We start from the raw sequence: 57,671 nt of genomic DNA on the forward strand, positions 1-57,671 counted from the left end.
TCAGTGCCATCCGATCATTCATCCCCAGCAGCATCCGGATTATCGTCCAGATGACCGTGATCGCGTCGCTGGTAATCGTCGTCGACCAAGTCCTCAAGGCGTTCTTGTTCGACATCAGCAAACAGCTTAGCGTCTTCGTCGGTTTGATCATCACCAACTGTATTGTGATGGGACGTGCCGAAGGCTTCGCGATGAAAAACAAACCGGGCGTCAGTTTCCTCGACGGTGTCGGCAATGGCCTAGGTTACGGCTTGGTCTTGCTGTTCGTCGCGGTCTTCCGTGAATTGTTCGGCAGCGGCACGCTGTTCGGCTACGAAATCCTGGCACTCGATCGTAACGGTGGTTGGTACAACCCCAACAACCTGATGCTCTTGCCGCCGAGCGCGTTTTTCTTGATCGGACTTTTGATCTGGATCATCCGCGCGTACAAACCCGAACAAATCGAAGAGGCGTAAGGGAACGAAATCATGGAAAATGTGATCGAAACACACCTCAGCATTTTGCTGAAAGCCATCTTCGTCGAAAACTTGGCACTCGCATTCTTTCTCGGAATGTGCACGTTCTTGGCAATCAGCAAGAACGTCAAGACAGCCATCGGCCTCGGCATCGCCGTGATCGTGATCGAAGCGATCACCGTCCCGGCGAACCAGTTGATCTACTCGTTGCTGCTCAAGAAAGGCGCGCTGACTTGGCTGAACGGATTCGTGTCGACGGAAACGATTGACTTTGCCACCGTCGATCTGAGCTTTCTGGGATTCATTAGCTTCATCGGCGTGATCGCGGCGATGGTCCAAATCCTGGAAATGTTCTTGGACAAGTTCGTCCCATCGCTTTACAACACGCTGGGAATCTTTTTGCCGCTTATCACGGTGAACTGTGCGATCTTAGGTGCGTCACTGTTCATGCAGGAACGCAGCTACACCTTTGCCCAATCGTGCACTTATGGTGTCGGCTGCGGGATCGGCTGGGCCCTCGCGATCGCGGCACTGGCCGGTATCCGAGAAAAAATGAAATATAGCGATGTTCCACCCCCGCTTCGCGGTTTGGGCATCACATTTATCACGGTTGGGTTAATGGCGCTTGCGTTTATGTCCTTCAGCGGAATCCAGTTGTAATCCGCCGCCAGCCCCTCCTTGAATTCCTAAATATTTAATCAGTCAAAGAGACGAAAATGGCCACCATCTTTCTTGGCGTCCTGATGTTCACCGCGGTGGTGGTGGCACTCGTGGTCGTCATTTTGCTCGCCAAAAAGCAACTTGTTGCTTCCGGCCCGGTCAAAATTCTGATCAACGATCAGAAAGAGATCGAAGTACCAGCCGGCGGTAAACTTCTCGGCGCACTCGCCGACGCTGGGATCTTTGTTTCCAGTGCCTGCGGTGGCGGTGGAACCTGTGCGCAGTGCCGCGTGAAAGTCACCGAAGGCGGTGGTGAGATCTTGGCAACTGAAAAAGATCACATCAACAAGAAGGAAGCTGCCGAGGGTGATCGTCTTTCGTGTCAGGTCGCCGTCAAGCAAGACATGCTTGTCGAAGTCCCGGCCGAAGCGTTCGAAACCAAGAAGTGGGAATGCACCGTTCGCAGCAACGATAACGTCGCGACCTTCATTAAAGAGTTCGTCCTCGAACTGCCAGAAGGCGAAGACGTTAACTTTAAGGCCGGTGGTTACATTCAGATCGAATGCCCTCCTCACGTCGTCAACTACAAAGATTTTGAGGTCCAAGAGGAATACCACGAGGACTGGGATAAGTACGACATTTGGCGGTTTGTTTCGAAGGTCGATGAGCCAGTCATTCGCGCTTATTCGATGGCAAACTATCCGGGCGAAAAAGGCATCATCATGCTAAACGTCCGGATCGCCACCCCGCCGCCTCGGAATCCCGAGTTGCCGCCCGGTAAAATGAGTAGCTACATCTTCGGGCTTAAACCCGGTGACAAGGCGACCATCAGCGGTCCGTACGGTGAGTTCTTTATCAAAGACACCGATGCTGAAATGGTATACATCGGTGGTGGTGCGGGGATGGCTCCTTTGCGAAGCCATATCTTCGAACTGTTCAAACGCCGTAAGACGAACCGTAAAGTCAGCTACTGGTACGGTGGTCGAAGTCTTCGTGAATTGTTCTACATCGATCACTTCCGTGAAATCGAAGAAGAGTTCCCGAACTTCAAGTTCAATATCGCGTTGTCCGATCCGTTGCCAGAAGACAACTGGGACGGATACCAAGGGTTCATCCACCAAGTACTACTGGAAAACTACCTGAGCAAGCACCCGGCTCCGGAAGACATCGAGTACTACATCTGCGGCCCCCCGATGATGAACGCCGCCGTCTTTAAGATGTTGGACGACTTGGGTGTCGAGCCGGAAAACATCATGTACGATGACTTCGGCGGATAGGAACCGCAAGTTTCCCCACCACACGATAACTGTCACATGACAATCCATCACGCGCGGCGAAGCTTTGCACTCGCCGCGTTTTTTTACATCGCGGCGTTCTTACTCACCGCACTCGATTCTGGAGCGACGGTGTCGGCGCAATCAAACGCTGACCTCCGCCAGTTCAATGGATCGACCATGGGTACGAGCTACATGGTCAAGGTCGTCGGCGCCGACGATGTCGACGACAATACCTTGAAAATTTCGATCGACGCGGAGCTACGGCAAGTCAACGACGAGATGTCGACCTACTTGGAATCGTCCGAGATCACGCGATTTAACGAGTCCTCGAGCACCGATTGGTTCTCGGTAAGCGCCCCCTTCGCCGAAGTCGTCGACTTTGCCCAGCAAGTTTCGCGGAAAACGGATGGTGCCTTTGATGTCACTGTCGGCCCACTCGTGAACGCATGGAGTTTCGGCCCAACCGAACGTACCAACACGGTCCCCGGTGATGGCGAAATAGAGAAGCTTCGGCAAATCGTCGGCTTCGACAAACTTGATGTCCGTCTGGATCCACCGGCACTACGAAAGTCGGTCCCCGAATTACGCGTCGACCTCTCCTCGATTGCCAAAGGTCATGGTGTCGACCGTGTGATCGAACGCCTGCAGATGCTTGGCGTCGAAGCTGCCTTCGTTGAAATCGGGGGCGAAGTTCGGACGATGGGAAAGAAGCCGGATGGCGCTTGGCGGGTTGGAATCCAACTCCCCGATGCGACCCGCGATACCGTGATGATTGCTCATGCGATGAACGTCGACGACAAAGCGGGAAATGCGATGGCAACATCAGGTGACTATCGCAATTTCTTTACCGCCGAAGGCAAACGCTACTCACATACGATCGACCCACGCACGGCAAAGCCGATCGAGCACAACCTCGCCTCGATCACCGTCGTCGCGCCGACTTGCATGGCAGCCGACGCTTGGGCGACGGCACTCAGCGTGGTTGGAACGAAAGTCGCCGTGACACTGGCGAACGAGCATCAACTGAATGTCTTGCTTGCCGAACGCCAGGACGACACGTTCGCGATCCAGGGAACTGGCAATCTCGCTGGCTACGCCGAAGACGGTGAAGCGACGGACCAATCAGCCACCTCAACTTCATCATCGAAAAAGGAAAAAAGCTTGCTCCAAGACGTACTTCCGATCGCGATCCTGTCGTTCGGGGTCTTTTCGATCCTTTTGTTTGCGATGGCTTTGGGCGTGATTTTTGGCCGAAAACAGATCAGCGGATCTTGTGGCGGTTTGAATAATCAAACAAATTCCGATGGCAGTACGAGCTGTTCGCTGTGCAGCAACCCATCGGATGCCTGCCGCGAACTGCGTGAAAAGATGGCCACAAACGAGAACGCTACCTGATGCTCAATAAATAATTTTCGCTAGCACAGGTTTTCTTTTTGAGATTCCATCGGTGGGCGTGGTCTAACATGACAAGCGCCAAGCAACACCGGGTTGATTCATGGAATCCGCATTCGAAAAACCGATCGATACCCATCGCGGGCTGGGGCGTGAACACGCCGGGACCTACGCGATGGGAAGCAAACTGAGTGAACGCGAGTTTGCACAGTGCGTCGATGCGTGTATGCCTCGATTGGTTGCGACGGCTCGTCGTCTCGCCGGCGACGAAGATCTGGCCGCCGATGCCCTGCAAAATGCACTGCTGAAAGCGTCCAAATCGTGGCGTCGTTTTGAAGGTCGCGCCTCGTTGGAAACATGGCTCATTCGGATTCTGATTCACTGCGTCCGCGATTCAATCGGTGACGCGATCATCCGCCGCGAGCGTTTGATGCAGGAAACGCTCGAATCAAACGATTCACTAGCCAGTGCAACCGACCCTGGTCGTGGCCCAACCGAGCAGGCGTGTGACGCCGAAACAGATGCGATGATTCGCAAAGCGGTGATGAATCTGCCACACCGTCAACGCGAAGTGTTCTCGTTGGTCATTTGGCAAGGGATGAGTCATGACCAAGTCGTCGAGATCTTGGGGATACGTTCCCAGACTGTCTACGCCAACCTACACGCGGCGAGGCAACGATTGAAAGCCGAGTTGAAACGTCATCTCGATGGAGGACGCGATCCCGACTGAGATCTGATGCGGCAACGGAAACCGCCACGGCGTTCGGCAATGAAACAATCCGAAACTCTTGGCGGCTTGTTGATTTAATCAGCCGCAATCGCGATAGCGTGCGGTTCTTCAGCGCCAATCTTGGCTAGTTCCCGTCGGCTGATTGTTGAGTCGCTCAATTCGATTAGGTCAACAAACCGTCGGCAAGTTCCGCTACTTAAATCTGCGAAGCGACCTCGTTGGGAGCAAATAGAACGCGATGGAAAACGATCCTCTTGAATCGATGCTTCGGCAAGCCGATCCACATCACGGCAATGAACCATCGCAGGTTGACCAATGTCGATCACAATGGACCCGATTGGCAGACCGTCGACGACAAGTACGTCGCCGAATCCGATCGGCTTGTAAAGTCGCGGGCGGTCTAGCAATCGCCAGCTTTGTTTCCCTTGCTTTGCTGCTCCGTTCCGAAACCGGCTCGGACAATCACCAAGCGGCACTGTTGCAGCGGTCCGTGGTCAATGTTGAACCGCTCGATAAAAAGGAGTTCTCGGTCACCGCCACTCCACTCGACAGCAAACGCGACGATGAGCCCATCCCCCAGCCACCCCGTTCGGGTATTCGAGCGGCTTCAAATCATCCGTTGCCAACCGATCCAGCTCGACCGAATGCCACGACTACCTTCTCCTTTGAACGGTATGTCGATCACGCGGGTGTTCCCGGCAGTCTGTCCTGGAACAACGCCGCTCGCAAACTCGCAGCCAGTCATCCGCAAGTTCAACGAATCGCCATTCGTGCTGTTGAACACATTTCGAATGTTGATAAGCGACAACGTTCGGTGGACTTGGTTGTCGCTGCAGCCGGAACGGACGCGCGATCGCTTCTGATACGTTGGCTCGACAACTCCACCGTCCGACCAATTGCGTGGCAACGTCTCTATGATTCAGCCACGCCGGATGAACGATTGCAGATGGTCGAACTCGCGCAATCGGATTCCGAAAGGCTGCAAATTTGCAATGCGATCGTCAACCATCCAGACCCTTTGGCGGTTCGGCAACTGGTGACGTTGGCAGAAGATCGATCGTGGCACGCCGCATTGAGTGCAAGCACAAAAGGGATCAGACCAGAGCATTTGCAAGGTTTGATTGAAATAATCCGATCAGACAACCGCGAACTGCGTACCGGAGCCGTCTTTGTGATTGCAACCACTCCCAACCAACAGATTGACCAACAACTGGCGGGTTTGGTTCTGCAAGGACGCCATCAGCAAGCAGCTTACATCGCGTTATTGTCACGAAAGACGCCTCAGGCACAAACATTTCTCAGCCATGCCGCGGCGCAACCCCACCTTGCTGCTTCACTTTACTCCGCTCACGCCCACTTCGTGAATATCAAACCTCGTCTCCACTTCTGGCTCACTCAACTTCAAGGTGATCATGATGAACCGGCAAACACTTCAGAACGTCAAGACTCGATGGTCCATGACATTCGTCTCGTTCGCAATGCTCACGTATCTGGCGGGACCAGTTAACGCACAAGTTGCAGGTTCCAATCCGACGGCCGCTAGTAAGAAATTAGTGACGAAGGTTTACGACATTTCGAACTTACTGGAATCACCTCGACTTCTATCCCCCGATCAATCCCAGTCAACGAACCCAGCGACACAGGGAAACAACATGGGGGCTTATGGTGGTGGTCAAGCTCCGGTGGGAGGCGGAGGTATGTTTCGCATTCCCGATAGCATCCTTCCTCAATTCGGTGGTGGAATGGGTGGAATGGGCGGTGGCATGGGAGGCATGGGAGGAGGGCAGTTCGTTCATCAGCATCCTCAGCAAATGACCCGAGAAGCACTCAAAGATGTCATCATCACACACGTCAGCGGTGACACGTTCAAATGGATGGAAACGTCCGGTGAAGGCGGCGACCTGAGTATCGTTGGGCCATTGATGATTGTGACGCAATCGGAAGAAGCTCACCAAAAGATCGCTGCCTTGTTGGATCTATTAAAAGCGGGCAGCAATCCTTCGCCGACCATTCAGTTGGAGATTCGCCTCGTTCAAATCGAAGCCGGACAAACGAAAGCACTCTCCAACGCGACGACAGAAAACCTCGTAAAGCTCGCCAACGAAGCTCATGCGGCTCGCATTTCACTGCGATGTGACAATCACAGAATTGCAGAAATTGCATCGGGCTTGCGCCGCAGCTATGTCATGTCATTGACGCCCGTAGTCGGCAGCAATGACGTTCACATTGCGTCTCGATCAAGCGCTTACCGTCCCGAAATCCAGACGACGTTGCTAGGACTCTTCGGCCGCGTCAAACCGGCAATCGCTGCCGATGGAAAACAAGGTCGTATCCAACTAGGCATCCAAATGGCATCGGCTCCCGAAGAAGTTCTCTCGGCAACCTTTGGTACCGGTCAGACCACCGACCGTGTCGAAATTGAAACGGCCACATTAGAGACAACCGTTTCGGTGGATGCCGACAAGTGGACGATGGCCGGGACCGTCGCGATCACCGATGCGACCAGTATCGTTCAATCAGGACAGGCACTGCCACACGTCGCGATCCTGATGCAATGGACCGTGGTCGAATAGGTTTTGACGCCATCCAAACAGTCTGGCGAAACTTGGACCTACTCGGATGGACCTGCGTAGATCGAGGCGAGTTCGAGAAGGACGGGGATTGCCGCTTCACGAAGTTCTTCTTTGGGTCGGTCGGCGAACTCTTGTTTAAGACGCTGCAACTCCGCTTCCAGTCGATCACGTTTCTGACGTTGCTCGGTTGTCAGCGGACGAAGATCCGGATTAACCAAAATTGAAAACTGCGAAGCAAAGTCTCCATCGACGACACCGTCTTTGACTTTGGCTTGTCCTTGCAGTAACTCGGCGGCAGATCCTTTTTTGTCGGCGTTGTCGTCGATCAGCGCATGTTCGCTCGCCAAGCGTCCTTTTTCGTCATAGTATCGTTGCGTTTCGATCGATGCACGAATGAATGCTTCCTTGGCACTGACTTCGTCATCGTGATCGAGATCCGCATCGGCCGAAGCAAAAGCCTGGGCAAGAAACTGACCAAACATCGCGAAATTATGCTCACCGCCGTTCCGAGTTGCGGTGATCACCACGCGCCCCGGTTGGCTCAACCGGTTGATAAACGGTGCACTCGAAGACGTGCAATTGGCGACCACCAGTGATCGCTTCATTGGATCCAACCACGCATCAAATTCACTGCCGCTGGCATCGGGTCCGACCAAATTGAATTTCGCCACACGCCCATCCCAGGTCCCATGACCGATCAGAACGATCCAAAGCGGAGTATCGAAATCGGTTTCCTTTTCGGTTTCAGTTGGTCCCCCGATGTTTGCAGCCAGCACGGATTGTAATTCGTCTTTCGTGGACTCGAATTGATCACTTGGCTCCGGACCAATTTGTCGTATCGACAACCCCGCGCGCTCGCAATTCTGCTGCCACTTCTTTGCCCAAACCTCAAAAATCGTTGCGTACTCAGCCGTCCCACCGGCTCCGACGACAACGATCACATCAAGCAATTGCTGTTCGATTGCCGGATCAGAACTTGCCGGGGCTGCAGACTCCCCCGCTCGCAACGGAGCCATCATGCATAGAATCAGTAGGCAACAAAGCCCCCTGTCGAAGCTTACCAATCGAAATCTCCGATCCTTACGCGAACGTGGAAGTACCTCTCTCGTATGCGATAAGAGGTCGTGGGCGGGTTCTGAACAGTCGAATCGTTTCTCTCTCATCGAACTAAGCTAAACCTCGGTAGCGTCGAAGGCCCCACTCGGCACAGAGACAACCGAGGGCGAGCGACAGCACCCAACCTCGATGCCAAATGGGATAAACCCACGTTTCCATCACGGGAACCTTTTCCGAATTCAGTTGTTGTGCGAACCGATCAAGATTGGATTCGTCGATCAGTTTACCGCCACTCTTCTGAGCAATCTTTTCCATTAAACCGCGATTGAATCCGATGTGATCAAATTCACGTCCGGCGATCTGACGCGTCCAACCGCTCGACGGAGTACCAACCACTTCACCGTCGGCGGATCTCACCTCGGCGTTGGCAACGTAGGCACCGGCCGAGTCATCGAAAAACGATGTGCGAACGACTCCCGGTCGCTCGGGTACCGGTTGCACGGACAATGGTACGACCGCGCCGTTTGGCTGGCGAACAGTGAGCTTCACATCACCGTTTTCAAGAGGCGCGTAGGCTTCATCGAACGATTCAATTTCCAGAATGACGGCCCCCGTTTCTGGATCATCCCTAGTAACGATCTCGGTACGACGAGGAACGTCACCGACTAGCCATCGCACCATCTGACGCCATGATTGATAAGAATCGTCGGCCTGACCGGGTTCGGCATTCATCGCCCAACGCCAATAATCGGCTATCAATAGCGCGCCGACCTTTCCGCGCCCGAATCGTTGCACGGCCACCGCGGTTCGTTCTTTGCCAACAGAATCAGTCACCGTAGCAAGTCGGTACGCCCCCGGCTTGAGGCTGCCGACTTCGTTGACCGAAGTGAAATGCGTCATCGACCGTAAGCGTTTGTTTTCCTCGCTGACTGTTGATCGCAACCTCATCCATGGTTCCAACATCCCTTCGCGAGTCAACCCGAGCGATTGATTCGACGGTCCATCCATCGTACGACCGGCGACGTACACCGGCGAAAGGTCACCGAGAACGGAGTCGTCAAATGCCCGTCCGGCCCACATCTCCTGGCCGCCGAGAAACATCAGACCACCGCCTCTCAATGATACGAAGCGGCGGATCAATTTAAGCTGGTCCTGTGAAAAGAACTCTGGCTCAATGTCGTCGACGATCATCGCGTCAAAGTAAAACAGTTGATCCTCCGTTTTCGGGAATCCAGAAGCAAGCTCGTCAGCTTGCTTGACCCCGATCGGAACCAATACCGGTTCATCGTATTGCTCGGCTGTCTCTTCGGCATCGTCACCAAGGCCCTGAAACAAAGGATTTGTGCCTGAGACGGCTTGATCACGAAAACTGAATTTTGGCTCCTTATTCGCCATTCGCAACAAACCGGTCAATTCGACTTCGGCATCCTCGTCGACCGCGCGACGCAGAAACTTAAATTCCCAGTTGGGACGTCCTGCCAAATACAACACCCGATAGGGTCCCGACCGCCGATCGACCGTCACTAATTTTGTGTTGTTGATCAATGTCGTTTCGGATGAATTAGCCTCCATCAGCGATTCGGACGATTCAAACGCCGATTGATCCGTCGTGCGAAACACATCGACACGATAGAACCGCAGTCCAACCTGATCGGGGCGGAACTGGAACGAAGTGTAGTAGCTCGATTCGTCTGCCTTCAGAGACAACGTCTGTTCTTCGACGATGATGTTGTCCTGCGAATCGGTCAAGCGAACGATCACGTCACCTGTCAAAACACCATCGATCGCAAACTGCACCGTCAATGTGATCGGTGAAACTTCAAAATTGGTCTGCCGAATGGAGGTCCCGGTGATTCTGAGGTCATTCAAGCCGCTCAATTTTTCGGGGACAACGGGATAGACAGGGAAGTCCAGTTCGGGCAAATCATCGTAGTCAATCCCGTCGGCCAACCCGTTGCCATCGCTCAGCAATAGTACGCCGGCGACGGGGCGACCTTGCAACCGTTGGTTAAGTTCTTCAAGGTTCTTTAGCAAGTGGGTCGCCTTACCATCGCGACGCAAATCGGCAACCTCGCCGGCACTTGATAGCCGCTTGTCGAATCCGTAAATCCGCGTTTCAAATGATTGCGACAAATCGGCAAACAGTGGTGCATTGCCGGCGAAGTTTTCGTCAATCCGATCCCGCCAGGACTGGGACTCTCTGCCAATTTTCAGCCCCATGCTCTGACTCGTATCCACCACGACCGGCAGTAGATTCGCACGCGGTCGCGGACGCTGGTCCCGTCGCATCGGTTCGAGCAAACAGACGGCGAGCAGCGCGATCGCGGTCAACTTGAGGATGACACCGACAACCGCAAGACTGTCACGCCGATTCGTTTTGGCATAATTGAACAACACCAAGAACGTTAACAGCGTCCCACCGACGATCGCAGGGAAGACCCACTTTGGTGATCCGACGACGAACTCGGCGAACATCAGCGGTGATGATTCCACAAACGAATGCACATTCAACTCCATCACCGCGACTCCGTCTGACTGCGACCGACTTTTGCGCTACCCAAATTTTCGTAGTAACGCCGAACCGCGTCGGCAAACTCGGCCGGAACAGGATCACGATCGATCGGAACCAATTCATTTTTGCCCGCGGTTCGTCGCAGAAGTTCGGCCCGGACCTCCCGCTCAAGTTCACGAAGTGGTTTGGCGACCATGTCGTCGACCAATTCCCACTGGGGTGGCTCCCCGTGCCGTTTCATGTCACTCCGCATTTGACGAACACGATCACGGATCGTCGTTGCTTGGGCACGTAGATCAGCGTCGTCAACCATCTCTTCGACGTCACGCATTCGATCCGACCAAGCCCGAAAATCTCCCGTTAGTGGTCCCAGCGGACCATTGTTTGCGGGCGATTCGGCGGCGTATTGGCTGCCGCCACCCTGCGGTTGGTCTCCCGGTTGTTGGCCACCCGGTTGTTGGCTCGGCTGCTCGCCCTTTTGTTGCCCGGGTTGCTGTCCCGATGCCTGACCAGGTTGTCGCAATCCAGGGCGTGGTCGCGATTGACCGCTTTGGCTAGCTTGCTGCCCCTGTTGCTGGCCCTGACCCTGTTGCTGGCCCGATTGCTGGCCTTGACCATTTTGTGGGTCTCCCTGCTGAGATTCGGCTTGGCCTGGTTGGGGTTGATCTGCTTGTGGTTGGCCTTGCTGTTGTTCAGAGCGTTGGCCACCACCTTCCTGAGCGTCTGAGTTTTCCTGTCCGTTGGGCTGTTGTTCACCGGCGGGCTGATTGGAAGCACTTCCCGAAGGCCGACCGGACTGCGAATCTCCGTTTTGCGCCGCGTTCTCTGGCTGTGACTGATCTGGCTGTGACTTTGCCGGCTGAGTCCCCGTTTGCGGCGTCTGGCGTGAACCATCGAGGTTACGATCTTGTGCATCCGGGTTTTCGATTCCCGCTTCACGTCGGAGTTCTTCTTGAACGCCTTCCCGTAGCTGCTCGAGCTGTTGCGCGGCACGACGAAGGCCTTCGGTTGAATCTCCGAGCACCGAATCAGCCGCTTCATCGATGGTGTCTCGCAACGTTTCGATTCCCTCGGCCGCTTCTTGTTCGAATTGTTGAGCTTGCGGGATGAACCCTCGGCGGACGAGTTCGGCGGCATTCTCAAGCTGTTGCTCGGCCTGTGACTGACGAGCTTCGCGGAAACCGTCGTAAAGTTTTTCGGCGAGCAGCGGCTCTGTTTCTCCCGCCTCCTCGACTGTCCGCTGCATTTTTTCAAGCAATTCTTCCAAGCGTTCGGCTTGTTGCTCTAATCGCTCCGGTGCGGCGTCAGAGGACTCACTCGCTCGCAGCCCGGGCGTTTGTTCGTCGACTTGTTCGCGAATTGATTCACCGATGCGTTGCTGCTCCTGCTGCAACTCGTTGGCTTCGTTTCTCATTTCTCGAATTTGTTGATCGAACGCGCCGGCGGATCGCTGCCGGAACTCTTCGGTCAGTTCTTCGAGTTGTTCTTCGGCACGCCGCCCAGAGGCGAGCGCTGACGAGGCATCGTTCTGCTCTGTCGCTTCGCTTGCTTGCCGCAGGTTCTCACGTGTCTGCTGCAACTGATCGGCTTGCTCGGACATCCGCTCGCTGTTTTCTTCGGACCGCATTCGGGCTTCCAGATCATCCGACGCCCGCAACAACTCTTGTTGTTGCTCGCGCAATCGTTTGAGCTGCCGCTGAATCTCTTCCTCCTCTTTTTCATTTTCGGCTTGCTCGAGTGCCGATTGCAGCTTCGCCAGTTCTTCCATCAAGTCTTCTGTGCGTCGTGCGAGTTCGCGCAAACGGCTGAGGACTTGCCGATCTTCGGCGGCTTCTTGTTGTTGCTGTGTTTGTGCCTGAGCTTGTTGTTGCGTTTCGTAACGGCTTTCGTCTTGGTCCAGCTCCAACTGGTCAATTTGATTTTGACGAGCCGAACTTGATCGACCGCTACTCTGGCTTTGTTGGCGTTGTCCGCGAGTAATTTCAAATTCCCTTGCCCGCAACTTCATCAGCCCCGACAAGGCAGCCTGTGCTGTCTTTCTTGCCGCGGGTAAACGATCTTCGAAGTTATCCTCGCCGCGTAGATGCGAAACCGTTGATTGCATGTCCTCGGCAATTTTGTCGGCGATCCCCTTGGATTTCGCATCGCTGACCTGTTCAGCCAATTCGGTGAATTGCCCGAGAGCCGTCCCTTGCGATTCGACGATCGTCTGGATGTCTTCTTTCGCGGGTTCATCACCGCCTAAGCTATCGCGGATCTGATTCCAAATCGCGGCGATGATCTGCTTTTGCAGCTTGATGAGCTCCTCGGCTTGCTGAGCACCGCCTTGTTGCTGCTCTGAAGACGAACTCGACTCTGAACTTTGCGACTCGCCTTCGCGGAAGATCTCGTCAAATGGGCGAACATCGGCAAAAAACAGGTCGCTTTCTGTGCGGCGTGGATTGCCATCGGCGTCGACATCTTCGGCCCAAAAATAGAACGAGACCAAGTCATCCACCTCGGCATTGATTGCTTCAAAGTCGAGCAAGTGACTCACTTTTTCTTTCGCGTTGCGACCGATATCGGATGCGAGTTCGATATCGACTTCGTCGTTGTCTTCGCGCTGGTAGGTTAACCCGGCACGGACAATCCCAAAGTCATCGCGAAGGCTTGCCGACAAGTCGACTTCCTGCAGTGCGGACACCGTCATGTCGCGCGCCTGATCAAGATCCATTGTGGGTGGCTTGTTCGGCCTAACCTTGATTGACATGGTCGGCGGAAATTTGTTTTCGCGGCCGTCAGCATCGATCAATCGCAGCACGAAAGCTTGTGATCGACGTGCGGTGATCTTCGTTTCATAGACTGCCATCTCACCCCGCATGGCAATGTTGGGCAAAGCATCCAACGCGACTTGCTGAGCGACGATCCCCAAACCTTCAGCGTCGGTCGAATCTTCTTTGGCGACCAGACGGCAGCTGTCGACCGTCTTGTTCAAGATCAACCGCCAAGTCACTTCGGTTCCCTCGACCACCGTGACTTTGAACGTATCTTCGACCTCTCGCGGCGGCATTCCGGTGTATTCGGGAAAACGCAGCAGCGCATCGCTACGTCGCAACTCGGGGAATTCAAAGACACGGATGTTGTACGCGGGACTGGTCCAGTCACCACTTTCGACGCGGTAAACCATCGGGACGTCCACCGAGGGAATAAACGCGGCGACGATCGGATCACTCATCGTTTGCTTCATCGGAACGCGTGAAAGTTGCGTCTCCGTCGATGGCGGCGAACCGGATTCATAGGTCACCAAGAATGTCTGCTCGGGAAGCGAGCCGGCGAACTCAGCCGTCACGACCAAACTGGAACCGCGTTCGATTTCCTTGTCACCAGGAACGACGACAACACTACGCTGTTGATCTGATTTGTCGAATGGTGCGATCACCGACTTTTGTTGCGGATCATTTGGTCGATAAATCGATACCGATAGCATGCCCGCGAGCGCGGCTAGCCCGAGTACTCGAGCCATCCAAAGGGAACCTGACGAGACGACGCTTTGCCAATCATGCGCTCGAAAGTGATCGTGCGTTTGGTCGATCAAAAGTTGAGCCAAAGGCCGATCAACCGTGTCGTCCTTCAGTTCGGACGTTGTGATCAAGCGTTCGCCCAGCCCCGGGAATTTTCTTTCGATCCTTGTGGCGGTCGTCAACCGTCCGGCGGTCAGATGACTCGCAAAGGCCCAAGCGACAATTAGTGAAATCAACAGACACCCAACGGCGGAACCCCAAACCGTCGCGACCGGCAGTTGACCGTCCTGTTGGATGTTTCGAACCATCAACAGCAGGCACAGACTGACCACCGAAAAAACGGCGAAGAACGACCAGAAATGTCGTGACCAGAGCCGGGACGTCACATGACGCATCTCGCGCCGAATACGTACCAACTGGCGTTCTGCCACACCGGATCGAGGATCCACGTGAAACGGTTCGTCACGACGGATAACTCCGTGATTGATCGGTCCTTCACTCATCGCTTTTCGGTCCCCTTGCCGATAGGATTGTTTCGATCGCAACTAGCCCCATGGTTGCCAAGATCAGCCACTGCCACCAACCTTGCTTTGCCTCCAATTCGACGTCACGCAGGGCTCGCTCGGCTTGAAGGTCTTGTTCGCGTAGCTCCGGTGACGACACCGTGACTCCAAGACTGCTGAATCGATCGAGATCGATCGGAACGGTACGGCTTTCGACCGGATTCAAATTGACCGCGAGACGCACCCCGTCACTGGAATCGGTGAAACCGGGTTCGGTCAATTGAATTTCTTCACCCGAAGTGTCACGAATTGTCTCCCCAACCAACATCGATTGTGGAACCAACATTCGGTTCGGGCCAAGCATGCCTAACATCATCGGAACAAACTTGGTCGACAATGCGAATTGACTTTGAGTCGGCTGCCAACCGCTCCCGAGCACCCAGACATGGCCTGCCGCCGCGTCTGGTGAACTGTATTCACGATGGATCAACAGCGGACTCTGGTTGTCTAGTCGAAGTGTGACATCGACCTCTTCCGACAGGCCACCGAGTTGCCAATGTTTCCATATTTTGATAGTCGAAAAGTCATTGACCCCCGGTTCAGACAGAGGTGCGATCAACTTGGCACTAAAATCAACGGCGGCAATCAATCGAAACTCGTCATCATCGCCGGAAGTCACCACGAAGTCCGGACTGTTCAATAGGGTGCCAATGACATCTTTGCCGGCGGGCATCGGATCCGACTCGATGACAATCAGCAACCGCCCCCCGTTTCCGATATAGCTTTGCAGGACTTCGACGGAAACCCTCGCGATCGAACTTGCCGTAGCGATCACCAACGGAATCGATTCAGGATCAATCGCGGTTGGCAAATCGTCTCGATCGAAAACACGAAACTTGACTTCGCGTGTCGAATCGGACCACGGTAATTGTGACAGATAAAACGAAAGTGTCTCTCGTTGATCGCTCAGACGCGACTGATTGTCGGCGAGGAACATCACGGTCTGCTTCGCTTTTTCTGGCCGAATAAAGTAATGCAGATTGTCAAACGTGTCGGCATCACCGAACAGTTCAAGCGTTGCCGTCGGGTCCTTCTGCTGACCAGAGGCTGCCGGCAACGGAACGTCAAAATACCGAGTTTGTCCCGGTCCAACCTGAACGACAACGGCATCGTCGTCCTGTCCTCGATACCGCAAGCGAAACGTCGAAGCACCCTCGTCACCTTCATCACGACTGACTTCGACACGAACGGTATCGGGCGAAACATTGACGGAATTTTCTGTTCCAATTTGTACCTGTCGCGGAATCATACGCAGGGTTGCGTTCCCCCAGGCATTTGACTTCACGACGCGCGTTTCCAGCCAGACATCGTCAGGCCAGTCGTAACCTTGGAGTGATTCTATTTTTGCCCCCGTTTGCAGGTCGCTGATCAATACGACGCGAGTTCGGATCGCCGCTCGGCCGCTCGCCTGTTGCTCGGACGAATCACGTTCGCCGTCGAGATCCAGCAGCGCTGCCGAATCGGCGCAAAAACGAAGCGCCTGGCCAATGTCTGTGGAAAGGTAGGACGGCTCAAGTTGATCGATCGCTTCCGATGCGGCCGCCTTTCGCATTGCTGCGTCCAACCCGGAGGACTCTCGTAACGTTAGCCGAGCTTGCGGTGTTTCGTCAAAGCTCACGACTGCGATCAATGAATCGTCGTCGCAATCATCAATCACTTGCTGTGCGAGATCGCGGAGCCGGGTCACCATTCCATCTCGTTGCACGCTCGCACTCTGATCGATCAGCAGGATCGTCGCCTCCTGGATACCGTCGACCGATTCGGACTGAGTCGACGGTAGGAATGGGCGGGCGAAAGCAAACGCCAACATGGCGATCGCGGCACAACGGATCAGCAACAAAGGCAGATTCTCCAGCCGACTCCGACGGGTGAGGCGTGGCGGACTAGGTTCGAGAAACATCAACGAACTGAATTCCACTTCTCCCTTAGGCTGACGCCGAATGAGGTGAAACAGTATTGGTCCCAACACTGCCAAGGCACCGAGGAAGTAAAGCGGTGTGAGGAAACTCATCAACGTCTTCCTCCGCTCGTCGTTCGATTACCGGCGCCGAGTCGATTTCGCGCATCGATCAAACTTGCCAACGCACGATCCAACGGCTGATCGGTGGGCATTTCAAAATAGCCAACACCGGACCCGGTGCACATCGCCATGATCTGCTGGCGGTGCGAGTCGAACTGCTCTTGATAGCGTTCTTTAGCAGCGTCAGGATCGACGTAAACTTGGCGACCGGTTTCGATGTCTTGGACCATCGCCGGGGCTTTGAGTTGTAGTTCAATCTCGGCGGGATCCAAAATCCGGAGCACCACCACTTCATGTCCCCGTGCCCGCAGGGAAGCGAGCTGAGTTTGCAGCGTTTCGGGGCGGGCGAGCAAGTCGCTCATCAAAATTACCAAGCCACGCCGCGGGACAAGCGATGCGACTTGACGAAGTGGCGCTTCGATATCGGTTCCACGACCCTCGGCGGGCTTTGACAGCTCAACAAGGATTTGATGAAAGTGCTTCGCCCCGAGCTTGGCGGGAACAAAGTCACCGATCTCGACATCGAATGTCAGAACCCCGACCGCGTCGTGCTGGGTCGTCAAAAAATACGCCAGCGTGGCAGCCACCGTGCGGGCGAATTCGATTTTACTGTACCCGGTGGAGCCATAGCTCATCGATCGGCTTTGATCGACGATCAAGTAGCACCGACGATTTGTTTCATCTTCAAATTTTTTGACGAAGTAGCGGTCACTACGGGCGTACAGCTTCCAGTCCAAGTTCCTTAAATCGTCACCGGGAACGTAAGCGCGGTATTCACTGAATTCGATCGAGCTGCCGTGCGTGGGACTGCGATGCAGGCCTGTAAAAAAGCCCTCGACGACTGTCTTCGCACGAAGCTTCAGACTTTTGATTCGCATCAAAGCATCCGGATCGATCCCAGCCGACGTGCGGCTGCCATCATTCGATGTTGATGTCATGGCTTCGGCACCGTTTCGAGCAATTGATCGATGATTTTTTCGATCGTCACTCCTTCCGCCTCGGCTTTGTAAGTTGGCAAGACGCGGTGACGAAGTGTCGGATGTGCGAGTGCAACGATATCTTCGGTTTGCACATGGGCGCGACCGAACAGCAGCGCGCGAGCTTTGGCGCCAAGGACCAATGTTTGGCTGGCCCGTGTTCCGGCTCCCCAGCCGACCCATTCGTTAATAAAGTCCAAAGTCTCGGGTCTGGCGGGACGTGTCGCCTGGACCAGACGGACGGCGTACTCGGCGATCGGCTGCGCGATCGGGACGTCTCGAACGATTGACTGAAATCTTAAAACGTCTTCGCCATTGAAGAGCGGTTCGATCGGCTCGGGCTTGGTCGACGTGGTTCTCAGTACCACCGCCAGTTCGTCTTCCGGGGGCAGGTAATCGATTCGGACGTTAAACAAGAACCGGTCCAGCTGGGCTTCTGGTAACGGATAGGTGCCCTCCATCTCGATCGGGTTTTGGGTGGCCAAAACGAAAAACGGTTGTGGTAGTTCGTACCGAGTCCCGGCGGCGGTGACTTGATGTTCTTGCATCGCCTCCAACATCGCCGCTTGGGTCTTTGGCGGAGTTCGGTTGATTTCATCCGCCAAAATCACATTGGCAAACACCGGACCTTTGACGAACGACAACGCTCGATGCCCCTGATCGGTTTCCTCCAATATTTCTGTACCGACGATGTCAACGGGCATTAGGTCGGGAGTGAATTGGATGCGGCTGAAATCCAAGTGAAAGATCTGTGCGACGCTACGCACAAGAAGCGTCTTTGCCAATCCCGGTGGGCCAGTGATCAGACAGTGTCCGCCAGCGAACAAACTGATCAACAACTGTTCGATCACATCGTGTTGTCCCACGATTGCTTTAGATAACTCGCCAACAATTCGGTCGCGTGCGTCTTGAATTTGTGTAGCAAGGTTCGGTTCGGTCAGGGTCATCGGCAAGTGCTCAATCGTAAAACTAGTGCTTGATCAATGTGTGTATTGTGAGGTAGCCCGCATCCTGAAAGCTCGCTTCGTTTGTAAACCACGGCGGTTGAACGGTGGGCCGACCTAAAGCTAAACGTCCTTGCTGGTAAGCCGACGCAGCTAGCCGCGGGCCCGTTCCTGATCCGGTTTGGGTGCAATCAAATTCCCACCATTCGACTTGCCAGGACCATCGACTAGTGAGCATTGGGGTAACCTGCTGGCAAAACGGCTCTGGAATTGGAGCGGAATCGGAATTGGCGTTGGTGAACGACGCGGCACGCTCGCGATTCGGAGAATTGAGCGACAATGTCGCTCAATTTTCCAAGTTGAGAGCGGAACAAAGCGAATGACTCCTCTGGTTTGAAAATGTTTCCAGTACTTTCGGTTTGCAGCGGATCATCGGTTATACCTTTCTGATTGCGTCCTCACGGGCTCGACACACTCGTGTGATCGACAGACGGGTACAGGTTGGGCGTTCATCGAAGGTAGGCAAGTGCGGTCAGTGGGTCATCGCATAGGTGACAATATTGATTCCCATTGGATAGGCTTTTTTGACAGAGTATTCGGCGAAGTATTGGCGGTTTTCGCCTTCCCGCTCCCAACCGTCGCCGAGATCGGTGTTGTGGCAAATGAAGACCATAATCCGCTCCTGATCATCATAAATGGCTTTGTAATGTGGCACGGTGGTATCGCTACCATCACGCGAGTATTCCCAAGACACGCCATGTCGCGCCGAGTTGATTGAAGGAACTTGTGGTTTTTCCTTCATGTCATAAACGTTATGAAAAATCTGATGCGACAGTGGCACTTCCTCGGGTTGACGGTCGGGAAAAACACGACTCAGTTCGTACGCCAAATTGTCGTACTGTGTGTCTCCCCAAAAATCATCCACCATCAAGAAACCTCCGCTGTAGCAATACTCACGCAGCGACATTACTTCGGGCTCGCTAAACGAAAGCCCGCCGGGTTCGATCATGTAAAGAAAGGGATAGTCCCGCAAGTTTTCATCGGTCAAGTTCACGATCACAGGGTTAGGATTGACCTTGATCGTTGTCAGTTGCTGCAAGCGCAGAGAAAAATTCAAGTCACTATCGGGATAGTCCGTCGCCCATCCACCGCCACGGCCTCGTCCGGAATAGGAGTCGTAACGAACCCGTGCAAAGGTAAACAAATCCCCCGGGAAATTCTGATCGACCTCCCAGTTAGGAACCCCATTTCGATCTTGCGAGATGTCGCGAGTGCGATAACCACCGCGCCAACGCTGAGCGAACACCCAGGCCGGCCCGCCGATCAGAAAGGCCATGCAAATAGAGATCAGGATTCGGCGTCGACTGATCATTTCGGATCCTCTGTTTCAGTTTCGTTCTCGGCTCGCTCGTCGGCGTCATCTTCGACAACCGACTTGCCCTCGGCTTTCTTCGCCTCGCCGACAACTTCTTCCGTGTTGCTTTGCGGCATCGTGTCTGGCTTCACTGCGTCTGGCTTCTCTGCGTCTTCGGTCATGGCATCACCTGCCACGCCTTCTTCGGGCTCCGACGCGTCCGACTGTGATGCATTTGACTGTGAAGCTTGCGAATTTGATTGATGATCGGGCCGGTCAACCTTGGGAAGAGCGAGTTGATTCAGCAATGAGAGTGCATCCCGATATCGAGGTGCTTCGAGCAAGGCATCGACGACAGCGCGTTTGGCTTGCTCGATTTCGCCTTGACTTTCGAATGCGACGGCCAACTGGTAGTCCAACCCGGCAGCGTCGATTGGGTCAAGTTCTTTCAGTGCGATGAGAGAGTCGATCGCCCGCTCGGGCTCGCCAACCTCTGTTGCCGCCCTAATTAATTCTCGATGGATTCCCGCTGCGAACGGCTGAACTTCTAAAGCCTGTTCGCCGGCGCTGAAGACGGTCCCCCACTCGTCATCTTTGGCGGCAAGCTCCATGCGTCGACGGAGGGCCGGAAGCGCGTCGGCGGACTCATTGAGGTACCTTTCCAGAATGACCTTTTCTTCACCCGCTTGGTGTAACTCTCGCCGGCACTCTGCAAGCAGTTCCAAGACGCCCCCACGTTCGCCCGTCGCCGCATCATGATCGACTAGATAATTCAAATGGTTGGCGGCGGCTTCATAGTTGCGACTCGACATTTCGTTACGAGCCATTCGCATTCGAGCCCAGTAGTTGGCGGGATTTTCGCTGGCCCATAGATCGATCTCTTCTTGCGGGGTGCCGTCTTTGAATTCGGGCCGATCGAATGCTAACCCTGGACCGAACCCTTCGGCCCGCTGACGAGCAAACGCTCGAAAGGCGACTTCTAGTCGTTCCATCGGGTCGGTGTGTTTGGCCAGTGCGATATTGATCGGTATTCCTTCCCCGAGCGTGTCCAGGATCGCGTTCAAAGCGTCGGTACCGTAGTTGTCAATAATGAATTCGACGACGAGCGATGACTCGTAATACGCGAACTGCAAATGTTCGGCTGACGGAGGCGCGAGGAACGCGCTGCTGAGTTTTGCGATCGGCGTGTAGTCGTCGCCCAAGATCATTTCACGATAACGCGCCGTCATCGATTGGCCCCATCGCGGATCACGCCGGACTTCTTCATAGACCGAGATGCCCTCGCTGAGCCAACGGGGCATCCGGTTCTTGGTTTTCGTCAACGTCACGACATGACAAAATTCGTGCCACAGAACACTTTTCCAGTTCGACGGCCGATCCCCACCCGACGCCGGACTGTTCGCCGTGATCACATGGCCAAAACAGACCCCCAAGAAACCTTCGCCGCCGGGCAAACCAAAGGTACGAATCGCGAAGTCACTTTGCTTCGGGAAGATCTCGACGATGACCGGACGTTTGAGCTGCAAATCGTACTTTTCACACAAGGCCTGCTTGGCTTCGTTCAAGATCTCTGCCGCGGCGGTGCCATAGACCTGGCGTTCATGCGGATCCATCCGAATCAAAATCTCACCGGGTTCGGAGAAATCTCGCGAAACTTGCCGCGCGGAACTCGCCGCTAGCGTTTCAAAACCGTCGGTTCGATCTTTCAGCGTCATCAAATTGTAAGCGACGACGTTATAGGGATCCTGCCGGTTGACTTCATCGGCCAACTGCCAGCCGATTTCATCATCACCTAGACGCAACAAGTCCTGGGCAAGCTGGAACGTTGCGGGGACATAGTCGGCATCAAACGTCAACGATCGCCGTTGATACTCTGCACCTTCTTTGAATCGATACTTGTCGGAAAGCTTACGACCGATTAGATGATCGACCTCAGGATTATCACCGTAGTGGCGAAGAGCTTTCTGCCGAAGTTCTTTCTCGCGGTCATAGTCGCCTTCAACGTGAGCAATGACGGCTTTTAGGGCGAATGCCTTTTCATCTTTGGGATTCAATCGCAGCAGATGCTCGATCGTCTTCCCCGCTTGGTCGTAGAGTTCCCGATCGATTTCTTTTTCCGCTTTTAATGTCAACGCAGGCGCATAATTGGGATTCAGCTCCAAAGCCGTTGCCAGAGCGATCGTTGCCGCCTTTGAATCCGTTGGTCCCAGAGCAACCGCCAACAGAGTTTCCAACCGAGCGTCTTGAATTTCCAATCGCTTTGCTTTCGCAATCGATTCGGCCGCGACTTTAAAATCGCCTTTATCGATCGCGAGTTCCGCCGTTGCTAAGATCGCATCCAGGTTACCGGAATCGGATTCTAGAACCCGATCATAAAATGACTTCAAAATGATCCGAGCATCGATACCGTTGTTGGAGAAGAATCGACCGGCGGCGACCAATGTGTCGGCGGTCGCATAACGCAATTGACCGGTTTCAAGGTATCGATGGATGAATGCTTTCTCGGTTGCGACTTGGTCGGGCAAACCATTGTATCGGGCGACTTCGATGCCCAATGTGCGCAGCGGAAGACTGGTCGGATACCGCTTCAGCGCGGCTTGATACGTTTCCAAGGCTTCGGCGTATTCGCCAGAGGAGAGCTGGCACTTGATCAGCAACTCACTCCATCGGCGGTTCCATACTCCCCGTTCGACCTCTGCAGCGGCGGCTTCTTTCGCCTCATCGATCTTACCGGTCAAGTAAAGGGCCTCGACGTCGGTGTAAGTCGCAGCCCTGACCGATTGGGCAACCATCATCCATTGGCAGACGGCGATAACGATTGCCCCGATGACAATTCGCGGTCGCAAGCGACAAGATTTCGCAGAACGATTCAAAGACGACCTCACCTTGTTTCGTCAGACCTCGAAGCTGCCACAGTTAGTTTTTTAGCGGACATCACGCTTGGGCGATGTCTCCCCCCGCCAGGTCGCCCTCCGGGTCAGTGGATGACGAACGCGGCATCATCGCCCCCACTGCAATCGGTTAAACCCCGGCAGGGGACAAACGATTCGCTTAAACTGAACACCATCGATTGTAGCGAATCGACAAACAGCAGGTTGGCGGGGTATCCCGTAGGGCCCGAATTCTTCGGCAGCCCGTTTCCATCGGCAGCCCAGTGCTTCGTTCCGACTCGATTTTAGAATTAGCCGCATGGCGTTAGCCACTGTTTCGTTGCAATAACCGGGTCTAACGCCCGTCGGCTGATGACTCGAACGCGTATGTCAAATCGAACGAAGCACTAGCTGGCTCGGCGATACGGCCCAGTGATCTCAATCTTACTACGCCCCAGCTCCGACGTCACAAGCGTTGATGTCGCACCGAGTCGGTGGCACTCGAGCAATACGACTGCCTGCTGCGTCTGGGTTACAATCGAATGCCAACAACGAAAACAATCGTCTTTTCGAATCGCACCGAACGGCAAGGAGTATCCGATGTGTCCTTCTACGATGCCCTATCGAATGTTTCAGTGGGGTGTCGTTCTGCTTCTGTTTATAGCGGCTGAATCAATCGCTCACGAAGCCTGCGCCGATGACGCCACGATTCAAAAATGCCGTCAACAGTTCGCCGACTATACCGGCGCCGAGGTCGTGTTCAGTCGCGACGACCTACCGCCGGGCCGATATCACGACATCCTTAAACCGCTCGCAATGGAAAATCGACTTCGCGCAGTCGAGATCTGCTTAGAAGAAGCGAAGCTGTACCCACCGGGTTACTTCGCTGAAATGGGACTCACCACGATCGGCGTCTTCGCAGTCTGCGCTTCGAAGCGGACGTCGGACGACTGGAGGGAATTTGATCGGCAGGTCGGTGGCTATCGCTACTACGGGATCTACAACGGAACCGACGCACTGGCCGCGGCATTTTATTCAGACGGACAGTTAGCTCTCACGCTTCACCACGAAATTTTCCATCACGTCGATTCGACGGTCGATGGTGAAACCGGAAAATGGAATTTGGGTGTTGACGATTTCAACTATCGTCGAGCCATTGAGGGTGCAAAGCCCTATACAGCCGCTGCGATCGCGATCGACGACCTTAAGGAATTGCGCGGTAAACAGTCGGGATACCCACTTCAAACAACCGTCAGCGCCTATGCGGCTAAAAATTTACGAGAAGACCAGGCTGAAACGGCCCGGCATTTCATGTCGATGATGAAAAGCTCCTTGGTTCAAATCGCCGATCAACCGGAATTGCCCGGCAGCCAACGCATCCTGCATATTCTGCGAGAATACGAATCGGCAGTTCCGGACGGTCCTGGCATTGATTGGTTTGTAAACACGGCGCTGCAACGCAATCAATTGCGGCGCAACAATTCTGAAATTACCATCGACGCGACGCTGCTACGACTTCGAGACTTTGCTCACCAAGGAGAACGTGGCTACACCGGAGTCGACGGAAGGTGCGATGAAGCCAGGATGGTTCTTCGTTGGATCACTCAACTTCCGAGAGATTCACTTGATGTCGATCAATGCGATCGCGTGTTCGACCTGGCAGAATCTGTCACCGTGGCATTGACGATGGCTCGATTGCAACCCGATGAAAGTCGATCTACTTTCCTGATTTGGGGACGCGAAGATTCAAACGGTGTCAATCAAACCTTACGACGCGATGTTCGACGGATCGCAAGCGACTGCGAGCGACTGTATGCGATCGCAAATCATCTAGGCAGAAACGATTTCGATCAATCGGGATCGCGGCCCGACGGTTCCTACTGGTCGGTATGCTTGAGTCAACTGCGGCTATTGAGCGAGTACTACGTTTTCATCGATCGTCACTGGTCGATCAGCGAACCGACCGAGCAAATCTTTTCTGAAACACGCAATCGCATCTGCGATCGTTGCCCGCCGTCGCAACGCACGCTCGCCGTCAAGCTTCGGGCCACTCGCATCGATCGCTTAAAGTCGATCATTGAGAATCAGTGAGTATCACGCAAGAAATCGGCAACTTTCCAACTTAAGCAAATGCGATCGGCGAGCCGTCGAACACCGACGATTGCTTCGAACGAAGCAATCGCCCGGTTGGCTGCATTATCGTGATTATCGTGTTCGTTGGCTGATCAGTGGGTTCTGACCGGAGAGTTGGCCGATGGCTTGTTGGAGGACTTCGTCTTCAATGTCACTGGTGATTTTGCCGTCATCGTTTGGACGAGCGGCGATGTACTTTGAATCGACAATCACATCAGGGTAGACGCCGCGTTGGCTGATCGCGGTCCCGCTAGGCGAGTAAAATTTCGCCGTCGTCAGACACAGCCCAAACTTCGCCGACTGCATCCGGAAGATCCCTTGCACGCTTCCTTTGCCATAACTTCGCTGGCCGACAATCACGCCGCGTCCTGAATCCGATACCGCACCGGCAAAAATCTCGCTGGCGCTGGCACTGTCGCCGTCGATCAAAACGGCCAGTGGAAAGCTGAGGGTCTTCGATCGGTGAGCGACGTAGTCAAAGTTCTCGCGTGAGTTACGTCCACGAGTGGTCACGATTCGGCCTTGGCTGAGGAATCGATCGGCAATGTCGACGGCCGCCGACAGCAACCCACCGGGATTGCCACGAAGGTCCATGATCAGCGATCGCATCCCCTGTTGTTGCAACGTCCAAATCGCTTGTTCCACGTCGCGTGGTGTCGTTTTCTGAAAGTTGGTTAGCCGCAGGTACCCAACACCATTGACCGGATCACACAAGTGAACGTTTTCGACACAAGGCACTTCGACGCGACGACGGGCAACGCGAAGATCTCGTTCATGACCATCGGCGGATGCGATGGTGATGGAAACGAATGAGTTCTCGGGACCTCGCAGCAAGTCGGCCGCGATTTCGGGTTTTCCGGTCCGTGTGTCAGCCTGCTCGACGCGGACGATTCGATCGCCTGCTTTCAATCCGGCTTCTTCGGCGGGACCATTGGGAATCACCGAAAGGATTTCCAGGGCGTCCGTGCTTGGACGCAGCTCAACACCCAGACCGACAAAGTTACCCTCGATGTTCGAAAACATGTCATCGAGTTGATCGCCGGAAAGCAAACGCGTGTATGGATCGAGCGTCGAAACGGCTCCGCTAACATATTCCAAAACAACCGCGGTTGGACTGAGCCCAATCTCCGTGCGCGCCAGTTCGGCGACCGCCGCGACGGCGGCTCGCAAATCATGCCGGCCATTTGTCGGGCGGGTTGAAATTCGGCGGTGAACGCTTTGCTGAAACTGGTGGACTTTTTCTAGATCTGCGTTTGGCAACACATCATCTAAATATCGCTGTTCGGTCAGCGCGATTTCGAGCGCGGCTGTCCCATGCAAGAAGATCCGCGACCAGTCAACATGTTCCACATAGTGTGTTTCTAAATTCGCAAGGATCTCACTATAAAGATCGAGTGCCTGCGCGGCGGTCATGTGGTGCACCGAACCGACGAAACTTCGGTCGCGATAGCGACGGTTCACGTCGGCGTGCAAGCGGCAGATGATCAGCCGCTGATAGACTTGCCGTGAATTCGGGAAATCGCGAAAGGCTTTTTCATAATGCCGAATCGCTTCATTCCATTGGCGTTTGACCTCTAGCGAAGCCCCATGGTCAAGCACATCGTTAAGCGGATCGGATTCGATTTGCTTTGCCGATTCCACCGCGGCGGGCAACGGTTGAACGCTTGATTGCTGTGCATCCGCATTCGTAACGAAACCGCCGAGCAGTGCCGCACCGGTGAGAAGCAGCTTCGAACGCAACAATGCCCGAGAGGACGTGTCGCGGCGCAGAACTTTTCTTGAGACGAATGGATTACAAGCCAAACGTGACAAACCGACCCGTGCGAATAGTGGCATGCTGATGGGGCTCGTGCTGGTGTCTGGAAGGAGGGACGAAGATCGTCGACAAAACTGCCGGCGAAATGTGACCGCGCTAGACACCCAGAACGAGCGGTCAAGCGAATATAGGTCACAAAAGATGCCCGGTCAAAAAACCGTCCGACGGGAAACCATATTAAATGGCGGGATCGCTGGTGATTGATGCGTCCCGTTACGGTTGCACCGATCAAGCCAATCGTTCCGAACACATCAGCCTCGTGTTAATAAGCCGAGTCCAGTTCGATTCTCCTAGCCGATCCCGATCGCCCGTCTTGCGCTCCTACGCAGAAAGCAACAACGTTGCTGCCATGGCCTCAGATTCCTTTAGCCGCAGTCACCACCGCGGCGTCTTGTCAGCCGATCAAGCGGCCAACTGAAACAACGATAGGCATTGTCCAACTCACGATCAAGGATTTCCCAGTGGATCGATTCGCGATCGCGACTTTCTCCTGTCAGCATGACTTCACCAAGTCACTGCGATCACCAAACCGATGACGGCCCGCCACGGACTCGCCGAGGGACAGTTCAATGTTGAAAGATTTTCTCGCTGATCGTTTTGATGGTCCGCAGCTGGTGCTTGGTCTCGATTGTGAAACATCAGCGGACGAGCGTCTGCTCCGGTATTAACGGCTCGTCGGCGGCTAACGCGATACGGCGAACGGCGAAACCCGAATGGGTCAGAGCACGCATGCCTTCGCAGATTCGGTAACGGTCATCACTTTCGCAACGCATCAAGACGAAACGCTAGTGACACAGAGTTCACTACACCGGGTTAGGGGGATCTCTTTAACGATTCACTTGAACACTACAGCGAATTCAGGTTACTCCGGATCGCATTTGATTCGATGCGATCTGTCGGCGCAACCGTATGCCCTTTCGCACAATGTCATTTTTTTACTGACCCAACCGGAGAGCCCAGCCGTCAAAGTTTCCGATACCTGCTTCTGTCCCGCAAACAGGCGTCTTGCCGAACGCCCTGGCTGAGTCACCTGAGTGACGATGTCAACGATCAAGTTCACATCGGATGTGGGACAAACTCGATTCCACGGTGAATCCACTGTGAATCGATGACCCACCTACCAACAACTCGCCAACTACACGTTTACAAAGGAAAGGACTCCGCGAGCAGAACCGAACGCGTCTGCACGTCTGCGGTTTGATGGATTGTTCAGAGGGATGGAACTCGGCCCCGGCCGTGGCTCTGAAGTATTGATCAGCCGTCGTGTGCACCCAATCCTCCGACGCCTCATTTGAAGACACCGAAGTCTTCAAACAGCATCGCTGCGGTAAAGTCCTGGAAGGAGTAACGTCACGATGACCATAAAAAACGCAATCCGCAAAAAGCTTCGACGCTTCGCACTGTTTTGTTTAGTGACGGCGTCTACCGCGGTGACCTTCAATCACGGCCGCCTCCAAGCCGAAGATACCCACGATAGCGGCGCCCTTTGCGGCTGGGTCGACGACCTCTCGCACGAGACCTCATCACCCTCCTCCAATCCCAGCCCCAATCCACTCGCAAAAGCCCACCGCAAATCAAACACGATTCGTCCCAACGCCGAGCCGCCGGTTCCGCAGTTTCTTTCCATCACGATCGGCGAAGAGCTATTCATCAACACGTGTAACTACGAACAATGGCTCGCCGGGACATTACAAGACCAAGATCCGAAAGCAGCGATCGCTGTCAACGAATCAAATGACGAACTCGCGGTAACTCCCAACCCGCCCGCAAAAACCAACCGTGGTTCGAGGACGGCGGCCGACTTCAATTCCACCGTCGCGGCGATCGCGGCCGCTGCTTCGGCGGGCAATCCGATCGCATTCACGCACTGGACCGAGCCGTTTGCGATGGTCGGCCCGTTTGCCAAGCCGGCCGAATCGTTGTGGCAGCCGGCGGTTGTCAAAACAGAAAGTGTCGCGACGCAGGGTGAAGCGAAGCGTTCGATTGTTTCAACCGATGCTCAAGTCGCCGCGATAGCCGCTTGGATCGATCAAACGAAAGCGTTCGTCACGACGCTTAGCGACCAGGACTTCCGTGTGTTCATTGAAGGTCTTCCCGGCGCGACAGATAACTTCGAAGTCGCTGACGAAACGATCGACGTACTTGCCCTCAATGACGATGTGGAGGACGACTCCGCAGTTGTCAGTCAGCTAGCCGACGGAACCGACTTGGCATCGATCGATGACCTCGATGGCTCGGACGCACGGTCGCATATCGGCAGCGGCCCGATGATCTTCACCATCGAAGATACTTATGCGTCCTACGATTTGGCGAAAGAAGACCGCGTGGCGGCAGCTCCGGTCAAAGACTTGACCGAACCAACTGCCGATGAGCATGCCACGCCCGTATTGGTTTGGTCAGACATGTTGCCTTCGCCGCAACGCCAACCGCTGTGCTTCCGTTCGTTTGCCGAGCAATGTGATGCCGGCTGGAGCCCCAAAGCGGATCGCGCCGTTCCGTCCTGGCAACGGCGTTTACTGCCAACCCCGTCGACAGACACCGTGGCCGTGAACACAACGGCGATTAACGAAGCCGAAAAAATTCCCCCCGAATCGGAAACGATGACGACTGACAAGGAAGTCGTCGCAGAAAACACCACCGTCAACGCCATCGAATCGAGCCCCGCCGCTGCCCCAGGCTACTGGGCTGGATCGCCAGAATGCTGGCTTGACGTATTGATCAGCAAGGCCGACGAAGCTGCCCAATTGCAGCAAGTCGTCCGCCAAAGTCTTCGCCCCCGCAGGGTCGGAAGCGAACTCGCATCGCTGGTGGTGAGCGGTGATGGAGTTGCTTCCCAACTTGCCGATCGGTTGGCCCAAGCCTGGCCAGCGGCACCTGCCCCGGCCATTCCCAAGGCGGGTAGCGGAGCGAAGTTGTTGGCACGAGCCGAGGCCGCCGAGCGTTCAGAGAGCGAAAGTCCTGCGGAGGCTTTCAGCGACGAACAGCTCGCCCAGGTCGGTGCCACATTATTGCAGTGGGTCGACGTGGCCCAAAGCGTGATCGATGACATGAACGATCGCATTGAAGACGTCGCTGAGGTTGCCCGTAGTCGTGGAACTCAGGACGACTCGCAATTGCGTTAGACCAGGCTTCGAAGACGCTTTCGGTAAACACGACGAATCAAGCCAGTCTTGTCCATCCTGCTGGCGCGCACTTTGATTCGGAACCACTGCCAGATCCGCTCGTTCTCAAACGGGTACCCTCCCTCGCGTGCGAGAACGAGCGGATCTTTTTTCCTCCCAAACCGGCTTGCTCATACACAGGACTTGTGATGATCGCCATCCTGCTCGCCTGCACCGTGAAGACGATTTTGTTCAAAAAGAAAAAGACAGCCGATCGCCTTTCGCCGACATCCACTCCGCCGGAAACGCTCCCGTCGGAAGTCGCCCCGCCGAATCGGAATCGACGTCGCAAGTCAGCCGGATAAGCCAAACCGCCGTCACCCAAACGCCCGAGCGGTCAAAGCCTTGTTCGGTCAAAGCCTTGTTCGATCAAAGCCTTGTTCGATCAAAGCCTTGTTCGGTGCAACGATTAGAACTGGCGGGCGCCACCGGGTTGTCCACTCTGGGGCAATTCCCAGGGTGGGATCGGGCGAGTCGCCTGCTGATTGCCACCGACAGGAGGCGCCGGTGGGTAAGTTTGTGGATAGGCCTGCGGGTAGCTCGGCTGTACCGTCCCGGCCGGAGGCAAGTAGCCCTCGGGGACTTGCCCTTGGTCGACAAAATTCGGCGACTCGCCCTCGGCTTGATCGTGGGAATTTTGATGGGCTTCCAGTAGTTCCTTGCCTTTGGCGATCGCTCGTGACGCGTCTTCGCGTATTTCATCCCGGTTGAAACGAATTGTCGTTTCTTTCTCATTCCGATCGATGGTGAACCAACCGGCTACAAATGCACAGCAAGCGAGTGCTCCCAGAATCACGAGAGTGCGAAACATCGATTCATCCTTGGATGTGTGACTTTTGTGAAGATTCGCTGACGCTTATTCGTCCGTGGCAGCGATCGAACAAGTTTAGAAATGACGGTGTCCCATCGGAAGAGCAATTCGAAAACCGCGATTGCGCGGCAAACCATTCGTTGGTCATTCCCCGACCGCGAGCCGTTGCGCGAGGGTACCGACCTCGTCAGCGGACGGACGTTCGCCTCGGCGATTGCTTCGAAACCGCGGCGAACACCAATGGACGGATCCGTCCTTTCGTCACTAAGTCACCGGGGCGGAGAAATCCTGGCGCCGGATTTCCTCCCTCAGCCGGTCCGGACCCTGCCGCCGCGATCTCTGCACGCACTGACGGTTCGGCGGAAGTAATCGTCATTTGATCAAAATGGACAATCGTTTCGATGCGGTATCTTTGCTGGCATTGAACGTTTGCCAGGTTCGAACTTGTGATGAGACTGTCGCCTGATTTTCGCCGCTCGTTCGATCACCTATGCTGAATCAACAATCCGATCGATCCCCTCCAACGACACGAGTGCGTGACTGATGAAATTTGATCGTTTCTTCGCGACCCATCCCCGCAAGCCTGGAATTGCCAAGATTAGTGCGACCGGACTTCTGATTTCGGCTGCGATTTCGGTGACGCAGCCGACGACGTTATCGGCCGACGAGTGGCCTGGGTGGATGGGCGCCCAACGTGACGGTGTGTATCGAGAATCGGGAATCGTGGACTCGATTCCTGATGATGGGCTCCCCATCAAGTGGCGTCATCCGATCGCCGCTGGCTATGCGGGCCCGGCGGTCGCCAATGGGAAAGTGTTTGTCCCCGACTACGTGACAAGTGCCGGCGAATCGTTCAACAATCCGGGGCAACGTGCCAAGCTAAAGGGCAAAGAACGCCTGCTCGCGTTGGACGAAAACAGTGGCGATGTCCTCTGGGAATACGCCTACAACCGACCCTATGAAATCAGCTACCCCTCGGGTCCCCGGGCGACGCCGACGGTCGACGGCGATCGAGTGTATTTCCTCGGTGCCGAAGGCGATCTGAGTTGCCTGGACATCGATGACGGAAGCGTGGTTTGGAAGCGCGAGTTCACAAAAGACTTTGGTGCCGACGTGCCGATTTGGGGATTTTCGGCACATCCGCTCGTCCATGACGATCTACTATTCACGATGGTCGGCGGTCATGGTCAAGGGATCGTGGCGTTTGATAAGAAGACTGGAAACGTTCGTTGGAAAGCATTGGACGTCCCGGCGGGTTACTGCGCGCCGATTAATATCGAAGCCGGCGGCACGACTCAACTGATCGTCTTTCACCCCGAGGGATTGACCAGTCTGGAACCATCGACGGGCAAGAAATTTTGGGACATTCCCGTCAGCCCATCCTATGAAATGTCCGTTGCCGTTCCGGTAATCGATGGCAACAAAATGTTTGTCAGCTCGATTCACACCGAAGCGGTTTTGATCGAACTCGGAACGGACTCGCCGACCGCAAAAGAACTGTGGCGCGGGGGCGCGAAGAATGCTGTTCATTGCAGCAACGCGCCCGGCATTTTCGAAGACGGCGTGATCTACGGAACGGACTGTAATCAAGGCGACTTAGTTGCCGTCGACGCGAAAAATGGCGACCGTCTGTGGACAACGTTTGAAGCAACCAAACCAGGCGAACGCCGCTTCATCAAGCACGGAACCGCATTCCTAACCCAGCTTGGCGATTCCGATCGCTATCTGGTGATGAGCGAAAACGGTGACTTGATCGTCGCCAGTTTGACGGCCAAGGAATACAAAGAGCATGGTCGCATGCATGTCCTCGAACCGACCGGCGAAGCGTTCGGTCGGCCGGTCGTATGGAGCCACCCGGCGTATGCCAATCAAACTGCCTACGTGCGGAACGACAAGGAGATTGTCGCCGTCGACCTAAGTGCCAAATAGCATCGATTGAAACTCCGGCCCCCGCTGGTGCCGTTAACAATTGATCATCAATAAAAAAACCCCGGCCGATCGTTCGGCCGGGGTTTTTATCGTTTGTATGTCGACCGCCATGCGATCGCGATCGAAATGGTCCGTTACCAGGTGTACTCGGCACCGACGGTGAAACCTTGTAAGACCAAGTCGTCGTAGACGAACGATCGATCAACGTTGGTCGTGTTAAAGATATTGGTGATCGCCGCCTGATCGAGTCCGCCGTAGACGATGTCGTCCACCGCAAGAACATAGTACGACGAACGCACGGCCAGCGAGTAGGTCAGGCGATAGATCATCTTCAGTTCGAAGTCGGCCATGAACGTGGTGTCTTGGTCGAAATCCGAAACCGTTGCACTGCCCGGGGTGGCTCCGATTCCTAGCGAATTGGATCGCACATAAGTCCGACGGTCGATATCGTTTTGAACCCAAGCGGTTTTCGATCCGACTCCGACGGAGATTCCCGAGCAAACGTTCCACCAGAAATCGAATCCGACCTGGGGACCGAACAAGTGGTTCTTCGAACTCGTGTCGCTTTCGAAGAATCGGGTGGGGTCACCGTTGACCGACGTCGAGTACAACAGCGAGTCGTCGTAGCGGACGTATCGCAGGCCGAACAACCACGAGCTTTGGAAGCGGCAGTAAGGGAACATCGCTCGGCGTCGATAGTTCAGTTCTGCCGAGTGGAACGCACTTCGCGAAACCAAGCTTTGAACGCTCGACCGATCGGTGTCGTCATAGCCGTTATTGGGTGTTACCCCATAGTCGCTGATAAAGGAATACAGGCTGTCGGTGCCGGAGGTCGCCGATGCGGTGCCGCTCCACTCGTTGCCGCCCATGTAAACACCTTCGATGTTTCCACCGGGGCCCCAGAGAAACGCGACCGAAGCCCGCACTCCACCTTCCAAATCGTCCTCGCCGACGTCATCAAGGGTGAGTGCCGGGGTACCGTTGACTCCGTCGGTAGCGATCACGCCCGGTACACCGCCATCGATCTCGCGGCTCAGGAACATTCCCTCCAGGCTGACGTCGTACCAACGCTGGTTGCACAAGCTCGCTTCGCTATAAGGACTCAGCAACGAAGCAGCCCCGGCAAGCACCGAACCGGCATAGCCGAATGGGGTCTCGCGGCATGCCGTGCAACCGGCACCACGGCAGAATAAACAAGCCGGCCCGCCGCCGGATCGCATCTTGCCAAGCAATCCGCCGCCACCAAGAATTCCGTTGCAATCACAACCGCCGCCGCCGCCACAAGAACCGCACACCATGCGGTCCATCGCGGGCATCATCGACATCGTGTCGCAACCACTGTCACAATAGCCAACCGGCGTGACTCCGCCGGGGCCGCCTGGAATACCCATTGCGGGCATTCCTGCCGGGACAACGTAACCGCTGCCCTGTAAGTCATAATTTGCCAAGGAGATCCCTTGGGCATTCGCCTGGACGCCGCCGGCGATGAGAATCGATGCGAACGCCACGACGGCTGCGAATGCAGTCCCTAAGACGCGCGGCATCGTCCCGAAGCGGGGCGAAGTAAGCATTGAAGATGGTCTGTAAAGCATGGTTCGAATCATTCGGTGCATCGCAAACGTCTCCGCGGTCGCAGCCGCCTCTTTGATTTGGCTCGTTTGCCCGAGCCATTCCCAACGCTTTACTGCGTCAGTTCTCCCGAGCGACGATAAAAAGGGGAGGAAGACTAAGCACGTGCGCAATGACACCGACTGTCATCGTGCGCGAACGCTCGGCGCGTCATCGAAGCGCAGAACACTCGCAGTCCTGGTATCCCCCCCTGGACATTGATTTGAAGCGAATCCGCCTGATGCCGACCGTCAACGCATCCCTGCGTTCGGCACGTCCGGCATCATGCAGACAATCGCCTCAGCCGGAAGTATCGGCACGACCGGACCCAATCGTTTGGGAAAATCCACTAGAAGCGGTCAGGAAATCTTGCCGGCTCAGGCGAATTCTGCCGCGAAGTCACTTTTTTTGCCTTCCATCGGGGGACGTGCCCCCAGGAGGGTTTGATCGTCGCGGCCTCAGCACCGACAATGGCGCACAACTGAGCAGCGTGAATGTTTCACCGTGGATGAGCTAGCGTTCGAAGAACCACTCACAGTCGTTGTTGAATTCCGATGGATCCCCTTTCGACGAAACTGTCCGGACACCTTGGCCCTGCAAAGGCCAAAGCGTCGCGTCGAAAGTCGTCCGCTTCAGAAAGCGAACCGATCGACCTCGATCAACTCCGTCAATTCGCCATGGCTGGATCGACGTCGTCTCATCCCGAAGGCTTTGAATCGATCCAATCGCTGCGAATGCGACTTGGAGTTCCGCCCCAAGAACTGGCGGATCATCTAATCACGAAATTCGTCGACGCCTGCCGCGATCGCTATGATCGCGGATTGCCGATTCCCAAACCGGATCTCGCCCGCTGCTTCCTCTCAGACAAAGGAACGATCGTCTTCGAAGATCCGTATACCGGGGAATTGATTGACGATAAAACCGACGATCTCTTTAAAACGATTGGCGAAGTTTTCCGCCATGCCATCGTAACCCCGCGTGCCGCCGAATCTCGCCGTCGCGATAGCCAAACGTCGGCAACCCTTCTTAAACAACGTTTCGATCGACACGATGTCGAAGAAACCGAAACGGCGGGTTTGTCAGCCGCCGAAAAAGATCGTCGACAAATCATCGTCGATCAGTTTACCGACGCGCTTGCCGATCGCTTTGGCAAAGAAAACCTGCAGCCCGCGCATGACAAAGCACTCACCCCACGATTGACCAAGCTGCAACCGGTTCAAGTCGATCGCAGATTCAATTGGAATCTCGTCCTCGGTGTCGGCTGCATGGTCCTCGTCCTTGCGCTTGTCTACACCGGATACCACATCGCAAACCTGCGGCAAGAACAGGTGGCGAAGGCACCGCGTCCGGCGTTGACGACAAACGACTCGGCGAATTTGCGTCAAGACTCGCCAGTCCTTTCCCCGCTTCCACCGCCGGATCCAAGCGAGCTACGGTCTCTCGAACGCCCCGAACTTTCACCCGAAGATCGCAAGAAAATCGAAGAGTCTTCGGCAAACTTGTATTCCAATCGCCAAACAACATCGAGTGAACCCGATGACATCTTGGACATGGTCGCGGGAATCGCCCCGGATGGTCAGGTCGACCTGAGCTCTCGAACAACCATCTTGCCTGATGGAATTTCGATCGAGGACCTGCAAACCCAGCCCGAAAATCTCTCGCTTGACCCGCGAGCAAACACCACCACCCCGCGCACGGTCGATGATATCGATGCCTTGGAGGCGATGTTTGCTGAAAACAGTTCCGCAGATCCGCAAGCCTCCCCCAGTCGCGATGGTGATCCCATCACCCCTGGCCCCCCATCCGCTCCCAGCACCAAAACCACGCCCCCTAATCACGAAGCAGCGGGTGGCTACCATGTCGCGCTTCCGCCGGTCAGCGATACCGAAACACTTGCTAGTCTGGGGTCCGGTACGCCGCCTTTTGTTCGCATCGAATCACCGCGAACGCCTCAGTTCAGCCTCCGGCAACAGAGTAATGTCACTGAAGTCACGCTAACCGACGAAGCGACCGTCGTTGCGCATCTTTCAAAGTCATCCCCTAGTCAATTCCGCTGGGCCGAAGCTGCTAAAACAGAACTGGCGGCGCGTCGGCTGTTGCACGCCCGATTAATCGACGCGGAAGGCGAGTCGATTTTCCTACGACCGCGGATCGAAACCGCCCCTTATCCGATGGCGTTCACGCCCGAAACGTGGAATCCAGTGTGGGACATTCGCGGCCGACTGGACGAGAAATCAACTCGGCTACAGTTTTCCTTCGACGCCCCCGAAACGATCGAGTGGGCTTGGATCGAAGAGTTTGACTCATCACGACTCAATGGTGGCACCGCCTCCGCCGTCTTCACCACTCGTGATAGCGAGATGGTGGCAATCGGAGTCAAGATGCGGGTCCGTACGACAGACGAGTTATCCTTGCAGATGGGATTCGCGGGACGTATCGATCCACAGTTCGCGTTTCAGCCGATCGACCTACGATCATTGCAACAGGTCTTTGAGCAATGGCGACCGTACCTATTCTCTGCGAAAACCAAGCTGAAGCTGGGCAAAGAACAACTCTCCAGCATGAGCGGGATCGCTCAGGCTGGCCAAAGAAGACGGATAGCAGCACTTGAAGATCAAGTCGAAGTCATAGAAGCGACCGTCAATCGCTTGCGTGTTCTACTGGCACTCGCCGAGGAGATTCACCAAACCGTGAAACTCAATCTACGGCTTTACGTTCAGTGGGAAAACGAACAACAGACGATCCTGGAAACGATCACGCCGGACGCAAATTGAGTTTCCCGGCGCACCGATTCAACTGACCAGACAGTGATGCCGGTCACTCATGCCCTGGCGGAACATTATTCCGGCGGCGTTGCAATGCCTTTTCGCGAAAAACGACGCCAGCGGTTAAGCTTTGCCGGTTATTCGTCCGATACCGGTTCTGACGGGATTCGAAGCCGCACCGCGGACCCGACATGATCAGATCCAACTTAGGCACGGAAGCCATGAGCCGAAAAAAGACTTCTGGACGCATTACTCGAGTCACCGCAATCGCTATCGTCACGGGCACCTGCTTGGTTGGCGCCACCGGTTGCCAGGTCTCGATGAACGGACAAACTTTACCAAGTCCGTACTACCTGCAAGACGACGTACAGTATTTCCCCGCTGGTCCCGAGTTCAAACTGTCGCGTGAAGCCGCAGCCTTGAAAGCAGCCCGCGCACAAGAAAAACTCTCGCGTAACTAGCACGACGACGGCAGCCTACGCCATCGTTCACTTTGACGCGTTAGAAAATCAGTACCCACCAAAGCCTCGCAGGGCCTTCAGCCTTTGCGCGGTGCGTACTTCGTCCGCGCTGTGAATGAAGGTGCATCCGTTCATCCAACGCGGATTCAATCTTTGGGATTGCCTGCTGGGAATCGAACACGAACGATGACGCACACGTCTGGCCCATCTCGGTGCCATGTCGTGGCAAAGTGTTCGACTACCTGCCATCAGCCGGCGAGCATCGTCACTCGGCAAACGGCAAACCCAGCGACAGCATCTCAACTGCGGTTTGCGGTCAGGACAGCTTGGCGATCGCTTCGGCGACCAAGGCAGGATCGTCCTTTTCTCGCAAATGTTGAATTTGCTTCTCAGACAGGCCCGCCTTCTCGAGGTGACTACACAGACGCTTCCAGATCGTCTCGCGTTTTTTCCCCTCGCTCAGGTACAACTCCGTGATCGCTTCCTGGGCCTTCTGAATACCGATCGCATCGCGATTCCGGTAATAATTCTTGATGATCCGTTCTTGGTGCGGCGTTCGATTTGCATTCATAGCGATTGAATTCTTACAGACTCGAAGAGGGAGCGTCGGCGTCGGACACGAAACTCGGCTTACCGGGCAGGCCGATACATTCGCGTCACCACGGTTATCGACTTTGGCCACGATGCGCTATAGTAGGCAATTGCAGAGACGCTTTGTACGGCTAAAACGCAGCAGGAGCGCCAGCAACTAGCATTCTTATCGAGAGCGAAAGGAAATATTCAATGACGACCGCATGCCGGGGCGTTCGCGGAGCCACCACCGTCGACGTCGACGACCGAGACGAAATTTTGCTGAAAACACGGCAACTGTTGGCACTGATTATCCGCCAGAATGAAATCGACACCGCGGACATCGCCAGCGCCCAATTCACCGTGACGGAAGATATCAAGGCCGAGTTTCCCGCACTCGCCGCCCGTCAATTAGGATGGGGCGAGGTCCCTCTGCTGTGCGGCTATGAAATCTCGGTCGAACGCTCGCTACCTCGCTGCATTCGCGTCCTAATGCATTGGAACACCAGTAAGCCGCAGTCCGAAATTCGGCACGTTTACCTGCATGATGCCGTAAAACTTCGACCGGACTTGTCAGAGGTTCCTCCGGTCGACTTTGACGAACTTGAACTCTGGATTCAATCACAAATCAATTCAAAAGCCGCCGGAGAAAATGCGGGATAACGCTTGCCGACCTGTTGAGTTGCGAGTTTCGTCTCTCACAAAGTCGCCTTCCGCTCCGCAATACCTGTAGGAAAGAACGCTACGTTCACAAAGCAAAGGGCGACAATAGAAGATCAACAGGCTGTTAGAACTTGCCCGACCAACGTCGGCCGGCGATGCGCAAGCTGCCTTCGCCAGCAGCGGTCCCTGCGTTACATCGGGGTGGAAAGCGCGGGCTCGACACTAGCGTTCGGCTTACATTTTCCAGACCGGTGCTTCGGTCGAACGGGGTTTTGACCGGGCACAAGAATGCCTGTGTCGTGTGCTCGTGTAAAAACAAGCTCACCCAAAAAACTCCGCGCCCCGTCCGGCAGATCCGACATGCACGAATACGCAAGGCTAAACCTTGGCAAAAAAGTCTAACCTGCGGTTCCAAACCGCCAACGAACTGAGTGTCATCCACGCGTCCTACGTCGTCGGTACTGGTGCACGCTGCACCGATCAGGCGACCGAAGAAAAACTGGCGCCCCCGACCAGCCAGATCAACACGCGTTTGGCATCGTCGATGATCGACGTTTCGCGATTCTGGTCCGCGCTTTTCGCCGAAGTCGCCGCGGGCAATCCGATTCGCGTCAGTTGTGAAGCCGCCTTGTCTGCAGCCGGTTGCAGTGAGCTGCAAATCGAATCGACCGCCGCGGCATTGTGCAGTCAACTGGATGATTGCCGCATCGCTTTGTCCGGACGTTTTCCGAAGCTTCAAGAACAGCTCAAACTGCGGGCCGGACCGCTGCGTGATCGTTGGCAGACGTACGGCCCTGGATTGCTCATCGAATCCGCCAAACTAATCTGGCATTCCGCACCGCCGGAACAGTGGTGGCCGGAGAATGTCGATTGCCTGTTGGTACAGCCGTTCCGGGGTGGTGATGGTGGATTTGACTCGGGCAGCAAACGTATTTGGATCGAAGCAATGCTAACCGATCCCGATCCGGTCGTCACCGAAGTCATCCGGCTGGCCTACTTGACCACTCAAGTCGCGATTGGGCAGCACCTTGAGCAGTCGCTTGGCCCCGGCGGACTGCAAAGCGACCAACCCGAAGGATTCGGATCGGGGACGCTTCGTCAATCCTTGCTGCCTTGGGACTTGGGTACGGTACCGATTGTTCTCAAGGCCGCCAAGAACCTGGGACTGCACACGCAACACGATCTCCCCGTACAAAAAACAATCGAACTTTGGCGTCTCGGTGATGGCGAAGTTGCCTCGGTCGTCGCATCGTGGTGGCAGCAGTGGGGCGATCGAGACGTCGCGATGCCGGTATCATTGAAAGCGCTTTCCCAAGCGATGAAACCGCTGGCCGAGCGGCGGCAAGCGAGTCGCCTGCACGACAACGCTTGATCCCGTCGCTTAAGAAATCAACTTTGCCATCGCACCTCGCCTGAGCTTCGGTTCGACCCAGCAACGTTTTGAGCGTTGCAGCTGCCAAACGCCTCGGCGGTTTGTCGATCTCCCCAGAAGCGCGACGCTCGCTCCGTGTCGATCAAATGTTTGAGGCCGCCCCGTTAGCCGGCGGGCGTCAGCGCCGGTCATTGCAACGAAACCGTGATCAACGCCAGTTAACTGATCCTTATTTGAGCTGTTGACGAAGCACTATCGATGAATCGAAAGCCTCGCCGACTGCCGCTACGGCCAGACTTCTTAGCCGTTGCTGTCGCTGCCAATCTTGACTTTGATCGAACCGAGCATCTTCGTCATCTCCGCCTCTTTGGTGCCGACGAACAGAATATTGTCGAGAACGATCGCTCGCTTTTCGGTCGCCGGATGCAAAATCAACCGGCCGGCGCCCAATAAGGCGTACTCGAAGACGTCGTTAATCTCTTTGTCGACGCGCAAATTTGGTGCCGGATAACGCTTCAAATCGCTCAACATCCCATGATGGTGTAGCAACTCGTTGTTTGACAGCTCCCAGTAGTTGAAACGCGTGCTGACGAAAACGGCGATGTACATCAGCCCCATGCCGAACGTCATGCATAAAAAGAATGTTGAATTGGCGACCGGACGGATGCCTTTCGCCCAACTCTCGAGCGCGGGAAGCAGGTCGGGTTTGGATAGAAACAGCAGCCATAGTCCCATCGCAACCGATGTGATGATGAACATTAATGTCAACGATGTTGCACGTGGGAAATCGAAGACGATGACAAACATGTTGGCCATCAAAACAGCCAAAAATAGGCCCGTCATGATGACCGCCGTGGTATCTTCCGCCGGATTAACGGTCTCGTATCCCCCAAGCCATAGCACGACCGATGCGATCACCGAGACGATCAACGTCGGGTACATGAAGATAAATTTCGGATAGGGAACCAGCAAAATTCGCTTCCGCGACGATTGGCTCTCTTTGTTTTCGCTCACAGTTTTTTTCCCAGTCGCCGGCCGCGAAACCTGCTCCTCGTGATCACCTTCGCTCATAGTTGCCTAATCCTAAGTTCTTGCTTCCTACTGATTCATCCGTCCAACGCTTGTCGCTAGATCACCTCGCAGCGATCGCGGTTGTTGGACAAATCCAAACCGACCAAGAGTTTATCGTCCGCCTGGCATGCGTGGCACCATTGGTGCACCACTGGGGGCGCCAATTCCACTGATTGAATGCCGCCCGTTTTCCAGCGTGGCCCCGCTTCGCGCCGATCGATGCTCGACCAATAATCTCGGGCCCACAATGGAAATCAATGCCACGGAGCCGCCCTGATGAGTGATCTCATGCAACGCACCCTCGTTCTGCTAAAACCCGATGCCGTCCAACGCCGCCTGATGGGCCAATTGATCGCCCGATTTGAGGCGAAAGGATTGAACATCATCGCGATGAAAATGCTGCAAGTGACGCCAGAATTAGCGAAGCAGCACTATGCCGAACACGTCGACAAGCCGTTCTACCCTAGCCTGGAGTCGTTCATCACGTCGGCGCCGATCGTTGCCTTGGCGATCGAAGGCCTGGACGTGATCAAAGTCGTCCGCGATATGCTGGGGGCGACCAACGGATTGAGCGCCGCAGCCGGAACGATCCGCGGTGACTTCAGCAGCAGCCGACAAATGAACCTGGTTCACGCCAGTGATGGCCCAGAGGCTGCACAACGAGAGCTTTCGCTGTACTTTGAAGATGCAGAAATCTGTCACTACGAGCCAGTTCTGACGCCGTTCATGCGAGCCTCCGACGAATAGTCGACGCCCGATTTAGAAAGTCAGCCGAATGGTGCTGGCCAACGAATCCTGCGATCCCTGCGGCGGAATCCGATCGGCTAACCGAAAGCACGATCGGCTTGGGGAGACGTTGCCAAAATCGAGTTCCACGGTTGCGAAACTGGCCGAATCCGTCCGCGTCTTGTTGATTTAATCAGCCGCAAACGCGATAGCGTGCGGTTCTTCCGCGTAAACCGTCCCCGTACAACCGGGGTGAATGCCCGTCGGCTGATCGTTGAGTCGTTCCATTCGATCAAATCAACGAGCCGTCCGCGGCTTCCACTACGGTTCGAAACGAAGCGTCTAACCGCCCCGTCCCGGCAGCACTCAGCTATTAAGTTGCTGCCAATGAGTCGATACCAAGCGGTCTTATTCGCGTCGATTAAATCCCGTTTCTGACCACACCTACCGCGACACCAACGATTTTCGCGTCGGTAACGTACAGCGGGGCCATTTCGCGATTGGCGGGTTGCAATCGAATGCGTCCTTCTTCGGGGTACCAGAACTTCAGCGTTGAGTCGCCGGTCGGCAATTCAGCGACGACGATCTGTCCCGGCTCAGCGGACTCTTGCCGCTGGATGACAACAAAATCACCGTCTTGGATGTGGGCATCGATCATCGAGTCCCCGGAAACCTGCAAGATGAATCGATCATGCTTGCAAAACATACCACTAAAATCGACGCGATCGGTTTGCTCGAACGCAAGTGCGGTCGTTCCGGCAGCTACCATCCCCGCCATTGGCAAACTATGCCCACGGTCGTGGCCTTCCGTTAACTCAATCGCGCGCGACTTGTTTGGACTCCTCCGAATCAGTCCTTTACGTTCCAGAGCACGGAGGTGGCACATCACGCCATTGGGGCTTTTGATGCCAAATGCTTCGCCGATCTCGCGAACGGTCGGTCCGTAGCCTCGATTGATGATCAGCTCACGGATCAACTCGTAAACGCGGCGCTGCCGATCGGTGAGTTGCTTTGTCGCCATCTGTTGACTCGTTGATTGGAGTTATGTCGCCGCTCGGACAACCTGCGGAAGTATACCGGATCCACCTACCTAAAGCCAACGAGGCTATGAAGATCCGGACTTGGATCACATCTGTCCAATATCGAAGTGTTAATCGGCGAAGGGCCAACCTTCCCGACTTGCCAAGCGCACAAAACATTTCGGAGACACAATTTTAGTCCATGCAGATTTCGTGAAGACGGCGAGTTCCGAAGCGACCCAAAAACCGCAAGCAGATACATTACAAGGACTTACGCCGATCCAATAACTTCTAATTCGCTCTCGGAAGAAAAAGTTCGACAGTTTTTCCACCCACCGGAATTCCTTGCCACCCCGCCGAATGCGTCCACCAAACGGACCTCCGGATGACGTCTCCAACCGTGAATTCTTGCCTCATGCGAATGAAGATCAGTCTGCGAAACGAATCCCAGCCGGCCGATCAACAATTCGATTTGACTTGCGTGCTAGCAAACCTAGAATCTCGCCCACTCAACGAACGCCGAGGGAATTTGATAGCATTTTCGCTTCCGGTGGATCGTCGAGGGTATCGATTGACTTGGGAGGCTGAGATGCCACCCAGCGGAGCTAGGTTGGCTGCTTGTCTTGCCAACGCTTTGGCTGCTTTTCCGAGTCGATCCATTAGGCCAATTTTCCGCCGAACGTTGCGATCGCAGTTTCCCCTGTTACTGCCGGTTCCGCGATGGTCGGTCGGGTTTCGAACGTTACGCAATGATCCATGATGGAGGACTGCGCTCCCGGTATGTCCACAACGCACGGCTGCAACAATGACTCGGAGGTCATTGTCACATTCAAGGAGGCTTTGAAGCAGCGTGTGGGCGCGGAGCGATATCAGATTTGGTTCTCTGGTGTCGAGTTCGACGTCGAATCAACGCCCTCGGTCGAATCAACGCCCTCGACCGAGAACGCAGCTGAAAGCTCAGCTGGGTCCCCGGCGGCGGCTTCCCAGAACGCGCAAGTATCTCCGGGCTGCATCATCGCGACCGCACGCGGACAATTTGCGGCAGACCGGTTGAGCAAGAACTTCCTTTCGGCAATGCGAGCTGCCGCGTCGGCGGCGTGTGGCTCGTTGACGAACATTCGCATCGATGTCGCGTCTACACCGACACAACAGGTGGGGCTGCCGTTTGAAGACGTGGGCACCGATGCCAATTCGGTCGCCGACCAAACCGACTCCGCCCCCCCAGCAAGCGATCAGGCAGACGCGCAGGCGGCAAGCGAGTCCACCGCAGCGGCTGCTTCATCAGACTTCGACGCCTCTGCTGTCCGAGGGACGGCCCGACCAAAATCGCGCCCACAGACAAAGGCTCAGCGAAACGACCGGGCGTCCAAGCGGCGACGTCCCCAAACGCAGTCATTGGCAGCGATTTTAGCCGACGGAATCGACTCGCGAAAAACCGCGTCCGGTTCAGCGTCCCCGCCGCCGAAGCGACAAACGTCTGCTGGTCCCGCGACCGCGGCGGCATCTGCGCCACAGGCGATGCCGGCGTCCACGCGTGAAAATATGCGTCGTGCGATGGACCATAGTTGGGATAACTTTGTGACAGGTCCGAGCAATCGACTGGCCGTCACCGCATGCGAAATGACCATCGAATCACCTCGGACGGCATCACCGCTGGTGCTGTGGGGACCGCCGGGCTGTGGCAAGTCACACTTGCTTGGAGCGGTTGCAAAAAAGCTCCGCACCATTCACCGCATGCGGCAGGTCATCATCCTGTCGGCGGAAGACTTCACGAACGATTTTATCAAAGCACTTCACGGCAACAGCTTGCCGGCGTTCCGGTCGCGGTTTCGTGATGCGAGTGCACTACTGATCGACGACATCCAATTCTTCGTTGACAAGAAGGCGACGATTCGCGAGCTGCAACACACGATTGAAATGTTCGCCGAAGCCGGCAAGCCACTGGTATTTGCCGGAACGAAAGCCCCCACCGAGATCAAAGGCTTGGGTGGTGAATTGAGCGGGCGTTTGGCGTCTGGATTGGTTTGCCAAGTCAACAGCCTGGACTTCGAAACCCGCATCGAATTGCTGCGTCGCTATGCCAACCAAAGTTCCCCCGACGCGTGGCCCGAAGAAACCCTTTCTGAAATCGCCGAAGCGGTTGACGGGGACGGTCGGTTGCTGATCGGGATCGCAAACTTGATCTCATTGTTGCAGCGGATGTATGGCTCGATGCCGACGATGGAACAGATTCGCCAGCACGGGTCACACTTGCTACGAAGTTCCGGTGTACCGATTACGTTGCAAACGATCGAGCAAGCGGTCGAGAAGGTATTCCAGTTAGAAGGCCGTTCGTTGCAGTCGGGCTCACAAGCAAAAAGCCTGACCGGGCCGCGGATGTTGGCCATGTATTTGTCGCGTGAAATGACCGGCAGCCCCTATTCGGAAATCGGCGGCCACTATGGCGGACGCAGCCATAGCACGGCGATCTTGGCTTCCCAACGTGTCAAGCAGTGGCTCGAAGCGAATAAGCAGATCGGTCGTGGGACGACAGCGTTGGCGACTGACGAAGCGATCCGCCGAGTCGAAGCGATGCTAAAGACCGGCTGATCCCCCGTGACCGGTTGAACTTGATCGGCCAACGCGAACAATACAAACTGCTCCGCCTGAGATTCTCACGCGACGTCACAGCTACCAACCAAGGATCGGTGTTTTGAGTACCGGAGACTTTGATCGTTCTAAATTTAAGAAGGACAAGAAACGTCCCCAATCTGCCGCCGAGATCTTGCAGCGCCAGCCGCCGTTTGATCTTGAAGCCGAAATGGGCGTGCTCGGCAGCATCTTGATTCTTCCGGAAGTCTGCGACGACTTGGCGTCTCTGCGGGCGGACGATTTTTACGACGACGCCAACCGAATCATCTACGCACAGCTTCGCGAGATGTACGACACCGGTGAGAAAATCGATGTCACACTTCTGGTGGCTCGCTTAAAGAAGACCGACGACTTCGAAAAAATCGGGGGTGCGGCGTATTTGGCGAGGCTTTCGTCGGCCGTACCCAATGCCGCCCACGCGGTGTACTACGGCGAGATCGTTTCCGAAAAAGCGGTCTATCGAAAGCTGATCCACGCCGGGACCGACATCCTTCGCGACGCCTACGACCAATCCAGCGAGGCACGTGAGCTGTGTGCACAGGCGGAAGCGAAAGTCTTCTCGATCATGGACGGTCGCTCGGCCAATTCCTTGCATTCGATGAACGACGTTTTGCACGCGGCGATGGACCGGATGGAAGCCCGCCTTCGAGGTGAAGTTACCGAAGGCACCGTCGAAACCGGATTGACCGATTACGACACGATGACCGGTGGGCTACATATGGGCGAACTGATCATCCTCGCCGCTCGACCGTCGATGGGGAAAACGGCGTTGGCGATGAACATTGCCGAACACTGCGCGATCGAACTGCGCCAGCCGGCTTTGTTTATCAGCTTGGAAATGTCGGGGATCGAATTGGCCGACCGGATGTTGTGTAGCCTGGCTCGCGTCAATGGGCACCGACTACGAAACGGAACGATCAGCGCTGACGACCAGACCCGCTTGATCAATAAGGCGAATGAGATCAGTACGGCGCCGTTTTACGTTGACGATTCGCCCAGTCGGACGGTCAGCGAAATTGCGGCGGCGGCACGCCGGATCAAACGTCGCGAGAACGGACTCGGGTTGATCGTGATCGATTACTTGCAGCTCATCGAACCAGATAACTCACGCGATCCACGTCAGGAGCAAGTCGCAAAAATCGCGCGACGCCTAAAAGGGATGGCGCGGGAACTGGGCGTACCGATGCTATGTCTCTCACAGCTCAACCGACAAGCCGAAGACAGCAAGGACCACCGTCCCAAGCTGAGCCACCTTCGTGAATCCGGTGCAATCGAGCAAGACGCCGACGTCGTGATGTTCGTCCACCGTGAAGAGTATTACCACCGTGGTGAAGATCGGGCTCAGTTCGCCGGGCAGGCGGAGATCATCATCGCCAAGCAGCGGAACGGACCGGTGGGCGATGTCCAATTGACTTGGGAATCGGACTTCACCCGCTTCGGTAACCGTGCCCCCGAGCACCACGATGAATTCAGCGACTATGCCGAATTCACCAGCCCGGGTGGTTTCTAAGCTTTCCTGTCGTGATTAACGCAACCTGCGTTACTTAAGCTCGGGGTCCGCTCGCAGCGTGAAGAACCCAAAGTGAATCCCGTCGGGTTCGTTGTAGCCGAAAGACCCTGTGGGTGCGAAGTACTTTTCAAACTCCGAGAACGGGGGCAATTCGTTCTTATCCATCAGCTGCGATATTTTCTTGACCGCTGGATTGTTTTCGCCCGCTTGGCGAAGGAAGTTGCGAGAGTTCTCGTCTTTGGCCAAGTCGTAAATCAGGCGAAAGCTCTGCGCTCCGTCGATGAACGACAGCACGAACGGATCATCGCCATCGAGTTTGCCGCCTAGTTCACCGGAGACTAACGAGTACTCAGGAAGTTCCAACAAGCGGGGAAGCTTTCCGGCATCGGCCAACGCCACCCTTTCGAGAAACTTGGTGCTATCGGAATAGATCAACCAGTTGCCGAGAATGAGGAAACTTGGTTCGGGGCGACGCAGGTTTTGAGGAAAATTACCGCCGGGGCCACGCAATCGATAGACAACATGTCCGGCGATCGTTTCGACAGTCATCGCGTTTTGCATCCGATCGCGAATGTCCGCCATCTTTGACTTGGCCTTCACCGGATCTTTTAGTTCAAACGCAAACGCGTTAACGCCACTGTTGATTCGTGCCGGGGGCTCCATCCAGGCAAGACGCACGAATCGGCCGTTCAGATTTCCAACGACATCGTCTTGGATGCTTAATCCCAAACGCGTCATAACAGGGTCTTCAACGATCCGCTTCATCGCATCAACACCTTGGAAGCGATCGAGCACTTTGCCGAAGTTCTCGTATGCTTTGGCAAAATCCCAATTCAGCGACGAGTACTGCATAATGTCCTCGGGCACCCAATTCGGTGGAGCGGTTTCACCGGTTTCGGGACGTAAGACACCGAGGATGCCGTCGCGCGGGGGATCGATCTTGATATGGTAGTGCGCGATACCTTCGAACACATCTCCGCCTCGGAACGAACTACCGCCGATCCCACCGATACGAGCCGCGCCCATTTCTTCGATGGTCGGCCAGATTAGAGCCACGGCAATAGAATCGGACCGTTTGATAATCCGATCGGCGATCGCATGCGGATCTGCAAAAAACGTGACTTGCGGACGCGTATCTTCGGCGCCGACACAACGCGACATGATGGTGCCAAATGTTGCATTGTCAGCGAGCGTCGGTTCGTCACTTTTTCCGATCCAGTGATTGAGCACATCCTGAGCGGCGGAGTGGCCGACACCGATGACGAACGTGCCGTCGCGTTCGAAAAACTCGATCGGCAATCGGCCGGCACGATTGGGCAACATTCGGGTCACTTCGGTTCCATCGATTTTGGTGACTCGTCGGACCCGTTGTTTTTTGACTTCTTGTTCGAAGCGGTCGACGATCTTCATCAAGCTATCGATGTTGTCGCCGGCGTCGATCAGGAAAGTGAATCCGAACGAGTACTGCTCTCGCAATTCGGCGCGACGCTTGCGACGTTCGATCTCGTCTTCGCTGGCATCTTCATCGGATTGTAGCTCCGGTTTTTCGTCCCCCTCGAGCGGCTTGGCTGGGTGCAGGGCGAAAGCGACTTGGCCCTGTGGGATCGCGAGCAATTCGTCGAGACCGATTCCGATCTCATCGCTTGCTTCTTGGAACAAGTCTTTCAAGGTGGCATAAAGGTCATCGGCAAATGGTCGGAACTTTGGATCCTGGATCATTTTTCCGAGCGACGATGACTTAAGATCCTGGCGTAGATCAGCGGCATCATCTAAACGGATGTAGGCCAGCGTGTCGCTGGGAAACAGTCGAGGAGCGCCTGGTAGCGCGCCGTCTTTGTCCTTTTCGGCTGCCGAAGTGGTAGGCAAACCGGTGAGCATTCCACCGGCGACTATCGCTAGCGACATCACGGCTGTCTTGACGGATCCGGAAACGCGGAAAACGCCGGAATGGGGACGAATCACTGTCATTGGTGTGCCACACAAGAAGAAGGGGAATGAAACGATCGGACAAGGCCTGCTAATCGGTCGATCTTGTTCAGATTCTAGTCGTCTTTCAGCTCAAACTCGCCTACGACTTAATCACGCCAACACCGCCCCGAAAAAATCGTGACCAGCGTACATTTGCGTATACAACCGAGGGTGGTTGGCTTTGGACCTGCCGAAGCAACATGTGAATTACTGAGCGGCCGGTCGAGACGGGAATGAACGATCGACGTAGGTTTCGATGCGTACGTTAGTTCTGAACTTGTCGCTTGATTCGGTTTTGCGACCTCGATCTTGGGACTTTCAGATGAAGTTCCTAGGCGAAATCCGAAACGTTTGGAGGCGCGTAAGGTTAAAGTAGGGTAACAAATTGAATGAACTTCTTCTCGCCAATGGTGCACGCTTCCATGTCGAATTTGCCAACTCATCGCCCGCTTCGCCGCGTCATGATCGCAGTGATGGGCAATTTGGTGCTAGCGACCCTCGCGACGGCTCAGTTTTCCAGCGACACCGGTGATACCGGCGTCGGCACTGGGACAGACTCTGGAGCAACGGCGGGCGGCACATCGAGTTTTGGCAGCGCGATGTCGGCCAGTGGTGCGAGCACGTTCGCAGGTGTTGAGCGAGGCTCAACGATTGGAAGTGAAAACGTCTCTGGATTCGGAGCCGCTGCGGAATCGACGGGTGGCGGAGGAGGTGCGGCAGCCGGAGGCGGACGCGCCGGCGGCGTCGGTGGACTTGGAGGGCTCGGCGGCTTGTTCGGGGCACTGGGAAGTGCGTTTGGGGGGCAGGATGCGAGCAGTACACAGCCAACGATCCGAGTTAAATTACGATCGGCCGTCAACGTCGCTCCACTGGACAGTCGCCTGGTTCAACGCTCTGCCAATCAAGTGCTCTCACGAGTTCCCGTGTCAACCGGCACACAAAATGTTCGCGTCACAATGAATGGTCGCAGAGCCACCTTGACCGGCATCGTAGGCAGCGACAAAGAGCGTCGAATGAGCGAACTGTTGCTACGTTTAGAACCCGGCGTCAGCTCGATTGACAATCAGATCACCGTCGCGCAGTAAACGGCCCCAATCCATAAGGTGCCAGCCACTTACCGGTTCATAACGGTTCATAAGGTGCCAGCCACTTACCGGTTCTATAAGGTGCCAGCCACTTACCGGACGATGCAATGCTAGCATCACATGACTGAGGTGATGACTTAGGTGCAAACCGCGAAGCAATGTACAAGTTGACTTAGGAGTCGTTGCTGCTAGATTGACCGCACCCCCAAATAGGAGAGTGCGATGCCTCGACCTCAGCGGTGCGAACAATTCATATCAAGTGATGTTTGTGTGGTGCACGTGACGCAGCGATGCGTCCGCAGGGCTTGGCTTGCCGGTGTCGACCCGCTTAGTGGTCGAGACTACTCCTATCGAAAAGAATGGATTCGCCGCAGGAAGGAGGCCCTCGCTTCGGTATTTGCGATCGATGTGCTCACTTATGCAATCATGAGCAACCACTTACATCTGGTTTTGCGCAGCAGACCCGATGTCTGTGCCCAATGGACCGATGAGGATGTTGCCATTCGATGGCTGCGGGTGTTTCCAGGCAAACGGCTTGAAGAGCACCTAGCTGAACCAAACGAGAACGATGTCAAAATGTTGGTTCGCAATAAAGAACGGATCCATCAGATACGTTCACGGTTGTCCGACATCTCCTGGTTTATGCGAGCCTTGTCGGAACCAATTGCGCGTATCGCGAACAAGCAGGACGAGTGCACTGGCCGATTTTGGGAAGGGCGTTTCAAGGCACAGCGAATTGTTGACGAGGCTGGCTTACTGGCGTGCAGTATGTACGTTGATCTCAATCCAGTCCGCGCCGCGGTTGCATCGAGTCCCGAAAACGCCCCTTACACCAGCGCGTATGACCGCGCAAAATCTAAGTCAGGCGAAAAGATCAATTCCGCTGCCTTTGACCTTAAGCCAGTCAGCACCGAAGAAGCCGTCCACGAAATACGCGATAAGTCACTAAACGATCTTCGCCAGAAACAAGCGAAGAAACGCAACAGACCGATAGACAAACGCGTCTCCCCAGACGCATGGCTCAGCCCATTGCGGCTCAAACCTGACAAACTCGCCAGTGATGCAGAAGTCCACACCGAAGGCGTTCGAAGCAGTAACCGCGGCTTCTTGAATGTGGACTGGGAAACGTATTGGGAATTGCTGCGATGGACCGCGAGACAAAGTGTCGAAACCGCCAGTACCGAAATCCCAAGGTCGCTTGCGAAATCACTTCGAAAAGTTGGAATCGATGCGCCATTATGGCGTGACTTAGTCTGGAACTGGCCGCGATATTTTGGCCAAACGTCGTGCGTCGGGAGTCCTGAAGCGATGAAGGAACACGCCGAAACTGTCGGGCGTCGACATCACCGAGGGCAGGCACTCGCAGCCCATTGTTTTTGCTAACCATGCCCTGATGACAACTGACCGTTGGCTCACGCGTCCAATGTCAGCCATGCACTCTGGTGCGATGCTCTATCCGCGATCCATCGCGGCAGCGACTCTCAGCGATTATGACATGCAGTTTTCTGCCACTGTAAGTCCTGAGAAATAGCGATTGCGCCCAAGAAATTGGAGTTGCAGTTGCACCTCGACCACCTCTGTCAATCCGGCGCAACGGGGCACAACACTCGCCTTTTCCCGCGCCGTCGTCGTCGTTCACTTTCGCATGGCCGACCGAGGGTGCATTCAAATGGTGGCTGGCACCGATTGGATGATGGTGGCTGGCACCGATTGGATGATTGGCTATTGGATGATGGTGGCTGGCACCGATTGGATGATTGGCTATTGGATGATGGTGGCTGGCACCGATTGGATGATGGTGGAGACTTATGGGGAGGCTTGGCGCTTGATGTACTCTAACGCGGCCGCCTCGGTGGTTAGCTCGCCGTCGAGTTGCTTTTGCCGTACTTTGGTTAACCAATCACGAAACTTCGGCCCGGGACGGAAACCTTCCTGAATGAGCCGATCCCCTGTCACCAACGGTGCAGGATCAAGCTTCTCCGCCGACCACTGCAAGACCTCTTCACAGCGTCTTACCCCTCGGTCACCAATCGATCCATCAGCGCCGACAAGCGATTTGGCGACTTGCAACGCGACGGCTATGTCCCGATTGACCATCAAGGGCTGCAACTGAGACCATGCCAGATGTTCCGCATGAATCAATCGTTTGGACAACTCCGATGCCGTGCGAACTCGACGCACCTCCTCTCCTGACAACTTCCACCGTTCAGCCAAATCTCCCAACGTCGTCGCCCATACGGATTCCTCTCCTCCTCCAAGTCCAAGCAATACCAATGCCAAGGAGGTCTCAAAATCAAGTGAAACGCGATGACTAAGCAATTCAGTCAAACGCGAAAGGTCCGCGTTGCAAAGCTGAGGAAGCACCTTCTGAGCGAGCCCGGTTTCGATGAGTAATTGCAATCCGCGGGGCGCAAAAACCGAGGATAGAATCCGCCGCATCTCAGCACCAATCCGCTCCCCACTGACAATTTCAATCGCGTCTGCCCGACGAATCAACTCGGCTCTCGTATCGGATTCAATCTCGAATCCCAGTGAGGTCGCAAAACGAACCGCCCGCAGCATCCGCAATTTGTCTTCGTCGAAACGCTGCTCCGGTAAACCAATCGTTCGTAAACACTTCATCGCCAAGTCTTCTTGGCCGCCAACGTAATCCTTAATCGCGTCCTCTAGGGGATCGAAGAATAATCCGTTAATCGTGAAATCGCGTCGCAACGCGTCATTCCGGGCATCGCCAAAGTGCACTCGGTCAGGCCGTCGACCATCGGAATAGTCTCCGTCACTTCGGAACGTCGCGACTTCCGTCGGATGAACGGAATCACTTTTCCTGCGTATCGCTTTTGGCGGTAACACTCCGATCACACCAAAAGACGCACCAAAAGCGAGCGTGTTGCGGTGCCCGAAAATCTTACGGACCCGGTCGGGAGTCGCGTCAGTGGCGACGTCAAAATCTTTTGGCAGTCGCCCCAGTAGCGCATCTCGCACACAACCACCCGCAAAAAAGGCAACGTGCCCCGCCGCATGCAGCACGCCGCAAATACGGAGTGCTTCGTCCAGTGAATTCTGTACGGCTGGCGGACGGTTGTTGTCGCCGTCGAAAAGCGGGCCTATTTTTGTCAAAGCAAGTCTTTCGCAAGAGAGGAATCGATCCACGAGTCACGATCGAGATTGTCGATCGTGACGTTTTCCGCTACAAGCTGTCATATGGACTGTCCGCCCGTCAAACCCAGCACTCGCCGTAAACGTGGTGTGGTCGCCGTGATTTTTCGCGACGCCAAACTGCTGGTGATCCGACGCGCGCTCACCGTGACTGCCCCAGGAAAACTGTGCTTGCCCGGCGGAGGGATCGAAAAAGGGGAGTCGGAAGAACAGGCATTGGTTCGCGAGATGGAAGAAGAACTCGCCATCCGCGTCACTCCAGTACAACTATGCTACCGCAGCGTCACCAGCTGGGGGACCAACTTGGCTTGGTGGTATGCCGAACTTCACGAACAAGAACATCCAACCGCGAACCCTGCCGAAGTCGCCGACGTGTTTTGGATGAGTCGCGAAGAGGTGCGAATCGCGAACGATTTGCTTCCCAGTCTACCGCCGTTTCTCGTCGCCTGGGAACGCGGTGAAATCGGTCTTGATTGCGATTGGTGCTAGGGTTCCGACCCAGATTCAATACTTGGATTCAGCTCATCAGCCGACGAACGTCAGCATTAGCCAATGCATGGAAACCATCGCTAACAGCATCTGGCTCCTACAAAAATTGAACTCGAACCAAGCAGTAGCCGATCGCCGGAGCTGGGATTTAACCTCAGCCGCTTGATGTTCGTCGCCGCTTCCCCAACCACTGGCACTGTCATCAATTAAAAGATCGATCGCTGGCCGTTCAATCAATCGTCGCGGACTTCCAAACGTAGCCCTATCAAATCAATAGACAATCAATGGCTCCGGCAACCATCAACAAGACGCTGATCGCGACGTTTGTCTGGAAAAAGGCCTCGCCCACCCTCCCCAAATCATCAGCACTGACGAGCGAGTGTTGACGAAACACCAACGCAAAAATCAGAACAAACGCGGTCCAGTAAACCCATCCAAATCCAACCGCGGGCGATAGCAACGGTAGCGCGACCAAGAAAACCAACATCACCGAGTGCGACACCGCCGCGATTCTCAACGCCCCGGCAACACCAAATCGAGCCGGAACGCTATGCAACTTTGCGCCGCGATCGTACTCCGCGTCCTGACACGCGTAAATGATGTCGAACCCTGTTACCCAAGCGGCGACGGCAGCGGCCAACAGCAGCGCCGGAACTAAATCGCTGGGTATCGATACCGACTGCGGACCCCGGATCGCGACCCAGGCACAGATCGGTGACAAACTAAGTGCCACGCCCAACCAAAGATGGGCCGCACTGGTGAAGCGTTTGGCCAAACTATATCCCAGTACGATTGCCAAAACCGGGACCGAAGCAACTAGCGGAACCCAGTTCGGCCAAAATAATGCCGTCGAAGCAACAAACGCCATCGCGTTGACGATTGTGAACATCATCACCGCCGAGACGGAAAGCCGACCTGCAGGCAAGTGTCGTTTTCGTGTCCTCGGGTTCTCCGCATCAATCTTGCGATCGACTAAACGGTTGAATGCCATCGCGGCACTACGTGCGGTCACCATACAGACCAAAATTGCGATCAGATCAATCAAACGAAACTTCGCGTACGCCCCATTTGGCAACGGAGTCGCAAAGGCCATCACCGTCGCGAGGACCGCAAAGGGCAATGCGAACAGGGTATGGGAAAATCGAATCAGCCCCAGCCAATCCCCGATCGTCGCCTGCTTGTTCGTCGATACAGTTGACTCGCTCACGTTGTCGTTTCCTTCCATCGATCGATCATTCGATTATCGACTTGCAATTGATCAAGAATTCTCCCGACTACGAAATCCACCAAGCAGTCAAGCGATTCGACGCCGTGGTACCAACCTGGCATCGCGGGTAGCATGGTCGCTCCGGCGGCGGCGACTCGATGCATGTTCTCAAGCTGCAAAACACTGAGCGGAGTCTCGCGAGGAACGAGCACCAATTTACGGTGCTCTTTTAAGTGAACTTCGGCCGCCCGTGTGATCAAGTTATTCGACGCCGCCCGCGCGATGCCGCTCAATGTGCTTCCGCTGCACGGACAGACGACCATTGCCGCAGTCCGAAACGAACCACTGGCGATCGGCGTGAAATAGTCTTCGTAGTGATGGTACTGCAAATGCCGCTTCAGTTGGCTTTCCCAATCCACTCGATCGATCAATTGGCGCCGGCGTGCGGTCGACCAAGCTGGGACGTACCCCAGCAGACGGAGCAAATCCGGCTCTCTCAAGTTCAGTGCGACACCGGTCTCTTGCCGAATCACCGCCGCACCGCTAGGACTGACCGTCAGATGAACATCAACCTCGGCTTGGCACAGTGCCTGCAAGAGACGGACGGCGTACATCGCACCGCTCGCGCCGGTCACGCCGACAACGACTGGAAGACTCAATTGACTCATCGTTTCAAGCTTCGGCCGCAGAATTTAATTGTCCCGGTTTTGTCCCTTCATAAATCGTGCAAACGCCGAACGTCAGCGGCTTGTATTGCACGTCGCTGAGTCCTGCCGTACGCATCCGTTCGGCCAACGCTTCCCCATCAGGAAAACGGCTGACCGAATCGGGCAAGTAGCTGTAGGCGGACTTGTCGTTCTTCGCAAACCATTGCCCGACCTTCGGCAAGATGTAACGGAAATAGCCGTTGTAAATCTGTTTGAGTCCCGGCAGGCGAGGCCTCGAAAATTCGAGCACGATCACCTTCCCACCTGGCTTGCAGACCCGAGTCAGCTCGGCGAGCCCACGGTCGGTGTCAGCAACGTTTCGCAGTCCGAACGCGACCGTCACCGCTTGAAACAAATCCGAACCGAATGGCAGTTGTTGAGAGTCCGCTTCGACGTAATCGATCGTCTCGGTTGCATCACCGGTTTCTCGCTTTCGCCGTGCGATCTCCAACATCGCACCACAAAAATCGCTCCCGATGACTTCGACTCCCGAGGGTGCCGCGCGAGCAATCGCCATCGCCAAGTCCCCTGTGCCGGTGCAGGTATCGAGGACCGGAATATTAGGAACCAAGTTCAGCCGCTTGACCGCGCACCGTCGCCAATACTTGTCAATGTTCATCGACAACAGATGGTTCATCAAATCGTACTTTGGCGCGATCTGGCGAAACATCTCGCGCACACGCTCGTTGCTTTTGTCCAGGGGAGTACGATCAAAAGGCTGGTCGCGATTGACCGGAAGCGTTGGTTCACCGGAACTCATCGGCTGTCTACGGGTTGAAGGACTTGAGGTGGGTGCAAGAAGGGTCAATCAGTTGGGCAAATTTAAAAATTTCGGAGCGACTTTTCGATGATCAAAGCGTCAGAATCGATCAACACAACAGACGAATCGTGAAACCAAGCATCGGAACGGACAAATTTCTATAGCGTCACGCCCAAAATCGATTCAAACTGAGCCGTAAGAAAAAGCTAGCTTCGGTGTCTAAAATTGAGTCGATCGCCGAACGATGCGTCAGCGATGACGTATTTTCGAGGCAGCGATCGCCCCACAAACGGTACGGCAGAAGCCTCGTTTCGCCCAGCCCGGATCGCGCACGTCTCGTTCAGATTTCGCTCCAAGTGGTGGATATCAACCCCGTCCCGAGATAAACTGAACGAACATCCAGATCCGCCCCTCGCCTTCGGAATGTCGAGTTGTTTTCAAGCGCTGACGCGGCCCCGAGATCTACTGCACTTTTGAACCCGCAACTTCAGCCCGCGATTAACGGAAACCATGGCGAGTCTTGCTCATCCCAACGCTCTGACGCTCCTCAACAAGGTGACCTGCCCGCATTGTTGGAGCATGTATTCGCCTGAGGAGTCGCTTTGGATTTCCGAGCATCCCGATTTACTCGGTGATGCCAAACTTGGATTCCAGCACGCCAAGCGTTTTTTACCCAGCCGATTCTCTCCCCAAGGAGACGCGATCGACGAAATGGGGCAATTCGCGACGCGGATGGCGTGCCCGCACTGCCATTTGCACGTGCCGCGTTCGATGTACCAGGTCCCGAGCTTGTTCTTCAGTATCTTTGGCGCTCCGGCTTGCGGTAAAAGTTACTTCTTGACGTCGATGTCATGGAAGCTACGCCAGACATTGCCCAAACGCTTCGCGGTCTCGCTGAGCGACGTTGATGCCGAAACCAACTCGCGGATCCATGAATACGAAGAACAGCAGTTCATGAATCCGGACTTGGATACGCCGGTGGCCCTTGCCAAAACCGAAGAACAGGGCGACATGTATGACACCGTCAACATGGGCGACCACTCGGTCACGTTTCCGCGACCGTTCATGTTCAACCTGCAGCCGTTGTCGAGCCATCCAAGGTACAAACGCAACCGGGAAATCTCGAAACTCGTCTGTCTTTATGACAACGCGGGTGAAAGTTTCTTCCCC

The 57,671-nt window shown here is 55.2% G+C and carries 44 protein-coding genes (2 of these 44 cut by a window edge); 23 read left to right on the forward strand and 21 right to left on the reverse strand.

What is annotated here, in order from left to right:
- From FYC48_RS13795 to FYC48_RS28150, 7 genes are all read left to right on the forward strand, one after another.
- Nucleotides 1–455, forward strand: partial view of an NADH:ubiquinone reductase (Na(+)-transporting) subunit D gene (locus FYC48_RS13795; RefSeq protein WP_149497287.1) — the 3' portion only. It extends 172 nt beyond the left edge of the window; the window shows 455 of its 627 coding nt (coding positions 173–627); the start codon falls outside the window, past its left edge; its stop codon occupies nucleotides 453–455.
- A gap of 21 nt (nucleotides 456–476) precedes the next feature.
- Nucleotides 477–1,115 carry an NADH:ubiquinone reductase (Na(+)-transporting) subunit E gene (gene nqrE, locus FYC48_RS13800; RefSeq protein ID WP_200836608.1) on the forward strand — a complete coding sequence of 213 codons (639 nt, stop codon included), beginning with the start codon at nucleotides 477–479 and terminating at the stop codon, nucleotides 1,113–1,115.
- A 56-nt stretch (nucleotides 1,116–1,171) separates the two neighbouring features.
- Complete coding sequence (nqrF, locus tag FYC48_RS13805) at nucleotides 1,172–2,392, forward strand: NADH:ubiquinone reductase (Na(+)-transporting) subunit F (protein WP_149497288.1); 1,221 nt, start codon at nucleotides 1,172–1,174, stop codon at nucleotides 2,390–2,392.
- A 36-nt stretch (nucleotides 2,393–2,428) separates the two neighbouring features.
- Nucleotides 2,429–3,787 (forward strand): FAD:protein FMN transferase, encoded by a 1,359-nt coding sequence (locus FYC48_RS13810; RefSeq protein ID WP_235034250.1) that lies wholly within the window; start codon nucleotides 2,429–2,431, stop codon nucleotides 3,785–3,787.
- A 100-nt stretch (nucleotides 3,788–3,887) separates the two neighbouring features.
- Nucleotides 3,888–4,514, forward strand: coding sequence for an RNA polymerase sigma factor (locus FYC48_RS13815; protein ID WP_149497289.1), 627 nt, complete (start codon nucleotides 3,888–3,890; stop codon nucleotides 4,512–4,514).
- A gap of 238 nt (nucleotides 4,515–4,752) precedes the next feature.
- On the forward strand, nucleotides 4,753–6,021 hold the full coding sequence (locus FYC48_RS13820) for a hypothetical protein (RefSeq protein WP_149497290.1): 1,269 nt from the start codon (nucleotides 4,753–4,755) through the stop codon (nucleotides 6,019–6,021).
- Nucleotides 5,993–7,087 carry a hypothetical protein gene (locus FYC48_RS28150; protein ID WP_200836610.1) on the forward strand — a complete coding sequence of 365 codons (1,095 nt, stop codon included), beginning with the start codon at nucleotides 5,993–5,995 and terminating at the stop codon, nucleotides 7,085–7,087. Before FYC48_RS13820 ends, FYC48_RS28150 begins: the two co-directional genes overlap by 29 nt.
- Before the next feature lie 38 nt (nucleotides 7,088–7,125).
- Here FYC48_RS28150 and FYC48_RS13830 read toward each other — a convergent pair whose 3' ends face one another.
- The 8 genes from FYC48_RS13830 to FYC48_RS13865 all read right to left on the reverse strand — a co-directional run bounded on the left by FYC48_RS13830 (nucleotide 7,126) and on the right by FYC48_RS13865 (nucleotide 22,886).
- On the reverse strand, nucleotides 7,126–8,106 hold the full coding sequence (locus tag FYC48_RS13830; protein WP_149497291.1) for a hypothetical protein: 981 nt from the start codon (nucleotides 8,104–8,106) through the stop codon (nucleotides 7,126–7,128).
- Nucleotides 8,107–8,254: 148 nt separating this feature from the next.
- On the reverse strand, nucleotides 8,255–10,660 hold the full coding sequence (locus FYC48_RS13835) for a hypothetical protein (RefSeq protein ID WP_149497292.1): 2,406 nt from the start codon (nucleotides 10,658–10,660) through the stop codon (nucleotides 8,255–8,257).
- Complete coding sequence (locus tag FYC48_RS13840; protein WP_149497293.1) at nucleotides 10,660–14,658, reverse strand: DUF4175 family protein; 3,999 nt, start codon at nucleotides 14,656–14,658, stop codon at nucleotides 10,660–10,662. Before FYC48_RS13840 ends, FYC48_RS13835 begins: the two co-directional genes overlap by 1 nt.
- A complete protein-coding gene (locus tag FYC48_RS13845) occupies nucleotides 14,651–16,729 on the reverse strand; it encodes a BatA domain-containing protein (RefSeq protein ID WP_149497294.1) in 2,079 nt (692 codons plus the stop codon). Before FYC48_RS13845 ends, FYC48_RS13840 begins: the two co-directional genes overlap by 8 nt.
- Nucleotides 16,729–17,676, reverse strand: coding sequence for a DUF58 domain-containing protein (locus FYC48_RS13850; RefSeq protein ID WP_149497295.1), 948 nt, complete (start codon nucleotides 17,674–17,676; stop codon nucleotides 16,729–16,731). Before FYC48_RS13850 ends, FYC48_RS13845 begins: the two co-directional genes overlap by 1 nt.
- Entirely contained in the window at nucleotides 17,673–18,662 is a 990-nt protein-coding gene (locus tag FYC48_RS13855; protein WP_149497296.1) for an AAA family ATPase, read from the reverse strand. The genes FYC48_RS13850 and FYC48_RS13855 overlap by 4 nt, the downstream gene beginning before the upstream one ends.
- A 529-nt stretch (nucleotides 18,663–19,191) precedes the next feature.
- Nucleotides 19,192–20,031: a DUF4159 domain-containing protein gene (locus FYC48_RS13860; RefSeq protein ID WP_149497297.1), complete on the reverse strand. Its 840-nt coding sequence runs from the start codon at nucleotides 20,029–20,031 to the stop codon at nucleotides 19,192–19,194.
- Complete coding sequence (locus FYC48_RS13865; protein WP_160149513.1) at nucleotides 20,028–22,886, reverse strand: peptidase MA family metallohydrolase; 2,859 nt, start codon at nucleotides 22,884–22,886, stop codon at nucleotides 20,028–20,030. Before FYC48_RS13865 ends, FYC48_RS13860 begins: the two co-directional genes overlap by 4 nt.
- A gap of 597 nt (nucleotides 22,887–23,483) precedes the next feature.
- Between FYC48_RS13865 and FYC48_RS13870 the strand changes: the two genes are divergently transcribed.
- Entirely contained in the window at nucleotides 23,484–24,974 is a 1,491-nt protein-coding gene (locus FYC48_RS13870) for a hypothetical protein (RefSeq protein WP_149497299.1), read from the forward strand.
- Between the two features lie 114 nt (nucleotides 24,975–25,088).
- Here the strand turns inward: FYC48_RS13870 and FYC48_RS13875 are convergent, their stop codons facing one another.
- From FYC48_RS13875 to FYC48_RS28635, 3 genes are all read right to left on the reverse strand, one after another.
- A complete protein-coding gene (locus tag FYC48_RS13875; RefSeq protein ID WP_149497300.1) occupies nucleotides 25,089–26,852 on the reverse strand; it encodes a S41 family peptidase in 1,764 nt (587 codons plus the stop codon).
- A gap of 345 nt (nucleotides 26,853–27,197) precedes the next feature.
- Nucleotides 27,198–27,332: a hypothetical protein gene (locus FYC48_RS28630; RefSeq protein WP_261345068.1), complete on the reverse strand. Its 135-nt coding sequence runs from the start codon at nucleotides 27,330–27,332 to the stop codon at nucleotides 27,198–27,200.
- Between the two features lie 138 nt (nucleotides 27,333–27,470).
- Nucleotides 27,471–27,605 (reverse strand): hypothetical protein, encoded by a 135-nt coding sequence (locus tag FYC48_RS28635; RefSeq protein ID WP_261345069.1) that lies wholly within the window; start codon nucleotides 27,603–27,605, stop codon nucleotides 27,471–27,473.
- Between the two features lie 582 nt (nucleotides 27,606–28,187).
- Between FYC48_RS28635 and FYC48_RS13880 the strand changes: the two genes are divergently transcribed.
- Both FYC48_RS13880 and FYC48_RS27795 read left to right on the forward strand, forming a co-directional pair.
- Nucleotides 28,188–29,954 carry a hypothetical protein gene (locus tag FYC48_RS13880; protein WP_149497301.1) on the forward strand — a complete coding sequence of 589 codons (1,767 nt, stop codon included), beginning with the start codon at nucleotides 28,188–28,190 and terminating at the stop codon, nucleotides 29,952–29,954.
- A gap of 188 nt (nucleotides 29,955–30,142) precedes the next feature.
- Complete coding sequence (locus FYC48_RS27795) at nucleotides 30,143–30,298, forward strand: hypothetical protein (RefSeq protein WP_160149514.1); 156 nt, start codon at nucleotides 30,143–30,145, stop codon at nucleotides 30,296–30,298.
- A 104-nt stretch (nucleotides 30,299–30,402) separates the two neighbouring features.
- Here the strand turns inward: FYC48_RS27795 and FYC48_RS13885 are convergent, their stop codons facing one another.
- Entirely contained in the window at nucleotides 30,403–30,804 is a 402-nt protein-coding gene (locus tag FYC48_RS13885) for a hypothetical protein (protein ID WP_149497302.1), read from the reverse strand.
- A gap of 543 nt (nucleotides 30,805–31,347) precedes the next feature.
- Here FYC48_RS13885 and FYC48_RS13890 point away from each other — a divergent pair.
- Nucleotides 31,348–32,733, forward strand: a complete 1,386-nt coding sequence (locus FYC48_RS13890) for a PQQ-binding-like beta-propeller repeat protein (protein WP_315853776.1) — start codon at nucleotides 31,348–31,350, stop codon at nucleotides 32,731–32,733.
- 134 nt (nucleotides 32,734–32,867) lie between these two features.
- Here the strand turns inward: FYC48_RS13890 and FYC48_RS13895 are convergent, their stop codons facing one another.
- A complete protein-coding gene (locus FYC48_RS13895) occupies nucleotides 32,868–34,304 on the reverse strand; it encodes a BBP7 family outer membrane beta-barrel protein (protein ID WP_160149515.1) in 1,437 nt (478 codons plus the stop codon).
- A gap of 591 nt (nucleotides 34,305–34,895) precedes the next feature.
- Between FYC48_RS13895 and FYC48_RS13900 the strand changes: the two genes are divergently transcribed.
- A complete protein-coding gene (locus tag FYC48_RS13900) occupies nucleotides 34,896–37,115 on the forward strand; it encodes a hypothetical protein (protein ID WP_149497304.1) in 2,220 nt (739 codons plus the stop codon).
- Between the two features lie 212 nt (nucleotides 37,116–37,327).
- On the forward strand, nucleotides 37,328–37,567 hold the full coding sequence (locus FYC48_RS13905) for a hypothetical protein (RefSeq protein WP_149497305.1): 240 nt from the start codon (nucleotides 37,328–37,330) through the stop codon (nucleotides 37,565–37,567).
- Nucleotides 37,568–37,883: 316 nt separating this feature from the next.
- Here FYC48_RS13905 and FYC48_RS13910 read toward each other — a convergent pair whose 3' ends face one another.
- Nucleotides 37,884–38,138 carry a hypothetical protein gene (locus tag FYC48_RS13910; RefSeq protein ID WP_149497306.1) on the reverse strand — a complete coding sequence of 85 codons (255 nt, stop codon included), beginning with the start codon at nucleotides 38,136–38,138 and terminating at the stop codon, nucleotides 37,884–37,886.
- A 212-nt stretch (nucleotides 38,139–38,350) separates the two neighbouring features.
- On the opposite strand from FYC48_RS13910, the gene aroH reads away from it, so the two are divergent.
- On the forward strand, nucleotides 38,351–38,800 hold the full coding sequence (gene aroH / locus FYC48_RS13915) for a chorismate mutase (protein ID WP_149497307.1): 450 nt from the start codon (nucleotides 38,351–38,353) through the stop codon (nucleotides 38,798–38,800).
- 385 nt (nucleotides 38,801–39,185) lie between these two features.
- Nucleotides 39,186–40,172: a hypothetical protein gene (locus FYC48_RS13920; RefSeq protein WP_149497308.1), complete on the forward strand. Its 987-nt coding sequence runs from the start codon at nucleotides 39,186–39,188 to the stop codon at nucleotides 40,170–40,172.
- Between the two features lie 300 nt (nucleotides 40,173–40,472).
- Here FYC48_RS13920 and FYC48_RS13925 read toward each other — a convergent pair whose 3' ends face one another.
- Entirely contained in the window at nucleotides 40,473–41,243 is a 771-nt protein-coding gene (locus tag FYC48_RS13925) for a hypothetical protein (RefSeq protein WP_200836603.1), read from the reverse strand.
- Between the two features lie 288 nt (nucleotides 41,244–41,531).
- On the opposite strand from FYC48_RS13925, the gene ndk reads away from it, so the two are divergent.
- Entirely contained in the window at nucleotides 41,532–41,990 is a 459-nt protein-coding gene (gene ndk, locus FYC48_RS13930; protein ID WP_149497382.1) for a nucleoside-diphosphate kinase, read from the forward strand.
- Between the two features lie 400 nt (nucleotides 41,991–42,390).
- Here the strand turns inward: ndk and lexA are convergent, their stop codons facing one another.
- The gene (lexA, locus tag FYC48_RS13935; RefSeq protein WP_149497310.1) at nucleotides 42,391–42,990 is read right to left on the reverse strand and encodes a transcriptional repressor LexA; all 600 of its coding nucleotides are present in this window, start codon (nucleotides 42,988–42,990) and stop codon (nucleotides 42,391–42,393) included.
- A gap of 778 nt (nucleotides 42,991–43,768) precedes the next feature.
- On the opposite strand from lexA, the gene FYC48_RS13940 reads away from it, so the two are divergent.
- Together FYC48_RS13940 and dnaB are read left to right on the forward strand one after the other, a co-directional pair.
- The gene (locus FYC48_RS13940; RefSeq protein WP_160149516.1) at nucleotides 43,769–45,577 is read left to right on the forward strand and encodes a DnaA/Hda family protein; all 1,809 of its coding nucleotides are present in this window, start codon (nucleotides 43,769–43,771) and stop codon (nucleotides 45,575–45,577) included.
- A gap of 103 nt (nucleotides 45,578–45,680) precedes the next feature.
- Nucleotides 45,681–47,129, forward strand: a complete 1,449-nt coding sequence (dnaB, locus tag FYC48_RS13945) for a replicative DNA helicase (RefSeq protein ID WP_390622132.1) — start codon at nucleotides 45,681–45,683, stop codon at nucleotides 47,127–47,129.
- 30 nt (nucleotides 47,130–47,159) lie between these two features.
- Here dnaB and FYC48_RS13950 read toward each other — a convergent pair whose 3' ends face one another.
- Nucleotides 47,160–49,097, reverse strand: coding sequence for a hypothetical protein (locus FYC48_RS13950; protein WP_160149517.1), 1,938 nt, complete (start codon nucleotides 49,095–49,097; stop codon nucleotides 47,160–47,162).
- Nucleotides 49,098–49,519: 422 nt separating this feature from the next.
- Between FYC48_RS13950 and FYC48_RS13955 the strand changes: the two genes are divergently transcribed.
- The 3 genes from FYC48_RS13955 (at nucleotide 49,520) to FYC48_RS13965 (ending at nucleotide 52,021) form a co-directional block, all read left to right on the forward strand.
- Nucleotides 49,520–50,182 (forward strand): BON domain-containing protein, encoded by a 663-nt coding sequence (locus FYC48_RS13955; protein WP_149497313.1) that lies wholly within the window; start codon nucleotides 49,520–49,522, stop codon nucleotides 50,180–50,182.
- A 222-nt stretch (nucleotides 50,183–50,404) separates the two neighbouring features.
- Nucleotides 50,405–51,565, forward strand: a complete 1,161-nt coding sequence (locus tag FYC48_RS13960; RefSeq protein WP_149497314.1) for a hypothetical protein — start codon at nucleotides 50,405–50,407, stop codon at nucleotides 51,563–51,565.
- A 276-nt stretch (nucleotides 51,566–51,841) separates the two neighbouring features.
- Nucleotides 51,842–52,021 carry a hypothetical protein gene (locus FYC48_RS13965; protein ID WP_149497315.1) on the forward strand — a complete coding sequence of 60 codons (180 nt, stop codon included), beginning with the start codon at nucleotides 51,842–51,844 and terminating at the stop codon, nucleotides 52,019–52,021.
- On the opposite strand, the gene FYC48_RS13970 is transcribed toward FYC48_RS13965, so the two are convergent.
- Nucleotides 51,989–53,299: a CCA tRNA nucleotidyltransferase gene (locus FYC48_RS13970; RefSeq protein WP_235034251.1), complete on the reverse strand. Its 1,311-nt coding sequence runs from the start codon at nucleotides 53,297–53,299 to the stop codon at nucleotides 51,989–51,991. The two genes, FYC48_RS13965 and FYC48_RS13970, sit on opposite strands and share 33 nt — an antisense overlap.
- 57 nt (nucleotides 53,300–53,356) lie before the next feature.
- Between FYC48_RS13970 and FYC48_RS13975 the strand changes: the two genes are divergently transcribed.
- Entirely contained in the window at nucleotides 53,357–53,827 is a 471-nt protein-coding gene (locus FYC48_RS13975) for an NUDIX hydrolase (protein WP_230776810.1), read from the forward strand.
- A 265-nt stretch (nucleotides 53,828–54,092) separates the two neighbouring features.
- Here the strand turns inward: FYC48_RS13975 and FYC48_RS13980 are convergent, their stop codons facing one another.
- From FYC48_RS13980 to ubiE, 3 genes are read right to left on the reverse strand one after another with little or no spacing between them, the layout of a single operon-like run.
- Entirely contained in the window at nucleotides 54,093–55,052 is a 960-nt protein-coding gene (locus tag FYC48_RS13980) for a 4-hydroxybenzoate octaprenyltransferase (protein ID WP_149497316.1), read from the reverse strand.
- Entirely contained in the window at nucleotides 55,031–55,702 is a 672-nt protein-coding gene (locus FYC48_RS13985) for a UbiX family flavin prenyltransferase (RefSeq protein ID WP_149497317.1), read from the reverse strand. The genes FYC48_RS13980 and FYC48_RS13985 overlap by 22 nt, the downstream gene beginning before the upstream one ends.
- Nucleotides 55,703–55,706: 4 nt before the next feature.
- Complete coding sequence (gene ubiE, locus FYC48_RS13990) at nucleotides 55,707–56,501, reverse strand: bifunctional demethylmenaquinone methyltransferase/2-methoxy-6-polyprenyl-1,4-benzoquinol methylase UbiE (RefSeq protein WP_149497318.1); 795 nt, start codon at nucleotides 56,499–56,501, stop codon at nucleotides 55,707–55,709.
- 510 nt (nucleotides 56,502–57,011) lie between these two features.
- Here ubiE and FYC48_RS13995 point away from each other — a divergent pair.
- A protein-coding gene (locus tag FYC48_RS13995; protein WP_149497319.1) for a hypothetical protein crosses the window boundary here: on the forward strand, nucleotides 57,012–57,671 show its start. The gene runs 669 nt beyond the window's last position; the window shows 660 of its 1,329 coding nt (coding positions 1–660); the start codon lies at nucleotides 57,012–57,014; its stop codon lies beyond the right edge, outside the window.

Origin of the sequence: Roseiconus lacunae (assembly GCF_008312935.1) — a bacterium.
Taxonomy (GTDB): domain Bacteria; phylum Planctomycetota; class Planctomycetia; order Pirellulales; family Pirellulaceae; genus Stieleria; species Stieleria lacunae.

What these genes read in the sequence shown, in the direction of transcription:
- nqrF (WP_149497288.1), top strand. Translation starts at nt 1,172, where the DNA reads ATGGCCACCATCTTTCTTGGCGTCCTGATGTTCACCGCGGTGGTGGTG.
- FYC48_RS13810 (WP_235034250.1), top strand. Translation starts at nt 2,429, where the DNA reads ATGACAATCCATCACGCGCGGCGAAGCTTTGCACTCGCCGCGTTTTTT.
- FYC48_RS13815 (WP_149497289.1), top strand. Translation starts at nt 3,888, where the DNA reads ATGGAATCCGCATTCGAAAAACCGATCGATACCCATCGCGGGCTGGGG.
- FYC48_RS13820 (WP_149497290.1), top strand. Translation starts at nt 4,753, where the DNA reads ATGGAAAACGATCCTCTTGAATCGATGCTTCGGCAAGCCGATCCACAT.
- FYC48_RS28150 (WP_200836610.1), top strand. Translation starts at nt 5,993, where the DNA reads ATGCTCACGTATCTGGCGGGACCAGTTAACGCACAAGTTGCAGGTTCC.
- FYC48_RS13830 (WP_149497291.1), bottom strand. Translation starts at nt 8,106, where the DNA reads ATGATGGCTCCGTTGCGAGCGGGGGAGTCTGCAGCCCCGGCAAGTTCT.
- FYC48_RS13835 (WP_149497292.1), bottom strand. Translation starts at nt 10,660, where the DNA reads ATGGAGTTGAATGTGCATTCGTTTGTGGAATCATCACCGCTGATGTTC.
- FYC48_RS13840 (WP_149497293.1), bottom strand. Translation starts at nt 14,658, where the DNA reads ATGAGTGAAGGACCGATCAATCACGGAGTTATCCGTCGTGACGAACCG.
- FYC48_RS13845 (WP_149497294.1), bottom strand. Translation starts at nt 16,729, where the DNA reads ATGAGTTTCCTCACACCGCTTTACTTCCTCGGTGCCTTGGCAGTGTTG.
- FYC48_RS13850 (WP_149497295.1), bottom strand. Translation starts at nt 17,676, where the DNA reads ATGACATCAACATCGAATGATGGCAGCCGCACGTCGGCTGGGATCGAT.
- FYC48_RS13855 (WP_149497296.1), bottom strand. Translation starts at nt 18,662, where the DNA reads ATGACCCTGACCGAACCGAACCTTGCTACACAAATTCAAGACGCACGC.
- FYC48_RS13860 (WP_149497297.1), bottom strand. Translation starts at nt 20,031, where the DNA reads ATGATCAGTCGACGCCGAATCCTGATCTCTATTTGCATGGCCTTTCTG.
- FYC48_RS13870 (WP_149497299.1), top strand. Translation starts at nt 23,484, where the DNA reads ATGTGTCCTTCTACGATGCCCTATCGAATGTTTCAGTGGGGTGTCGTT.
- FYC48_RS13875 (WP_149497300.1), bottom strand. Translation starts at nt 26,852, where the DNA reads ATGCCACTATTCGCACGGGTCGGTTTGTCACGTTTGGCTTGTAATCCA.
- FYC48_RS28630 (WP_261345068.1), bottom strand. Translation starts at nt 27,332, where the DNA reads ATGCTGACAGGAGAAAGTCGCGATCGCGAATCGATCCACTGGGAAATC.
- FYC48_RS28635 (WP_261345069.1), bottom strand. Translation starts at nt 27,605, where the DNA reads ATGCGTTGCGAAAGTGATGACCGTTACCGAATCTGCGAAGGCATGCGT.
- FYC48_RS13880 (WP_149497301.1), top strand. Translation starts at nt 28,188, where the DNA reads ATGACCATAAAAAACGCAATCCGCAAAAAGCTTCGACGCTTCGCACTG.
- FYC48_RS27795 (WP_160149514.1), top strand. Translation starts at nt 30,143, where the DNA reads ATGATCGCCATCCTGCTCGCCTGCACCGTGAAGACGATTTTGTTCAAA.
- FYC48_RS13885 (WP_149497302.1), bottom strand. Translation starts at nt 30,804, where the DNA reads ATGTTTCGCACTCTCGTGATTCTGGGAGCACTCGCTTGCTGTGCATTT.
- FYC48_RS13890 (WP_315853776.1), top strand. Translation starts at nt 31,348, where the DNA reads ATGAAATTTGATCGTTTCTTCGCGACCCATCCCCGCAAGCCTGGAATT.
- FYC48_RS13895 (WP_160149515.1), bottom strand. Translation starts at nt 34,304, where the DNA reads ATGCTTACTTCGCCCCGCTTCGGGACGATGCCGCGCGTCTTAGGGACT.
- FYC48_RS13900 (WP_149497304.1), top strand. Translation starts at nt 34,896, where the DNA reads ATGGATCCCCTTTCGACGAAACTGTCCGGACACCTTGGCCCTGCAAAG.
- FYC48_RS13905 (WP_149497305.1), top strand. Translation starts at nt 37,328, where the DNA reads ATGAGCCGAAAAAAGACTTCTGGACGCATTACTCGAGTCACCGCAATC.
- FYC48_RS13910 (WP_149497306.1), bottom strand. Translation starts at nt 38,138, where the DNA reads ATGAATGCAAATCGAACGCCGCACCAAGAACGGATCATCAAGAATTAT.
- aroH (WP_149497307.1), top strand. Translation starts at nt 38,351, where the DNA reads ATGACGACCGCATGCCGGGGCGTTCGCGGAGCCACCACCGTCGACGTC.
- FYC48_RS13925 (WP_200836603.1), bottom strand. Translation starts at nt 41,243, where the DNA reads ATGAGCGAAGGTGATCACGAGGAGCAGGTTTCGCGGCCGGCGACTGGG.
- ndk (WP_149497382.1), top strand. Translation starts at nt 41,532, where the DNA reads ATGCAACGCACCCTCGTTCTGCTAAAACCCGATGCCGTCCAACGCCGC.
- lexA (WP_149497310.1), bottom strand. Translation starts at nt 42,990, where the DNA reads ATGGCGACAAAGCAACTCACCGATCGGCAGCGCCGCGTTTACGAGTTG.
- FYC48_RS13940 (WP_160149516.1), top strand. Translation starts at nt 43,769, where the DNA reads ATGTCCACAACGCACGGCTGCAACAATGACTCGGAGGTCATTGTCACA.
- FYC48_RS13950 (WP_160149517.1), bottom strand. Translation starts at nt 49,097, where the DNA reads ATGACAGTGATTCGTCCCCATTCCGGCGTTTTCCGCGTTTCCGGATCC.
- FYC48_RS13955 (WP_149497313.1), top strand. Translation starts at nt 49,520, where the DNA reads ATGTCGAATTTGCCAACTCATCGCCCGCTTCGCCGCGTCATGATCGCA.
- FYC48_RS13960 (WP_149497314.1), top strand. Translation starts at nt 50,405, where the DNA reads ATGCCTCGACCTCAGCGGTGCGAACAATTCATATCAAGTGATGTTTGT.
- FYC48_RS13980 (WP_149497316.1), bottom strand. Translation starts at nt 55,052, where the DNA reads ATGGAAGGAAACGACAACGTGAGCGAGTCAACTGTATCGACGAACAAG.
- FYC48_RS13985 (WP_149497317.1), bottom strand. Translation starts at nt 55,702, where the DNA reads ATGAGTCAATTGAGTCTTCCAGTCGTTGTCGGCGTGACCGGCGCGAGC.
- ubiE (WP_149497318.1), bottom strand. Translation starts at nt 56,501, where the DNA reads ATGAGTTCCGGTGAACCAACGCTTCCGGTCAATCGCGACCAGCCTTTT.